Below are 45,772 nucleotides of genomic sequence, written 5' to 3'. Positions count from 1 at the left end.
CTTAACAGGACACCTCTACTTTAACACAAAGAAAAAGTAGTGAGTACTCTCTCCCGTCAGAGATTTCCTCACTACTAATCTTAGTATGTTTTTGTTAAAATATGACAGTTAACTATTAATGAAGGATTTTATTATGAAAAAAAAGTTAGGCACTTTTGCCATTTTAATCACTCTGGCTACTTGCTTTTTAGTAGCTTGCTCATCTCAATCGCAATCAGAATCTAGTCGAACAAAGATTACTATTGCCACGGACTCAGATACGGCACCATTTACCTTTAAAAAGGATGGACAGTTTAAAGGTTATGATATAGACGTTTTAAAGGCCATTTTTAAGGATTCGGATAAATATGAGATTTCCTTTATCACGACTGCATTTGATTCTATATTGACAGGTGTTGATGCAGATCGATATCAAATCGCAGCGAACGACTTCAACTACAACCAAGAGCGTGCTGAAAAATATCTCTTCTCAGATCCTATCTCAAAATCCAATTATGCTGTAACCAGTAAATCTGGGACAAGTTACGACAGTTTAGATCAACTGTCTGGCAAAAAAACAGAAGCCTTAGCTGGATCAAATTATGCCCAGATTTTGGAAAATTGGAACAAGGCTAATCCTGATAAAGAACCTATTCAGATAAATTATGCTGCAGCAGGAACAGCACTGACAACACGTGTTCAGCATATTGAAAACGGAAGTATTGACTTTATTCTGTATGATGCTATTTCTTCACAGTATATTGTCAAAGATCAAGGTTTCGATCTCACTGTCACTCAGCTAAAAACAGATATTGGTAGTGAAAAAGATGGTTTAGAATATTTACTTTTTGCTAAAACCAAGGAAGGAAAAGAGTTGAAGCGTTTTGTTGATAAACGCATTAAGGAACTCAAAGAGGATGGTACTCTTTCAGATTTATCAACAACTTATTTCGGTGGAGATTTCGCTTCAAATCTAAACTAAGTCTATTCATTAAAGGAGAGTGAGATCTTGGGTAATGTTAATCATTTGAGTCACTCTCTTTTTGTAGTTAGATTGAGTGATAGTTTTTTCCTATCAATTTGATAAAAACTATCTATTTTACTGATTAGATTAGTAATGATAGAATAGGAAGATAAAATACAAGAAAAAGGAACTCTTTTATGACTTCTATAACATTTGCTACGGCTTCTTGGTACCAGTCATTTGTGGATATGGTTCCAGATGGACGTTTATTCAGTTGGAAATCAGTCTTTGATGCTATCCCAGCTATTTTGGATCGTTTGCCAGAGACACTCGGTTTAACACTAGGTGGTGCTATCTTCGGACTGTTGTTAGCCTTACTATTTGCTGTCGTTAAAATTAATCGTGTTAAGGTTTTATACCCTATTCAAGCGGTTTTTGTCAGCTTTTTACGCGGAACACCAATCTTGGTTCAACTGATGTTGACCTACTATGGTATCCCACTCTTTTTGAAATACCTCAATTCTAAATATGGTTTAGATTGGAATATCAATGCGATTCCAGCTTCTATCTTTGCTATCACAGCCTTTGCGTTTAATGAAGCGGCTTACACAAGTGAGACCATTCGTGCAGCTATTCAAGCAGTTGATCCAGGTGAGATTGAAGCAGCTCGCAGTCTAGGGATGACATCGTTACAAGTTTACCGTCGTGTTATTATTCCAAATGCAGCAGTGATCGCAGTGCCAACCTTGATTAACTCTTTGATTGGTTTGACTAAGGGAACATCACTTGCCTTCAATGCTGGTATTGTTGAAATGTATGCTCAGGCTCAAATTTTGGGTGGTTCTGATTACCGCTATTTCGAACGTTATATTTCTGTAGCGATTGTTTACTGGATTATCAGTATTATTATTGAAAATCTTGGACGCTTCATGGAACGTCGTATGGAAATTAACTCACCAGAAAACATTACAAATGAAATCCCAGGAGGCGTTCGTTAATGATTAAAATTAGTAATTTAACAAAAGAATTTTCTGGTCAAAAAGTACTTGATGGAATCGATATTGACATCAACAAAGGTGAAGTTATTGCTCTAGTTGGTGCTTCTGGAGCTGGTAAATCAACTATTTTACGTAGCTTGAACTACCTTGAGACTGCAGATGCTGGAACTATTGAAATTGATGATTTTAAGGTTGACTTTACCAATATCTCCAAAGAAGATATTTTGACCTTACGTCGAAAACTAGCAATGGTTTTTCAACAATTCAATCTTTTTGAACGTCGTACAGCTTTAGATAACGTTAAAGAAGGTCTAAAGATTGTTAAGAAACTATCTGATGCTGAAGCCACTAAAATTGCTAAAGAAGAGCTAGCTAAGGTTGGATTGTCAGATCGTCAATTCCATTATCCACGCCATCTTTCAGGTGGTCAGAAACAGCGTGTCGCTCTTGCGCGTGCCTTGGCTATGAAACCTGATGTGCTTCTTCTTGATGAGCCAACATCTGCCCTTGACCCTGAGTTGGTTGGTGAGGTTGAAAAATCAATCGCTGACGCCGCTAAGTCAGGACAAACTATGATTTTGGTTAGTCATGATATGAACTTTGTCTATCAGGTTGCTGATAAGGTTCTCTTCCTTGAAAAAGGACATATCCTTGAGCAAGGAACACCAGAGGAAGTCTTTAAACATCCAAAGGAAGAAAGAACCAAAGAGTTCTTTGCTAGTTACAACAAGACCTATATTTGATATAATGAAGGGGATCGAAATCAAGACACCGTCTTAGATTTCTAAAGTCTACCTCAGTCTTGTCTTTAGAAATGAAACAAGAACAAAAGAGTTGGGCAAGATGCTCAACTTTTCTGTTATGTTCTGTCATCTTGAAAGATAAGAAATTCAAAAAGAAAAGGTTAAGCTAAAGCTTTTACAGAAGTTTTTCAATTTATTGAGTTAATCTTTTCAAAAAATAGTTTGCGATAGGTTTGTAACATGTTATTAGATATTTTTTCATTTTATATTCAAGGATTGATGGTTTCCATCTTGGTTGTGACCCTTTTTCTAGCTGGTTGGCTCTTTTTTAGAGCAAGTCGTAAGTTAGATAAAACAGTCAGAGAACGTCAGGCAGCACTCTATGATGCACTGATGATGGCCATGGTTTCTATTCCAATCTTGTCTTTTGCCTTTATGGCTATTATTTTGATGATTCGTTCAAACTAGTTTGAGCAGATTGATTGCAAATACCTGTACCAATTGGTACAATTACCACATAGAAACGAAACAAAGGAGATAAGCTATGTACGATACAATTATTATTGGAGCTGGCCCTGCAGGTATGACAGCAGCGCTTTATGCCGCACGTTCAAATTTGAAAGTTGCTACGCTTGAGCAGGGTGCCCCTGGTGGACAGATGAACAATACATCAGATATTGAAAACTACCCAGGTTATGAATTGATCTCAGGTCCAGAATTGTCAATGAAGATGTATGAACCGCTTGAAAAACTTGGCGTTGAAAATCTTTACGGTATCGTAACTGGTATCGAAGACAAGGGAGACTACAAAGTCGTTAAGACTGACGATGAGTCTTATGAAACTAAGACTGTTATTATTGCGACTGGTGCTAAGCACCGTCCAGTAGGTGTTGCAGGTGAGGAAGAGTACACAAGCCGTGGAGTTTCTTACTGTGCCGTTTGTGATGGTGCCTTTTTCCGTGGTCAAGATCTTCTTGTTGTTGGCGGTGGTGACTCTGCGGTTGAAGAAGGCCTCTTCTTGACACGTTTTGCTAACTCAGTAACGATTGTCCACCGTCGTGACCAATTGCGTGCGCAGAAAGTCTTACAGGACCGTGCTTTTGCAAATGAAAAAGTTAACTTTATCTGGGATTCTGTCGTTAAAGAAATCAAAGGTAATGACATTAAGGTAACAAGTGTTGACATTGAAAATGTTAAGACTGGTCAAGTAACTAATCATGAATTTGGTGGCGTATTTGTCTATGTCGGACTTGATCCAGTATCAGATTTTATCAAAGACCTTGGTATTACAGACGAAGCTGGTTGGGTTATTACAGATGACCAGATGAAGACTAGCATTCCTGGTATTTTTGCTATTGGAGATGTTCGTCAGAAGAAACTACGCCAAGTGACAACTGCTGTCGGTGACGGAGCAGTAGCTGGAATACAAGCCTATCAATACGTAACTGAACTAGGTTAATAAGAAGTAAAGACTAGCTGATTTTAGCTGGTCTTTTTGTATGAATCTGACTTTGAAATCGTTTCAAGTTGACCTAATTTATGTTATAATTAAGAAAAATATAATTTCAGAGGTATAAAAAACATGTCTAAAGTTTTTGTTTTTGGTCACCAAAATCCTGATTCAGATGCTATCGGATCATCATACGCTTATGCTTACCTTGCTCGTCAAGCACATGGTCTTGATGCAGAGGTGGTTGCACTAGGTGAGCCAAACGAAGAAACTGCTTTTGCGCTTAACTATTTTGGTGTTGAAGCACCGCGTGTTGTTACATCAGCTAAGGCTGAAGGTGTTGATACAGTTATCTTGACAGACCACAACGAATTCCAACAATCAATTTCAGATATCAAAGAAGTTGAAGTGATGGGTGTTGTTGACCACCACCGTGTTGCTAACTTTGAAACAGCAAACCCACTTTTCATGCGTCTTGAGCCAGTTGGTTCTGCAAGCTCAATCGTTTACCGTATGTATAAAGAAAATGGTGTCGAAGTTCCTAAAGAAATCGCAGGTCTTATGCTTTCAGGTTTGATCTCAGATACTTTGCTTCTTAAATCACCAACAACTCACGCAACTGATTCACAAGTAGCTAAAGAATTGGCAGAGCTTGCTGGTGTTGATTTAGAAGAGTATGGTTTGGAGCTGTTGAAAGCTGGTACAAACCTTGCAAGCAAGTCAGCAGAAGAATTGATTGATATTGATGCTAAAACATTCGAACTCAATGGAAACAATGTTCGTGTTGCACAAGTTAATACAGTTGATATCAACGATGTTCTTGCACGTCAAGAGGAAATCGAAGCAGCAATTGAAGCAAGCAGCCAAGCTAACGGATACTCAGACTTTGTTCTTATGATTACTGATATTCTTAACTCAAACTCAGAAATCTTGGCAATCGGAAGCAACATGGATAAAGTAGAAGCAGCCTTCAACTTTAAACTTGATAACAACCATGCCTTCCTTGAAGGTGCTGTGTCACGTAAAAAACAAGTTGTGCCACAATTGACAGAAAGCTTCAATGCTTAATTTTTATAAAAGAAGAGGTTCAAAACGTTTGTTTTGACCTCTTTTTTCTAATTGTTATTAATTGAATGTAATTGTTTTTATTTAATCATTATTTTCTTATAAATAAAAAATAAATTAAATTTTAAAAATTGTTGCACAACTTATTGTGGACAGGTGAGCTAATGTTGTATAATAAAGGTGGTGAAAATTAGAAAGGATGGTAAAAAAGAAAAAGAGAGAAAAAGATGACGTTTAGGAAGAAGATTTTTTCAATCCTTACCTTAGGTGTAATCTTGTTAGGCGTTTTTGGAGTCCTGTTTAAGGGGATCAAATTAGTTCAGGCAACTGAGATTACAACTTTTACGGTAACTGGAGCAACACTGACTTCAAATGGTCAAGTATCTAGTGGAGAGACTATGTCACTTGATGTGACCCTGTCACTCCCAAATGAACAGACTATTTCAAGTGGTGATACGATAGATTTACAATTGCCTGCAGAGCTAGCCTTTCCAACATCGTTAACGAATCAATTGGTGACGGTGGCTGGAAAAGCTGTTGGTTCTTACACAACTTCTGCAAGTGATTCAACAATTAGGATTACATTCTCTGACGAGGGCGAAACTTATTTCAAAGAAAATTCTCTTGATAAGGGGCTCAATATCGGTTTGAATGTTATTGCTAGTAAGCAAGTTCAGGATGAAAATCCTAAAGAAGCGACAATTACATTTGAATATCCTGTTTCAAATGAATTGAGCTATGATTATGCTGGTTCAGGAGACGGTGCTATTGACAACTATACCTTTAAATATGGTTATGTAAGTAGCTCAGATCCAACCTTGATTAACTGGTTTGTTGTGGTGGATTCGAGCCAAGATATCATCAGAAACCTAGTTATTCAGGATACTCTTGGAAGCGGCCAAACCCTTACAGGTAATGTACGTCTAGTACAGCTTGCTTATAAATCAGGTGGCTATGCTAGCGAGGCAGAGGCGCGCGCTGGATCTGTCACAAATAATCTCAGTTCATATGTGACTTACACAGATGCATCTGGACAGACATTATCATCTGGAGAGGGTGCACAGTCATTTAGTTTTGTTTTTGACCAAATGCGTGGCGATAGCAGTCCGTACAATAATGTATATGGAGGAGGAAGCTCACCAGAGTACTCACCAGCTTACATTATTCAATATAGTACTCGTATCACTGATACGAGTGCAGTCACTGGAAATTTATCAAATCAATTGACAATTTCTGGTTCAAATATCCCTGATCGTTCAATTACGAAGACAGTTTCTTATGATTTCTCATCTTGGGGAATTGCCTGGGGAAATAAATCAACTTCTGCTGTAATTGAAGCGCAAAAGCAAGTTCAGGATACAAGTGGGCAGACAGTCGACCTTGAAGATGGTCAGTTTGAATTTGGTTTGTACCAAGTTGATTCATCAGGAAATGAAACACTTGTTTCGACAACAAGAAATACTGCAAATGGAAGCATTCAATTTGATCCGATTACTTACCAAAAAGCAGGGCTATATTCTTACATTGTTCGTGAGATTGCAGGAACTGATGAGGACTACACTTACTCTGATCAAAGTTTGAAATATTTTGTCAATGTAACGCTCGAGGATGATCAGTATGTTGCATCTGTGGGGGCACCAACATCAGGAACAACAATTACAAATACTTATAATCCTCAAACAACGACTACAACGACTTCAACAACGGAAGAGTCAACAACGACTTCTACGACAGAGGAGCCAACGACTACCTCAACAACAGAAGAGTCAACGACAACTTTGACAACAGAAGAGTCAACGACGACTTCGACAACAGAGGAGTCAACGACGACTTCGACAACAGAAGAGCCAACGACAACTTCGACAACAGAGGAGTCAACGACGACTTCGACAACGGAGGAGTCAACGACGACTTCGACAACAGAAGAGCCAACGACAACTTCGACAACGGAGGAGTCAACGACGACCTCAACAACAGAAGAGTCAACGACAACTTCTACGACAGAGGAGTCAACAACAACTTCGACAACAGAGGAGTCAACAACAACTTCTACGACAGAAGAGCCAACGACGACTCTGACAACAGAAGAGTCAACGACAACTTCTACGACAGAAGAGCCAACGACGACTCCGACAACAGAGGAGCCAACGACAACTCCGACAACGGAAGATCCAACCACGACTTCAACGACAGAGGAGTCAACAACGACTGTGACAACGGAAGAGTCAACGATGACTTCTACAACAGAAGAGTCAACGACTACAACGACAGAGGAGTCAACAACGACTTCGACAACAGAGGAATCAACAACGACTTCAACAACCGAAGAAACAACGACTGTGACAACGGAAGAGTCAACGACGACTTCGACAACAGAAGAGTCAACGACGACTTCTACAACAGAGGAGTCAACAACGACTTCTACAACAGAGGAGTCAACGACAACTCCGACAACAGAGGAGCCAACGACGACTTCGACAACGGAGGAGTCAACGACGACTTCGACAACGGAAGAGTCAACGACTACCTCAACAACAGAGGAGTCAACGACGACTCCGACAACGGAAGAGTCAACGACAACTTCAACGACAGAGGAGCCAACGACGACTTCGACAACGGAAGAGTCAACGACAACTTCAACAGAGGAGCCAACGACTTCGACAACGGAAGAGTCAACGACGACTTCTACAACAGAGGAGTCAACAACGACTTCTACAACAGAGGAGTCAACGACAACTCCGACAACAGAGGAGCCAACGACGACTTCGACAACGGAGGAGTCAACGACTACCTCAACAACAGAGGAGTCAACGACAACTTCAACGACAGAGGAGCCAACGACAACTTCGACAACGGAAGAGTCAACGACAACTTCAACAGAGGAGCCAACGACTTCGACAACGGAAGAGTCAACGACGACTTCAACGACAGAAGAATCTACTAAAACGACAACAAGTACGACTACAGTTCTTCCTTCTGGAAATGGATCTGATAAAGGTAAACCGAATGGTTCAGCTGTCGGTCAAGCAACAAGTGGACAGTCTGCTGGAACAAAAGCACAAACAAAATCAGCACTTCCAAGCACAGGTGATAAGTCTGATGTCCTTTGGTCAGTAGCAGGTCTTGGTTTACTTCTTCTTGCAATCCCTGTTGTGAAGCGTAAAAGAGACTAGTAATTTTTTCTAATTTTTACCGAAAAAATTGTTTATTTCTCCTTAGAGAGCTAATATAAAAAGAGGTCACTCTGTCACATCCTTGTTGAGGATAACTGACAGTAGTGGTCTCTTTTGTGTTATAATATGGTTTATGATAAAGATTTTTAATCCCGATAAATTAACGCGTCAGCCATTTTTCCAAGAGCTGATAGCCTACATGACTGAGCATGATGATATTATTCTGCGCCAGATTAAGAAGGATTTCCCCGAGGTGAAGAACTTGGATCGTCAGTTGGAAACTTACATACAGGCTGGCTATATCGAGCGTAAGGACAAACGCTATTATCTGAGCCTGCCTCTTCTAACTGATCTTAGTCAAGTTTCTTTGGAGGAGATGATTTTCGTCGATACGGAGTCGCCTATCTATGAAGAATTGCTGGCGCTGAGATTTGAGACAGAGACTCTTAACCAGACCAATGTGGCAAGAATTTTAGAGACGACTAGTATCAGTCGAGATGAATTGACTCTATCGAATTATTTTTATAAGTTAAAAACGGCCCAACCTATGTCTCGAGAACAAGACAAACTCTATCAGGTTTTAGGTGATGTCAATCCAGAATATGCCCTCAAATACATGACAACCTTCCTTCTTAAGTACAGCCGAAAGGAAGAGCTCATGCAGAAACGGCGTGATATTTTTGTAGAGAGTCTTGAGATATTAGGCTATATTGAAAAAAATAGCAATGACAAGTATGAACTTCGTATGGCGTTTGACCAAGAGAACTTACTATTCAGAGCATAGAAAAAAACTTCCAATCGGAAGTTTTTTTGTTTAATCCAAAGATTTTTCCCTTAAGCTTCTACCTTAGTCATGAGATAGAGGAAGTAGGGAGCTCCGATGATTGAGACAATCAGTCCAGTGGGAATCCCTGTTCCAACCAGTAGAACTCGGCCAATGGTATCTGCGAGAAGGAGAAGGAGCATGCCAATCAGCATACTAGCAGGTAGGCTGATACGATGGTCACTCCCCATTAATCGTCGGCTGACGTGTCCAGCTACCAAGCCAACAAAGGTGATATTTCCAACTAGAACCACTGATAAGGAAGCCAAGGCTGTTGATAGTATTAGCGAGATTAAGCGTTCTTTTGGGAGATTAAGTCCAAGGGCTAGAGCTGTTTGCTCGTTGAGATTCATGATGTTGAGCGATTGGCTACGTGTGTAAGTTATTCCCCAGAGGATAAATAGTAGCGGTGTGAAAATAGCAAGAACTGTCCAATTGTCACCAGTAATTTTTCCACTTAACCATGAGATGATGTAATCAGTTTTGTTATCGTTGAGTTTACTGATTACAGAGACCATAACACCTGATAACATGGCGGAAACACCGACACCGGTAATAATGAGTCTAGTTGGACTGATGCCGTGATTTTTCTTTCGTGACATCAGATAGACAATCATAATGGTTCCAATCCCTCCTAGCATAGCCATAAAAGGCATAAGGGAGATAATATTGATACTCGAGCTATCTAGAAAGGCAATCATGATAGCAATGACTAAGCCTGCACCAGTATTGATTCCCAGAATACCAGAATCTGCTAGAGGGTTTTTGGTTAGGGTTTGAAGGAGCATCCCAGACAAAGCAAGAGAAGCACCGCCTAAGGTAGCTGCTAAGATACGAGGCAGTCTGATTTTGAAGATGATGAGATTCATGGCTTGGCTACCATTTCCTAAAAAAACAGCAACAGTATCGCTAAAGGAAGCATTAGCGTAGCCAATAGATAGAGAGGTTAGAAAAGTCAAGACTAGGATAGCTATTAAGACACCGAAGCAGATGAGTAGTTTCTTTTTGGTCATCATAGATTTTTCCCCCTTCTAACTAACCAGAGAAAACAAGGAAGTCCAACAATAGCGATAACTGCGCTGATAGGTGTTTCTTTTGGAGGATTGATAGTGCGACAGATAATATCTACCCAAAGCATGAAGGTAGCCCCGGTAAAGGCAGTCATAGGTAGAAGAGTACGGTAGTTTTTGGAGACAAACATGCGAATAAAGTGGGGAATGATTAGACCAATGAAGGAAATTGATCCAACCAAAGCAACAGATGAGGCAGACAGAACTAAAACAATAGCAAGGAGAGCGATTGTCATTAGGGCTGTTTTTTGCCCTAGAGCTGTTGCGACGGTTTCATTAAGACTGAGGATTGTCAGTTGATGAGCAAATAGCTGGGCTAGAAGGAGCCCTAGGATGATGAAGGGAGCGATTATGCCAATCATATTCCAGTTGATTTCCACAAATCCTCCAGCTTGCCAACCGATAATCGTTTTAGATAGATCAAAATAGAGTGTAATAGCTTGACCGATGGCAGAGAAGAGGGTTGAAATAATAGCTCCAGCAAGAATGAGGCGCAGCTGATTGTATCCTTTTTTAGCTTGGTAGGATAAACCAAAGACTAGCAGTGCTGCTAGTAGTGACCCTAAAAGGCAGACAAGTAAGATGAAACTGTAGTGCATGCTACCAAAAATAGCATAGCCGATAATTAAAGCCAAGCCAGCGCCAGCATTGATCCCTAAAAGACCAGGATCGGCGATAGGATTTCGTGTTACCCCTTGCATAATAGATCCTGCCTGTGCCATGGCAGCACCGACCAAAAGTGTCGCGAGGATACGGGGAAATCGTAAATCGAAAATAACGTCTTGAATGCTGGAGTTGGTCAGTGGATGTTTGATAACCTGCCAAACTTGAGCGTTACTGTAAGCGATAGCACCGAATCGAAGTCCGACATACCAACCGCTGATAAATAAAGCCAGAATAATGAAAAAAACAAGCCAAAGTTGATTTGGCTTATTCTTCTGACCAAGAGAATTCTTGTTCATGTGTTTACTTTCTGTGATTAGCTATTTGCTTTTTGAACAGCTGAGACGAAAGCATCTAGCTGCTTGTCAAGTGACATTGGATCTGAGAAATAGAAAAGATTATAGTCAACTTCAAGGACGTGTCCTGCTTTGACAGCAGCCATATTTTTCCAAACATCACTCTCAGTGAGTGAAGCAGCAGCTTCTTTAGTAGACTTGTTAACGTTAAGGACAGCGTAGTCACCGACGTAGTCAGCGATAGCTTCTTGTGAAACGCCGAAGTAACCTGTTGGGAAAACATCACTTTGAACCTTAGAAGGTGCAGTGTAACCAAGTGCATCGTAGATTAATTCTCCGCCACGTCCCCAGTTGTTGCCGTAGAGGTAGATGTTTTTGTCATAGAGGTCCATGACAGTAAAGGTTGTTGAGGTAGAAATTGAGCTGAGTGTTTCTTTAGCGGTAGCAACTTTTTCTTTCCAGTTTGAAAGCCATTTATTGGCTTCATCTTCTTTACCGAAGACTTTACCGAGGTTGGTCATCATATCGAGATAGTTACTTGAGCCGTAAGTGATTTCAAGAACTGGAGCTATTTCTTTTAATTTATCAATATTCTCGTCAGTTGAGAAAGCGATGATAAGATCAGGTTCTTCTGCGGCGATAGCTTCGGTATCGCTTGACGCTAATTTTTTAGCCCCTTTCAATTTATCACCAAAGGCAGGGCTATCTTTTTCAAGATCTAGTGAATAGCTTGACACATTGACGCCAAGTTGAAGGAGGTAGCCTGTGTAAGAATAGGCAAAGTTAACAACTTTTTTTGGATTCTTAGGAATATCACCTGAATAGCTAAAGCCTTCGATTTTTGGCTTGCTTGAAAGGATCGTCTTTTCTGATGAGGAACTAGTTGATGATGAGTTGCTACATGCAGCAAGAGTAACAACTGCTAAAATAGCAAGAAGTGCTGTTAAAAACTTTTTCATGTTTTGTCTCCTAAATTTATGATATCAGCTGATAAGTCAGCAAAATGGGTCTGTTATGGATCGGATCTGTGGTAATTTGGGCATCAATCTTGAAGATGTCTCTGATAACATCAGGGGTCATAACGTCTTCCACAGGACCTTGATACCGGATACTGCCTGATTTCATAGCAATCAGATAATCCGAAAAACGTGCCGATAGATTGAGATCGTGTAGGACCATAATAATGGTCTTTTGAGATTCTCGATTGAGCTTTTGGAGCAATTCTAGAACCTCAAGCTGATGGTTCATATCCAGATAAGTTGTTGGCTCATCAAGGAATATGGTGTCTGTATCTTGGGCTAGCGCCATTGCAATCCAAACACGCTGACGTTGACCACCTGATAAGGCATCAACATCGCTATTGGCAAACTCGGTAACCTTAGTGACCTCCATTGCCCAATGAATTTTATCACGGTCTTCTTGGTTGAGCGTACCCAAGTAGCGCTGATGAGGAAAACGGCCATAAGAGACGAGCTCGTAGACGGTAATCCCTTCAGTAGCCTCAAGGACCTGTGGCAGAAGAGCGATACGTTTAGCAATCTCTTTGGTTGGCAATTTAGCAATGGCTTCCCCATCAATGTAAATATGACCTTTTTGTAAGGCTTGGATACGCGTTAGTGCCTTTAAAAGGGTTGATTTCCCACAACCATTGGCACCAATAATAGTTGTTATCTTCTGACTCGGAATCTCCACCGTCAAATCATCAATAATCACGTGCTTGTCGTAGGCTACCGCAATTTCTTGGGCACGAATATCTGACATAGAACTCTCCTTTCTTATGTAAATATTGTATTATTTTAACATAGAAAAAATCCTGTATAAAGGCTTTTAAAAAAGTTTTTTTACTTAGAATGATTTGAAATAAAATCAATAATTATTCTTAAATAGAATGGTTGCTATCATCAAATTGCCTAAAATGGCTCTGAGATAGGCTATTTATAACCCATCACTACCAAGAACCATAACTGTTAGTTATAGCGGATGATAACAAAAACTAATTATGCAGGGGAGTGATTTCCTGTTAGACTAATAGATATGACTACTATGTTGTCAAGTAATGAACAATAAAGGAGATGACCATGTTTACACCGAAAGAACTTGTGGATCAGGCGATTCAATCAGGAGAAGCGAAAGCTAACAATAGTTACCTAACTACCTTTATTTTAGGCATATTTGCTAGTAGCTTTATAGCACTTGCAGGTGTCTCTGTTATTCGTGTTATGGCATTACTTCCAAAAGAATTTGGCAGTCTATCGAGTTTTATCGGAGGGCTGGCCTTTCCGTTTGGTTTGGTAGCCTTGATTATTTTAGGTGGCGACTTGGTAACGGGAAATATGTTTTGTTTATCTATGGCACTTTTTGATCGTAAAATCAGTTTGAAGCAGTGGGGAACTAATCTTTTTCTGGTTAGTCTGGCTAACTTGGTAGGAGCTATTGTGATTGCTTACTTCTTTGGTTTTCTTTCAGGAACACTGACTGGGGACTACACACCAAAGACGATAGCTATCGCACAAGGAAGGCTAGGTCAACCACTGCCAACCTTCTTTTCAGCTATTGCTTGTAACCTTTTGGTGAGCTCAGGTATTTACATGGCGATGGCAGCTAAAGATATTACGGGTAAAGTGGTTACAGCTTCTTTGATTGCCGTTAGTTTTATCATTGTTGGTTATCAACATGTGGTTGCCAATATGTTTTTCCTGTTTGCAGGTTATCTAGCTGGTGGTGTTAGTCTTGGGCAATTGTTTAGCAACCTATCCCTTGTCTGGTTGGGCAATCTTGTAGGAGGTTCAGGCTTATTGGCTGGAGGTTACTACACTGCCTACAAGATAGGTTTTAAAAAGAAAGTATCGTATTAAAACTAGCTTCACTTTTCTAGGACCAGATAAAACAATAACCATCCCCTGATGATCTTATCCTGATTGGTATCAAGATAGTCATCAAGGGATGGTTTTTAGTTTAGATATATCTATACCAATCCTGTTTTAGATAGCATTGTTTGCTTAGAGGTATCGTTTAGCGACTTCGAGGTCACCAATATAGGTTTCGCGTTTACCTTTGACAATCTGGAAGGCATCTGCCCCCTTACCTGCGATGATGATAGCATCTGTTTCAGTTTGAGTGAGCTGGCTTGCTGATTTGATAGCCTCCTCGCGATCAATAACAATAGTGACTGGGCGCGTAATGTGGCTAGCAATCTCTTGGCAGATGTCAGCAGGTTCTTCAAAGTTAGGGTCATCAGCTGTTAAGATAATATCTAAGTTAGGGTAGTTGTTGATAACGTTACCAAAGTCAGCACGGCGGCTTTCTCCTTTGTTACCTGGAGCGCCAAGAACCAGAACAAGCTTGCCTTTTTGATGTTCTTCAACGACTGAAATCAATTTTTCCAGACTATCGCCGTTATGAGCATAATCTACAAAAATCTTAGCTCCGTTTTTCTGAGTGAGGACCTCCATGCGGCCTGGCACAGATGTTTCTGAAATCCCTGTTTGAATATCTGTTAGACTCGCTCCTAAACGCAGACAGGCAAGTCCAGCAGCGACAGCATTTTCTTGGTTAAAGCTGCCAATTAACTGGATATCGTAATGGCCAGCTAATTTTCCGCTAAGATCAAAGGCGAAGGCTTTTGAGTTGCTGATAGCATTAAGAGATGTAGAACCGTAGAAATCATGTTCTTGCTGACGATCTAGCACCTGCTCTTTTAGGAGGTCGAAGTGATCCATATCACTATTGATGACTACTACCTTACTATTATCAATCAATAGACGCTTGTGATAGAAGTAGTCCTCAAAAGTAGGATGCTCGATAGGACCGATGTGGTCAGGACTAATATTGAGAAAAACACCAATGTCAAAAGTTAAACCGTAGACACGCTTGGTGAGATAGGCTTGACTAGAGACTTCCATGATGAGATGGCTCATACCGTTATCAACAGCCTCAGCCATCATTTGGAAGAGATCCAAACTTTCAGGAGTTGTTAGTTGAGATTTAAAAAAGGTCTTACCATCAAGTGTAGTATTCATGGTTGAAAGCATAGCTGGTTTGTGACTTTGGCGCAGAATGTTGTAAGCAAAGTAGGCTGCGGTCGTTTTTCCTTTTGTTCCTGTGAAAGCAAGCAGTTTCAACTTTTCTTGCGGGTTACCATGGAAAGCCATAGCAATCAAGCTCATTGCTTTTTTGATATCACTAACCATGATGACGGGGATAGCAACGTCATAGTCCACCTCTGATACATAGAAAAGTAATCCCTTATCAATAGCTGACAATAGGTAGTCACGTTTAAAAGCGGCTCCCTTAGCAAAAAAGAGCGTCTTACCATCAACATGACGGCTATCGTAAGATAGGTTTTCAAAAGTCACGCCACTTTGATGAAAATGATATTGCCCATTATCAATGATTTCTCGGAAATTATTGTCTTGTTTTAAAATATGTAATGTTTGTTCAATACTAATCATGCTTTCTATTGTAGTCTTTATGCTGGTGTTTTACAAGTGACAAGCAAAAGTTTATAATATCTAAAGGTAATTTATTATAGAAAGAATTGAATATGTCAGAAAAACAAAGTAAGCTCTCTCAGCAAGAGCAGATGGTACGTGGAACAGCTTGGTTGACGGCATCGAATTTAATTAGTCGCCTACTGGGAGCCTTTTATATTATTCCTTGGTATGCTTGGATGGGAAATCACGGTGAAGAGGCCAATGCTCTCTTTGGAATGGGATATAATATCTATGCGATTTTTCTTCTCATATCTACTGCTGGTATTCCTGTTGCCATTGCCAAACAAGTTTCAAAATACAATACCCTAGGACAAGAAGAGACTAACTATTACCTCTTACGTAAAATTCTCAGTTTCATGATGATTTTGGGGTTTGTCTTTGCGATTATCATGTATTTAGGAGCTCCGGTTTTATCAGACCTTAGTGGAGGTGGTTCTGAGCTGATTCCAGTTATGAAAAGTTTAGCCTGGGCAGTCTTAATTTTTCCAGCTATGTCTGTCATGAGGGGATTTTTCCAAGGGTTTAATAACTTAAAACCTTATGCAATGAGCCAAATTGCCGAGCAGGTTATCCGTGTTATTTGGATGTTGTTAACTGCTTTCATGATTATGAAGTTAGGTTCAGGTAACTACACAGAGGCAGTGGTACAATCAACCTTTGCTGCCTTTATTGGGATGATTGCTAGTCTTGCAGTGCTTGTTTTCTTTCTCTGGAAAGAAAAGATGCTTTTCAAAATACTTGGAAAGAAACCAGACACTGTAACGGTAGATACCAAATCAATTATTACTGAAACTGTTAAGGAGGCTATTCCCTTTATCATTACTGGTTCAGCCATTCAGTTATTTCAGATTGTCGATCAATTCTCTTTTATTAACGTGATGGAGATGTTTACGACCCAGTCTAATCAAGAATTGAAAATTATCTATGCTTACTTTTCAAGTAATCCTAATAAGGTAACCATGATTTTGATTTCTTTGGCGACAGCTATCGGTGGAGCAGGGATTCCTTTGTTAACAGAGAATTTTATCAACCGTGACCAAAGAGCAGCGGCACGTTTAGTGATTAATAATCTTAATATGTTGACCATGGTGCTCTTGCCGGCTTTGATGGGGTCTTTGGTCTTAGCAGCCCCTCTTTACACTCTATTTTACGGAGCTCCGAGTAAGGTAGCCTTATGGCTATTTGTAGGGGCACTCTTACAGGTTCTTTTCTTGGCTTTCTACAGTATGTTGGCTCCTATGCTTCAGGCTCTTTTTGAAAATCGCAAAGCAATCACCTACTTTATCTATGGCTTGGTGATTAAGGTTGTTTTGCAAATGCCATTTATTTACTTTTTCCATGCCTACGGTCCTTTATTAACAACAGCGATTGGTTTAGCAGTTCCTATCGTTTTGATGTTCCGTCGCATTCAGGAGGTTACACACTTTAATCGAAAACGTCTTTTTAAATCATCCTTACTTTATACCTTGATGACATTGGTTATGGGAGTTGTTGTTGCTATGGCAACTTGGGTATTGTCCCTCGTGATGTCTCCTTCGACAAGGATTGGAAGTATCATCTTCTTAGTTATTGTTGGTAGTTTAGGTGTTTTTGTCTATGGTTATCTAGCTTTGATGACAAGAACCGCAGATGATTTGATTGGAGCGCGTGCTGATAGCTTGCGTAGAAAATTCCGACTCACTCCTTTTAAATAATAAAGATTCTGTATTGAAGAGTATTTAGAATGGCTTTTCGATACAGTTTTTTTGATGATGGCAAGGGTATAACTAAAACCTATAACTAATTATTGATTATTTGTATAAAGAAGAATCGTTCAGGTCTTTAAAATAGTGATAAAATAGATAACTATAAGTAGTAAACGTTAGTTAAAGGGAAATGCTAGTTTTAATCGTATGTGAGTCAAGTAGATTGGCACTTTGATTGAAACCCCCAACTAATATTACAATGCTCTATGATAACACCCGCTGTTTTAGTGACTTGGGATTAGTGGTATGTGACGCTAGTCTGTGCAGTTACAAAACGACAAAAACTAATAGTGTGAGGTCTTTCATAGTTACAGAATAAAAGGAGAAGTCATATGTCAAAAGAACTTGGAATAGAAACGCTTCTTGCACATGCAGGTATTAACTCAGATGAAGCTACTGGAGCTCTTGCAGCTCCGATTCATTTTTCAACAACTTACCAACATCCAGAGTTTGGAAAATCAACAGGATTTGACTACACTCGTACGAAAAATCCTACACGCGCGACTTTGGAAAAAACCTTGGCAGCGATTGAAAAAGCGGATTACGCGATTGCTACCAGCTCAGGCATGTCAGCTATTGTTTTAGCTTTTGAGATTTTTCCAGTAGGTAGTAAAATTGTAGCAGTCCGAGACCTTTATGGAGGCTCTTTCCGTTGGTTCAATGATCAAGAAAAACAAGGACGCTTCCAATTTACCTACAAAAATACCGAAGCAGAATTACTTGAAGCTATTTCTGACGATACAGATGTTGTTTATGTTGAGACACCGACAAATCCATTGATGATTGAGTTTGATATCGCTAAAATTGCAGAGCTAGTTCACGCTAAGGGAGCTAAGTTAATTGTGGATAATACCTTCTATAGCCCTATCTATCAAAACCCAATCGCAGAAGGTGCTGATATTGTCGTCCATTCAGCAACGAAATACCTAGCTGGGCATAACGATGTATTGGCAGGTGTTGTTGTGACTAATGATCAGGAAACTTATGAAAAACTCTTCTACAATCTCAACACAACAGGTCCAACATTATCACCATTTGATTCTTATATGTTAATGCGTGGTTTGAAGACCCTCAAACTTCGCATGGATAAATCAACTGAAAATGCTAGAGCAGTTGCAGCTTTCCTTGAGAGTTCATCAGCGGTCAAAGAAGTCCTCTATACTGGTAAAGGAGGGATGATTTCCTTTAAAGTAGCTGATCAAAGTAAAATTCCAGCAATTATTAATACCCTAGAAATCTTTACCTTTGCAGAGAGTTTGGGAGGTGTTGAAAGTCTCATTACCTATCCAACAACACAAACGCATGCCGATATTCCATCAGATGTTCGTGCTTCATACGGTCTCACAGACGACCTTCTTCGTCTCTCAATCGGAATTGAGGATGTTCAAGATTTGATTCAAGACCTTGAGAATGCCTTGAAAGCTTAAGGAGAGACTATGGGGAACTACGATTTTACAACTAGACCCAATCGTCTAGACCAGTTTACTTATAAGTGGCAGTCATCAGAACAAAATCCTGAGTTGTTACAGATGTGGGTGGCTGATATGGATTTCTTACCTCATCCAGATATTAAAGCAGCCATTGAAGCCTACGCGTCAGAGCATGTCTTTGGGTATAATTATTTCTCAGATGCTTTGTATCAATCCGTTATTGATTGGGAAAAAGACCAACATGGTTATGCTATCAATAAAGAGGATATTCTATTTATTGACGGTGTTGTTCCATCTATTTCGGTTGCTATTCAAAGTTTTACTGAAAAAGGTGATGCTGTTTTAATCAATTCACCCGTGTATTATCCCTTTGCACGTACCATTAAGTTGAATGACCGCCAGTTAGTTGAAAATTCACTTCAAATTGTTGATGGGCGTTTTAGAATTGATTTTGAACAACTAGAAAAAGACATTGTTGATAATGAGGTTAAATTATATGTCTTTTGTAGTCCTCATAACCCAGGAGGGCGCGTCTGGTCACGTGATGAGTTGACGCAGGTCGCTCAGTTGTGTCAAAAGCACGGTGTTATTTTAGTATCTGATGAAATTCATCAGGATTTGGCACTTTTTGGCAATCGCCATATTTCTTTAAATACGATTGATCCGTCATTTAAAGACTTCACAATTATCCTTGGTTCAGCAACCAAGACTTTCAATATTGCTGGAACCAAAAACAGCTTTGCTATCATTCAGAATGAATCCTTGCGAAAATCCTTCCAAAGAACACAGTTAGCTAACAACCAACACGAAGTTCCAACAATTGGTATGGTTGCAACAGAAGCTGCTTTCAATCATGGCAAAGCATGGTTGGAAGAGTTCCGTCATGTGATTGAAGAAAACATTAACTTGGTTTGTGAGGAGCTTGAGTCTAAGACAAAAATTAAGGTTATGAAACCAGAAGGGACATACTTGGTTTGGCTAGACTTCTCTGCCTACGGTATTGCTCAACCTGATTTAGACGAAACCTTACGCCAGAAGGCAAAGGTAGTTCTTAATGATGGAGCTCATTTCGGTAAAGAGGGTAAGTACTTTGCTAGACTTAATGTCGCTACGCCGAAAACAACTGTTCAAGAAGCTCTTGATCGTATTGTATCAGTCTTTGGACGTGATTAGAGAGCCTCTTTAGCTTTCTATTTAGGAATAGGAACAGAATTCATCATAGATAAGATGACAAAAGGAGTTCAAAACAAACTAGGTCTTGAACTCCTTTTATAATGTCTTATTTGTCAGCTGTCAGTTTACAGTAGCAATTTTTAAATCTAATTGATTATCATGATTTGATGTTAAGACTTTGAAGTCCTGTTTACCAGATGTATTGAACCTAGCAACAGTATAGCTACTACCGTCAGGGAAGAAAAATTCCAAGCTACGGTTATCGCTGATTACGGTAAGGGTTATAGATTGGCTAGCATCTAGTTTGGTTTGGGCAGCGTAGCCTTGTCCGTTTCCTAAAAGCCCATCGTAATAGTAGTTGGAGGCAGTTTGACTCTCATCGCTACTGTTGTTTAGTTCAGTAGCATAACTAGAGACAGTGTAGTTACCGTTAGAAAGATCCAGTTTCAATTTAACATAGTCTTTTCCCTGCCAAATATCAATCAAGAGATTACCAGATAGTGTCTCTGGATGCTTTAGGTTAACAGTATAAATCGCAGAGCTGTCTTGGTTTGGAAGGTCATATAGGATAGCATTTCCAGAACTATCCTGGCTAGAGATTTGATTGCTTGTTATGGGATGTGTTGTGGAGACATCTGTGTAGTGATGCAAGGTTTGAAGTTGCTTGTTCTGGTAATAGGGTTTTTGTTGAATCCTTAAGTCATTTGAAAGTTCCAGCTGACGAGGGCTCGAATAAAATCCAACACGTGAGAGAAAGTCACTTTTGGCATCTTGATCACTGTGTATACCTTTGGTGAAATAGTTCCAATTCCCAACCCACCCAAGGCTGATAAGTTGCGATTGGCTCTCTTCGATATGATCACTACCATCAAAGTTAGCTCCGTAGTAGTCTGACCCTTGGTCAAGCCTTTGTACTGTTGTTTCTTCGCTAAAAAGTCCATTGTTATCTAAGTGCCCAACGATATAGTAAGTTCCCGTTGTTTCGCCATGACTAGCATCTTTTGCTCCAAAAAAGAGAACCTGTTTTTCTTTGCCATCAGGGGTTGTCATTGTTTTGATAACAGGACACTCCACAGGTGCATTGCCCTCCCATGATCGCCCTTTAAAGAATGTATAAGGGTGTATCTTAGATTCAGCATCAGGATCAGCCTTGCTCCAGTCAATCCCGTTTTTTGACTGGTACACACCGATAACATCCCCTTCAGCCACGTACATGATCAGTTTATCCTTACGGTAAAAAATATAAGGATCTCTAAAGTCCGTCTTATTATAGGATTGGTCTGTGGTAAGAAGGGGTTTCCCTTTGTTCAAAACCTTTGTAAAGTGATTCCCTCCATCTGATGAAGCTATAGCATAAATAGCTTGCTTTCCGGTCTTTTTACTTATCCCAGTAAAGTAAGCAACCTTTTGATTTTTAGCCGTAGTAGAAATGTTTCCATCATTTGTAACGATGCTTCCAGTCCAAGCTGAATTCCAGCCTTCTTTGGAGTCTCCTCCTTTAGCAGCAATAGCTGAATTTTGCTGACTGTAAGATGTGAAATCTGTCGTGGTCACATGTGCCCAATCTTGCCCCCCTTCTCCAAAAGGATTAGTAGCTCCATCAATTGAATGGAGAAAATAGATATCGTAATAACCCTTGTCGGCATTATAGGTTATTGTTTGCAAATCGTTAGACCATCCCTGATTGGTAGAGAGGTGCTTGTTTTGAATAAGATTGTTGGTAGTGTCTAGGGTATCAACCTGTTGATTTTGTAGAAGACAAAGACCAGTTAGGCTTAAGATACCGAGGCCTACTTGCCTTAAATAATGTGGTGTCATTTAAAACCTCCTCTTCTCATCTTATCATTAACTAAAAAAAGAAGAAAGTTTTATGTTAAGGGATTATTGGGTAAAACAGTTTGAAGATTGAAAGTATTAGAATTTTCTGGATGCTCTAAGTAGTGTTTGCTTTAAGGTAGCTGGTTCATTTTGAATCCCAAAATGATGAAAACGTTATTAAGTTATTATTATTCTTCTAAAAATTATAAATAACTGGTAAATGCGTCGTAATCGTTGTATAATAGTAGCAAATTTAAGAAAGGTTTAATGTAAATGATTAAAGGAGAAAAAACAAGTCAGAAACTTCGTTATAGCATTCGCAAGGTATCAACTATTGGGGCTACCTCAGCTATTATTGGAACTGTGGCGTTTTTAGGAGCGACAACTACTCAAGCTGACGAAGTTGGAGTAGCAAGTGAATCAACGACTTCAGCGACATTGGTTACAGAAGCAGAGCCAGCAGTGACGACAGAAGCACCACAAGTGGTTGAAACAACTGCGGTATCAGAAACTCCAGAAGTAGTATCTGAAACAACGACTACTGCATCAGAAGTTCCAGAAACAGTATCTGAAACGACTGCGGTATCAGAAGCGACTACTGCGGTAGATACGCCAGTGACTTCTGAAACGACAAATGACTCAGAAGCGACAAGTCCAGAAGTTACCTCAGCTAGTCAACCATCTACAACAGTAGAAGATAAAGATTATTCATCTTATTCGGCAACTACTATTGTAAAAGAAACTGGCTTAACAGAACTTGCAGATGCTTTAGTTCGAGAAGCAGGTATTGATCCAACAACTCTTTCTGCTGAACGTAAGGAAGAGTTGAACAAACTTTATGTCAAATCTACGGAAACTGGTACTCAGATGACCTATGGTGATTTCCAGTCCATCGCTGACACTCTTTTAGAACAAAATGAGCAGTATGCAATTCCATATTTTAAAGCTTCAGAAATAAAAAATATGGCAGCTGCTACAACTCGTGATGCTCAAACAGGAGAAGTTGCAGACCTTGATGTCTGGGATTCATGGCCAGTTCAAGACATTAAAACTGGTGAGGTTGTGAATTGGAACGGCTATCAATTAGTTGTTGCGATGATGGGTGTACCAAATACAAATGATAATCATCTCTATCTTCTTTACAATACTTATGCAGATAATGACTTGCAACACTGGCAAAATGCTGGTTCGATTTTTGGCTATGGATTAGATGCAGTGACTCAACAATGGTCTGGATCTGCGGTAGTCAACCAAGATGGTACTATTCAGTTGTACTATACAAATGTGGATACTTCGGACAATAATTCCAATAATCAGATGTTAGCAACAGCTACATTGAATCTAGCTGTTGAAAACAATAAGGTAGTTATTAAGTCAGTTGATAATAAAAATATCTTAACACCTACAGGTGGAGATGGGTATTACTATCAAAGTTATGCTCAGTGGCGCTCTACCTTTACAGGAGCGGATAATATTGCGATGCGTGACCCGCACGTTATTGAAGACGAAGATGGTTCACGATATTTAGTATTTGAAGCAAGTACAGGTACTCAAAACTACCAAGATGCTTCGCAAATCTACAATGTTAAAAACTATGGAAGAGATGCCAAGTTTATTCTTTCAAGCTTTTTCGATATTTTAGACAATGAAGATATGTATATTAGAGCTTCTGTGTCAAATGCTGCTATTGGTATTTTACGCTTAGGAGGTACGGAGAAAGCTCCAACAATTCAAGAGTTTTTCACACCGCTTTTGTCGTCACCTATGGTTAGCGATGAAATTGAGCGTCCAAATGTCGTAAAGCTTGGCAATAAATATTATCTTTTTGCAGCATCACGTTTGAACCATGGAAGTAATGACTATGCTTGGCAAGAAGCTAATAAAGTTGTTGGAGATAACGTTGTTATGCTTGGCTATGTCTCTGATAGTTTGACAGGCACTTATGAACCATTGAACGGTTCAGGTGCTGTTTTGACGGCTTCTGTACCTTCTGACTGGCGAACTGCAACTTACTCATACTATGCTGTTCCAGTCAAGGGCTCAGATGATTTACTTTTGATTACAGCATATATGACAAACCGTAATGAGGTTGCAGGTAAAGGAAACAACTCTACTTGGGCTCCAAGTTTCCTTATTCAAATTATGCCAGATGGTACTACAAAAGTGTTAGCTAAGATGACTAATCAAGGTGACTGGATTTGGGATGAGTCTAGTGAAACTCAAGCGACAATTGGTAACAAAGAGACATCACATCTCCCAGGAGAAGATGATGGTATTATTGAAGGTAACCCTGGAGGTTATGACTTAAAACCACATACGCCTAAAGCTCCAGATAAACCAACAGAACCGGATACTCCAGTTGTTCCAGAGCAACCAAGTACTCCAGTTACACCAGATACTCCAAACACACCAAGTGTTCCAGAAACACCGACTTATAGTCATATAGAGAAACTTCATGGAGTACCTACACAAACAGCTTCAATTTTGCCGCAAACAGGTGAAAAAGATAGCAAAATAAACTTCCTAGGTATGGCGATGTTGACATCACTAGTTGTCTTCTTTACACCATACAAACGCAAGAGAAAACACTAATAGTAATTAGTTAAACGAGACTATCCATTAAACCAATCAAAAGACAAGCTTAATTTTGCGAGCTTGTCTTTTTAATATCGACTAGAATTTTATTTCAAAAAGCATTATGAAGTAATAAGTTAGAGCTAATCTTGCTTGGGTGATATAAAAGAATAAAAGTGTAAGCACTAATGCGGTAGGTCGGTTATAGTTGAATGAAATAAAAATAGTACATTTGACTGCAAGCCCATCGAGAGAACATGAGCTCACATCAAAAAAACAAATCAGAAGAGTATCACCAAATTGTGATACTTTTCTTGAGGTGCTTTAGTCCTATCCTTATTTCAGTTGACTATATGTTACAAAAGGCTAATCGTTTTTTGCAAGTAGCCAACAGTCAATGGTGCAATAGGCTATTTTGAAACATTTCATTTTACACGGGCTAATTGTTTTGTGGTATAATAACAAATGGAAAAAATACAAATAGAAAGCGGTTAAACATATGGGTAAATTTCAAGTTATTTCACATCCTCTTATTCAACACAAATTATCAATCTTACGTCGTACTGACACTTCTACAAAGGACTTTCGTGAACTTGTAGATGAGATTGCTATGTTGATGGGGTATGAAGTTTCTCGTGATCTTCCGCTAGAAGATGTCGAAATTCAAACACCAGTTGCTAAAACAGTTCAAAAACAACTAGCTGGTAAGAAATTAGCTATCGTTCCAATCTTACGTGCAGGTATTGGTATGGTTGATGGTTTGTTGAGTCTAGTTCCAGCAGCTAAAGTAGGACATATCGGTATGTACCGTGATGAGGAAACTCTTGAACCGGTTGAATATTTGGTAAAATTACCAGAAGATATTGATCAACGTCAGATTTTCTTAGTTGACCCAATGCTTGCGACAGGTGGTTCAGCTATTTTAGCCGTAGATTCTTTGAAAAAACGTGGAGCGGCTAATATCAAATTTGTCTGCCTTGTGGCTGCCCCAGAAGGAGTTAAAAAACTTCAAGAGGCTCATCCAGACATTGATATCTATACAGCGGCACTTGATGAAAAACTCAACGAACATGGCTACATCGTTCCTGGACTCGGAGATGCAGGGGATCGTCTTTTTGGTACAAAATAAGGTTTTATTTAGCAAACTAGATACTATTAACGAATATTTAAATAGGATCTAGTTTATCTAAAAAGCTAATGAAAACCTGTTTCCTTTCTAGTTTGAAATAGGTGCAGTGAGTTTGGAGTGCAGGTTATTCCAAACTCTTTTTAAAACAAAGGTAAATATTTGACCTTTATTGACCAAAAGTCTATAATAAACATATCGTTAATGAATACATCTCAGTGTGTAGGTTTATCACTGAAAGAAAAGGAGAAAGAAATGATTCCTGTAGTTATTGAACAAACGAGTCGTGGCGAGCGCTCTTATGATATTTACTCACGTCTTTTGAAGGATCGCATTATTATGCTAACAGGTCCTGTTGAAGATAATATGGCAAACTCAATTATTGCCCAACTTTTATTCTTGGATGCTCAAGACAATACTAAAGACATCTACCTTTATGTCAATACACCTGGTGGTTCAGTGTCAGCGGGTCTTGCCATTGTGGATACAATGAACTTCATCAAATCAGATGTTCAGACTATCGTTATGGGGATGGCAGCATCAATGGGTACAATCATCGCTTCATCTGGTGCCAAAGGCAAACGTTTCATGTTGCCAAATGCAGAGTATATGATTCACCAACCGATGGGTGGTACTGGTGGTGGTACTCAACAAACGGATATGGCAATCGCAGCAGAGCATCTTTTGAAAACACGTCATACGTTGGAAGAAATCTTAGCAAAAAACTCAGGTCAGTCAATTGAGAAAGTTCATGCGGATGCAGAACGTGATAATTGGATGAGTGCACAAGAAACCCTTGAGTATGGCTTTATTGATGAAATCATGGCCAATAACGATTTGAAATAAGATAAGTAAAACGAAGGTTCCTCATTAGGGCTTTCGTTTTTATCTTGTTGTAACCTTGCTAAGTTTCTTATCTAGTTTGGTGCTTGCTCACGATTTGATCAGACTCATAGATTATTGAAATGAGATGAAGAGTGGGGGCTAGTATGAGAAAAGGACTTTAGATAACTGTTTTTAGTCATCTTAGCTTATTTAGATTTTTAAGGAAAATATGGTATAATACCCCTATGTTAATCATTGATGAAAGTCTTATTGAACTAGAAGATGCTGCTGATAATCTTGTTAGTTCATTTTTAAAGTTGCCTATTGTTCAAACCTATTTGATAGCTTTGGCTGAATTTGAGGAAAATGATATCTTACAAGACCAAATTAGTCAGTTTGTGACTTTGAAGGAATCCTTTGAAGAGAATGAAGCTTATTTAGCCTATCGTCCTGAAATTCGAGAATTAAAACGGAAGATGTTAAAGCAGAAGCGGTTGATAGATACAAATCCACTAGTACTATCCTTGAGAGAAAGTCAATTGGCTGTTCAGAAGGAATTATCTAATCTAGCAGAATCCTTAGCTCAATCTGTTTCTGAAGATATTTTTGTAGATAGAGCCTTACCTTTTTACCCTCACAAACGACCTCATAAAGCAGGTGAAAATATCATAGAAAGAACCTAGTATGGAAAAAACAGCACGCGTAGGTCTGACGATCTACCTTTACTATAATAGAGATGCTCGCAAACTCAATAAGATAGGGGATTTTTATTACCATTCAAAGCGTTTGCATTATGTGATTTACTATGTCAATTTAGATGAAGTTGATGAAGTTATTTCCTATTTAAATAGTCAGCGTTTCGTGAAAAAAGTCTTGGTGTCAGAGTTGGAAACTATTGATACTAATTTTGTTGGAAATTTAGAACGTTAACGAGATAGGCTTAAGTTACTTAATTGTTTAAAACAAGGGTAACTTAAGCTTTTTTTGTTGGTTTAGAAAACGATTACTTAAATGTGAAAGGATAATATAACTTGACAATATTCAGATAATTCAGTACGCTATAAGTTGGACTTTTTAAGTAAAAATTAAGGAGAATAATTATGTCTAAAAAGATTACACTCATTGTGTTAGCTTTTTTTGCATCAATCTTTTTGGTTGCTTGTGGTAAATCACCAGATGTTACTGCAAATGCATCAGGAACAGAGATTGGTGATACCATTAAAATTGGTGTTAACTTAGAGCTAACTGGTGGTGTTGCAGCCTATGGGCAAGCAGAGAATAACGGTATTAAGCTTGCCGTTGATGAAATCAATGCCGCTGGCGGTGTTGATGGTAAAAAACTTGAATTAGTTACCAAAGATAACAAGTCTGAAAATGCGGAAGCATCAACATCAGCTACTAACTTGGCCATCCAAAGCCAAGTTAATGCTATTGTAGGACCAGCAACATCAGGTGCTGTTGCGGCGTCAAGTTTGATTTCACAAAAAACAGGTGTGCCATTGATGACGCCATCTGGGACACAAGATAGTTTGACTGTTAATACAGATGGTAGCACAAAAGAGTATGTTTTCCGTACAACCTTCCAAGATAGCTTCCAAGGTAAAGTCTTAGCACAATATGCCTATAACAGTTTAAGTGCTAAAAAAGTAGTTCTTTACTATGATAACTCGTCAGATTACGCTAAAGGGATTGCAGAGGAATTCAAACGCCAATATAAGGGTGAGATTGTGACAACAGCAACATTTGCGTCTGGTGATAAAGATTACCAATCAGCTCTTACTAAGTTTAAAGATTTAAACTATGATGCTATTGTTATGCCTGGTTACTACACTGAAACAGGGATTATTACTAAGCAGGCGCGTGATATGGGAATCAAGGTTCCAATTCTTGGACCTGATGGATTCAGTGATTCAACCTTTGCAGACCTTGCAGGCGCAGCGAATACAACAAATGTTTACTACGTATCAGGTTACTCAACAAATGTTTCCTTGTCTGATAATGCCTCAGCTTTCATCAAGTCTTATAAAAAAGCTTACGGTTCAGAACCAAATCAGTTTGTAGCGCTTGCTTACGATTCTATTTACATGATTGCAGAAGCTGCTAAGGGAGCAGAAACATCAAAAGATATCGCCACAAACCTTGCTAATTTGAAGAATTTTAGTGGGGTAACAGGTAAAATGACCATTGATTCACAACACAACCCAATCAAGACAGCCTTGATGGTTCGTATGGAAAATGGTAAAGAAGCCTCAGCCGAAGCTGTTGAGGTTGAAAAATAATCTGTTAGACGCTCTGTCGGTCTAGAAGAAAAGAAATATACTAGAAAGTTTGGTTTATATGTTTTTAGAACAACTTCCCCAACAGCTAGTGAATGGTATTATTTTGGGTAGTATCTATGCCTTGCTTGCCCTTGGTTATACCATGGTTTATGGGATTATTAAATTGATTAACTTTGCTCATGGAGACATCTATATGATGGGTGCCTTCATCGGCTATTATGCCATTAATTCGCTACATATGAATTTTTGGTTCGCTTTAATTTTTGCAATGCTTGCATGTGCTCTTTTGGGAATGCTGATTGAATTTTTAGCCTATCGTCCTCTACGTCATTCAACACGTATCTCGGCTTTGATCACAGCAATTGGTGTGTCATTTTTCCTTGAGTACGGAATGGTTTACCTAGTTGGAGCAGATACACGCTCTTTCCCTCAAGCGATTAAAGTGGTTACTTATAAATTAGGATCAATCAGTGTAACAAACGTTCAATTGTTGATTTTAGTAGTTGCACTTATTTTGATGGTTGCTTTGCAAGTAATTGTCCAAAAAACAAAAATGGGTAAAGCGATGCGTGCTGTTTCTGTTGATAGCGATGCTGCTCAGTTGATGGGTATCAATGTGAATTCAACTATTAGTTTTACATTTGCTCTTGGTTCATCTCTTGCTGGTGCAGCGGGTGTTCTTATCGGTCTTTACTACAACTCACTTGAGCCTCTTATGGGGATGACTCCTGGTATCAAAGCTTTCGTTGCTGCCGTTCTTGGAGGAATTGGTATTATTCCAGGTGCAGCGCTTGGTGGTTTTGTCATTGGTATCCTTGAAACAATGTCAACAGCTGTTAACCTTTCAAGTTACCGTGATGCCATTGTTTACGGTGTTTTGATTATCATCCTCTTGGTTCGTCCAGCGGGTATCCTTGGTAAAAATGTGAAAGAGAAGGTGTAAGACATGAAAAAGAATCTTAAAGTAAATCTTGCTTGGCTTGCTATCATTATCGGTCTCTTTGCTATTTTGAAAGTTCTTGAACTAACGGGTATCATGAACTTGTACTACGTCCAAATCTTAATGGGGATTGGTATCTCAATTTTGATGGGACTTGGAACTAACTTGGTTCTTGGTTTCTCTGGACAGTTTACCTTAGGTCAAGCTGGTTTCATGGCTATCGGAGCTTATTCATCAGCTATTATTACGACTTACCTCCCTACTTATGATGGGTTCTATCTGTCAATGTTGGTTGGTGTGATTATTGCTGCTTTGGTTGCCTTGATTTTCGGTTTGCCAACACTTCGTCTAAAAGGTGACTATCTTGCCATTGCTACACTTGGTATGGCGGAAATCATCCGTATTGCCATTGTCAACGGTGGTGAAGTAACTAATGGTGCAGCAGGTTTGACAGGAATTCTTCCTTATACAACTTGGCCAGTTATTTATTTCTTCGTTGTGGTTATTATCATCCTAGTGCTTAACTTCCTTCGTTCTGCAACAGGTCGTCAAGCAATTACTCTTCGTGAAGATGAGATTGCGGCTGAGTCAATGGGTGTAAATGTCACTAAAATGAAAGTTATGATTTTTGTTTTCGGTGCTATGATCTCAGCAATCGCTGGTTCACTTTACGTCAGTTATATCGGAACAGTTGTTCCAAAAGACTTCACCATTATGAAGTCAATTGATTACCTTATCATTGCTGTTCTTGGTGGTCTTGGTTCAATTACAGGTACTATCATCGCAGCCATCGTTCTTGGTATTCTTAATATGTTCCTTCAAAATGTTTCAAACCTGCGTATGATTATTTACTCATTAGCACTTATTCTCGTGATGCTCTTCCGTCCAGGTGGGCTTTTGGGAACAAAAGAATTCTATCTTTCAAAATACTTTACTAAAAATAAGGAGGGCAAAAACTAATGGCACTTCTTGAAGTTAAAAATTTAACAAAAAACTTTGGTGGTTTGACTGCTGTAGGTGACGTGACCATGGAACTCAATGAAGGTGAGTTAGTGGGACTTATCGGACCTAATGGTGCGGGTAAAACTACACTGTTCAACCTTTTAACAGGCGTCTATGAGCCAAGTGAAGGGACAGTTACCTTAGATGGGACTGTTTTGAATGGTAAAGCACCTTATAAGATTGCTTCACTTGGTTTATCACGTACTTTCCAAAATATTCGATTGTTTAAAGATATGACTGTTTTGGAAAATGTTTTAATCGGTCTTGCTAATAAAAAATCTTCGCATTTATTTGCTTCTCTCCTTCGTTTGCCTAAATTCTATTCAAGTGAAGAGGCTTTGAAAGCTAAAGCTTTGGAGTTACTGGCTATCTTTGATTTAGATGGCGAAGCAGATACCTTAGCTAAGAATCTGGCTTACGGACAACAACGTCGCTTGGAAATCGTACGTGCCTTGGCAACAGAGCCTAAAATTCTTTTCCTTGATGAGCCTGCTGCAGGGATGAACCCACAGGAAACAGCAGAATTGACAGCTCTTATTCGTCAAATCAAGGAGCAGTTTGGTATCACGATTATCCTTATTGAACACGATATGAGTTTGGTTATGGAAGTTACTGAGCGTATCTATGTGCTTGAGTACGGTCGTTTGATTGCTCACGGAACACCAGATGAAATCAAGAATGACAAACGTGTTATCGAAGCTTATCTTGGAGGTGAAGCATAATGGCTATGTTAGAAGTCAAAAATCTCTCAATCAGCTATGGTGCCATTGAGGCGGTAAAAGATGTTAGCTTTGAAGTCAACGAGGGAGAAGTTGTGACCCTTATCGGTGCCAACGGTGCTGGTAAGACATCTATTCTTCGTACCATTTCAGGGCTTGTCAAACCAAGTGATGGTGAGATCATGTATATCGGAAATGATATCACTAAAGTCCCAGCTCGTAAAATCGTTGCTGACGGTCTGGCACAAGTTCCAGAAGGGCGTCATGTTTTTTCTGGTTTGACTGTTATGGAAAACCTTGAAATGGGTGCTTTCTTGAAGAAAAACAGGGAAGAAAATGCTGCTAACTTGAAGAAAATTTTCCAGCGTTTCCCACGTCTTGAAGAACGTAAAAATCAAGATGCTGCAACCCTTTCAGGTGGTGAGCAACAAATGCTTGCTATGGGGCGTGCACTGATGAGTCAGCCAAAACTCTTACTTTTGGATGAGCCATCAATGGGACTTGCTCCAATCTTTATTCAAGAAATTTTTGATATCATTCAAGATATCCAAAAACAAGGCACAACAGTACTTTTGATCGAGCAAAATGCCAATAAGGCACTCTCAATCGCAGACCGTGGCTATGTTCTTGAAACAGGAAAAATTGTTCTTTCAGGAACAGGTAAAGAACTCCTTGAGTCAGATGAAGTTCGCAAGGCTTACCTTGGTGGATAAAAAATCAACAGTATCTGTTGACCTTATAAGAACATTTAGTTCTTGTTAAGTGAGAGGCAAACTCAATTTGGGTTTGTCTTTTTTATTTGGTGGTTATCAGTTAACTTGCGGTTTAAAGATCTTTCAAAGGATTTGTAACGAATCTTTACTGGCTTTTCAATAATTTTCATTCTAAACACGTAAGCCTTTTCAAAATATGGTATAATAGTATCAAGGGTAAAGAAAAACTAAAACTAGCTGATTTCTGTTTTGGTAACTCTTTTACACAGCTTATCTTAGGGATGAAATTCCCTATCATATTGGAGGAGAAAAGCTTATGGCTGTTAGAGATTTTATGAGTAATAAGGTGGTCTATGTATCACCAGATACAACGGTTGCTCATGCTACAGATGTTATGAGAGAGCAAGGGTTACGCCGTTTACCTGTTATTGAAAACGACCGTTTGGTTGGTCTCGTTACAGAAAGTTCAATAGCAGATGCTAGCCCATCTAAGGCGACAAGTCTTTCCATTTTTGAGATGAATTACCTTCTCAATAAAACGAAGATTCGTGATATTATGATTAAAGATGTTGTCACTGTTTCTAAGTTTGCTTCTCTTGAAGATGCTATTTATCTTATGATGACACACAGTATTGCTGTTTTAGTTGTGGTTGATAATGATCAAGTTTCTGGTATCATTACAGATAAAGACATCTACCGTGCTTTTCTTCAAGTTTCTGGTTATGGAGAGCGTGGCGTACGTCTTAACTTGTTGGCAGAAAATCAAATTGGTGTATTAGACAGTATTGTCCATACGATTTCCCAAGAAGGTTTGAATATTAGAAGTACCTTGATGGTAAATCGTAAATCAGGTAAAGTAGCACTTGAAGTCCAGATTGATAGTGATCAATTTGACTTGGATGCTCTTCGTCAAAAACTTGAAAATAAAGGGTTTGAAATAGAATCCCTAGAAAGAACAGCATCAAAAGTTGGTTTCTAGAGACTAGCAATCAATTTGAACAGATAAGGGAGTAGTGGAGTGACACTGTCAGTTTGCTACTCCCTTTTTTTGCTGATTTTTGGTAAAATAGTAGAGAACGAAAAAAGAAGGAATCAGTATGACAAAAGGTATTTTTATTTCGCTTGAAGGACCAGATGGAGCAGGAAAAACAACTGTTTTGAATAAGTTATTGCCGGCTTTGGAAAAACGGCATTCTGCTGGTGTTGTGACGACACGTGAACCAGGTGGCGTTATGATAGCAGAGGCTATTCGAGAGGTTATTCTAGATGTCAATAATACAGCTATGGACAGTAAGACAGAGTTGCTTCTTTATATAGCTGCGCGTCGTCAGCATCTTGTTGAGCGTGTGCTTCCGAATCTGGAATCAGGTAAATTGGTCTTAGTGGACCGTTTTATCGACTCTTCTGTCGCTTATCAAGGGGCAGGTAGAGGGCTTTCTAGTGAAGATATTAAATGGTTGAATACTTATGCTACAGATGGGTTAGAACCTGATTTAACTCTCCTTTTGGATATTGAGTCTGAGCTAGGTTTAAGTCGTATTGCTCAAAACTCAGACCGTGAGGTCAATCGCCTTGATTTAGAAAAAATAGATATGCATCAGCGTGTTCGTCAAGGTTACCTTGAGTTGGCACAAGAGAATCCAGAACGTATTAAAATTATCGATGCTTCTAATGATATTGAGACAGTTGTCTCAGAAGCTCTAAAGGCAATTGAGGCTGTTTTGAAGCCTTCAAAGGATGCTTAGCATGGAGCAACAGATTCTTTCAGAAAAACGTCAACATCATTTTCGTCAGGCGATACAGTCTCAAAAGTTAAGTCATGCTTACTTGTTTTCAGGGCAATTTGGTTCTTTTGAATTTGCTATCTGGTTGGCTCAGGCTGTTTTTTGTGAGCTTGATCAGACAGGACACCCTTGTCAGAAGTGCCGTTCTTGCCGTTTGATTTCAGAGCAGTCCTTTCCTGATTTAAAAATAGTAGAACCTACTAACGGTGTGATTAAGACAGATCAGATACGTCAGATGACGGCAGAATTTACAAAATCGAGTTTTGAAGGTCGTAGTCAATTTTTTATTATTCGTGATGCGGAAAAGATGCATCTCAATGCGACCAATGCTTTGTTAAAGTTTATTGAAGAGCCACAGAGTCAGCTGACGATTGTTTTATTAACGGCTAATGAAGAGCTTATTTTGCCAACGGTTCGTAGTCGTAGCCAAGTGATTCGATTTCAAAAACAAGAGCAGGTCTTAGAGGACTACCTTAATCAAAAAGGGCTTTTATTGACAGAAGCAAGAGCCTTGGCTTTTTTAGCGAATTCCTTCCAAGAAGCAGACGAGTTAGCAGAGAATAGTAAGTTACTTGAACTGCTAAAAACAACGCAACGCTTTGTTAAGATAGTGACAAAGCAAACTGATATGGCTTACTTAGAGGTCTCTCGACTGGCTTTTCAAGCAAATGATAAGTTACTGCAAGAGTATGTTTTTCAGTTGTTAAGCTACTATTTATCTCAACAACTATCAGAAAGACCAACAGTGACCTATCTGACATGCTTGCATCAAGCAAGACAGATGTGGCTTGCCAATGTCAGTTTTCAAAATGTTTTAGAATATATGGTGATTAAATGACAGAAGTAATTGGTGTACGTTATGCCGATGATAATGAATTAGTATATGTAAGAGCAGATCAGATCTATCGTAAAGATGACTTGCTTGTGATTAATCAGAAAAAAGGAAATCGACTGGCTAAGGTTTTCCTAGAAAATCATGAGGTGGCAGAAAGCAAGCTCCCTACGGAATTAGCAACGGTGTTTTCTATTGCAGATTCTAGAGATATTCAAGCCTTTGAAGCGAATCGTCAGTTGGCTCAAGACAGTCTACCGAAGGTTAAAGACTTGATTCGATTAAATGATTTGGAGATGAAGCTAGTGGCTATTACCTTTCCATTAGATCGTCAGCGTGTTTTAATCACTTTTACTTCAGAGAAACGTGTTGACTTTCGCCAGTTACTGAAAGATTTGGCAAAACTGTTTCGAACACGTATTGAGCTTCGTCAAATCAATCAGCGAGAAGAGGCTAAAGTTTATGGTGGTTTGGGACCGTGTGGTCGTCCTTTATGTTGTTCGACCTTTTTGGGAGATTTTCCACCTGTTTCAATTAAAATGCTTAAAAATCAACGTTTATCATTAAATAGCGGAAAATACAACGGTCTTTGTGGGCGTTTGATGTGTTGTCTCAGTTTTGAGGATGATTTTTATAAGGAAGCTAAGACGAAATTTCCTGACTATGGTAGCTCTGTTACGACGAAAGACGGAGTAGGTCATGTGACGGGATTTGATGTTTTTGCAGATACTGTTCGTGTTAGTCTGGATGACAGCCACCGTCAACTAACTTATGCACTAGAGGAGATTGAAAGTTATGGATAAAAAAGAATTATTTGACGCCTTTGATGGCTTTTCACAAAATCTCGTTAAGCATCTGGCGGCTATTGAAACGATGAAAAAGCACGTTCAGTCTCTCATTGAAGAAAATACAGCTCTGCGTTTGGAAAATGATAAATTAAGAAAACGATTGACACAATTGGAAGAAAAAGAAGCGAGTCAAACAGCAAAGCATAGCACAAAGTACATTGAGGGGATTTACCAAGATGGTTTTCACATCTGTAATGACTATTACGGACAGCGTCGTGAAAATGATGAAGAGTGTATGTTTTGTATGGAAGTGCTAGATAGAGAGTAGGGTTATGCAAGTTCAAAGTAGTTTTAAAGGAGCATCATCGTTTGGGAGTCTTTACTTGGTCCCAACTCCCATTGGTAACCTTGAAGATATGACCTTTCGTGCTATTAAGGTTCTTGAGTCGGTAGATTTTATCTGTGCAGAAGATACGCGTAATACAGGGCTTTTACTCAAACATTTTGATATTTCTACGAAGCAAATTAGTTTTCATGAGCATAACGCTTATGACAAGATTCCAGATTTACTTGACTTGTTGAAAGAAGGAAAAAACTTAGCTCAAGTTTCAGATGCTGGAATGCCATCGATTTCAGATCCTGGTCATGACTTGGTCAAAGCAGCCATTGCAGAAAATATCTCTGTGATTTCCATACCAGGGGCTTCTGCAGGAATCACCGCTTTGATTGCAAGTGGTTTAGCTCCTCAACCCCATATTTTCTACGGTTTTTTACCTCGTAAGGCAGGGCAACAAAAAGAGTTTTTCCAAGACAAGCTGGCTTATCCAGAAACCCAAATCTTTTATGAATCTCCCTATCGTGTCGCTGATACTCTTAAAAATATGCTGTCTGTTTATGGAGATCGCCAAGTTACAGTAGTCCGTGAATTGACAAAGTTATACGAAGAGTACTTGAGAGGAAGCATTTCAGAATTAGTAGCTGCTCTTTCTGAAAAACCACTCAAGGGAGAATGCTTGATTATTGTTTCAGGAAATGATGGTCAGCTATCGTCTTCTGAGGAAGACAGTGATGATTTAGATATTCTGAGCTTAGTGACACAGCTCATTGAAGCTGGTAAGAAGCCTAACCAAGCTATTAAGCAGGTGGCTAAAGACTACAAGTTAAATCGTCAAGAAGTCTACAATAGCTATCACGGGATTGATTAGCCAAGAAAGTAGGATAAGCAAGTCCTTGATTAGTTCAGTTTGGAATGCTTATCTATTTTAACAGCCTAGGTTGGGCTGTTTTTTTGTTTCATTTTTAAGACATTTGATCATCTGTCAAGATAGCTTTCTATTTGAAAAACCTCTAAAAATTGAAAATTTTCTTTATAGTTGTCTTGTAACATAAAATGTCACATTTTTCGGAATTTTTTGAAATTTTAAAAAATAATTATTTCTTTTAATTTATTTATATGTTATATTATATAACATATAAATAAAGGAGGAATTTTATGGATACAGGTTCTATCGCATTTATTGTTATCTGCTCAGCTCTTGTCTTTTTGATGACACCAGGATTGGCATTCTTTTATGGGGGGCTAGGACGTCGTAAAAATGTTATCAATACGATGATGATGACAGTAGCTCCTTTGGCGCTAGCTTCAATACTTTGGTTTGTGGCTGGCTACTCCTTGTCATTTGGAGGTGAGGGAAGTATCTTTGGTAATTTCTCGCACCTTTTCTTGGGAGGAATCTCTGAGACAGCATCGACACGTGGCTTGGCTATTCCAGACTTACTCTTTGCTGCTTTCCAGATGATGTTTTCGATTATTACGATCGGTATCTTGACGGGCTCAGTTGCTGGTCGGATGCGTTTTTTACCCTTGATGATTTTTATTATCGCTTGGCTCTTTTTAGTCTATTACCCATTTGCTCATATGGTTTGGGATGAAGGGTTGCTTGCAAAGTGGGGAACGATTGACTTTGCTGGTGGTGATGTGGTACATATTACATCTGGTGTGTCAGGATTTGTCTTGGCATTGGTCTTAGGAAAACGTCGTGACTTTTCTCACTTAGAGCATCGTCCTCATAATGTTCCTTTTGTCCTCTTGGGAGCAGGTTTACTTTGGTTTGGTTGGTTTGGTTTCAATGGTGGCTCAGCTTTAGCAGCAAATGGATTATCTGTTCATGCTATGGTTACAACCCATTTGTCTGCAGCAGCTGCTATGTTCTCTTGGGTCCTGATTGAATATTTCCTTTCTGGGAAACCTACCCTAGTTGGGGCCTCTACAGGTTTGGTCGCTGGTTTGGTCGCTATTACACCAGGAGCAGGTTTTGTTTCTATTTGGAGTTCACTTATTATTGGTTTTTTGGTGAGTCCAGTCTGCTATGCCGCTATTTATATGATTAAATCAAGATGGGCTGTCGATGATGCTTTGGATGCATTTGGATGTCACGGGGTTGGTGGTATCTTTGGAGGAATTGTTACAGCCATTTTTACGACACCAGATTTAGCACTTGATTCAAATAATGTCGGCTTAATTTATGGTAATAGTCACTTGTTATTTGTTACTTTAGGTGCTATTCTAGTGACAATTATCTGGTCTGCCCTAGCAACCTTTATTATCGTTAAGGGTATCTCATTAGTAATGCCTATTCGTGTTACTGACCACGAAGAAGCCGTTGGTCTTGATGATAGTCAACATGCTGAGACAGCCTACCCAACCTTTATGGGATTGGATCAGTAATCTCTCAATTTATTATCTCAATTTAGAAATGTAGGTAGTTCGATGAAAAAAGTAGAAGCGATTATTCGTTCGGATAAGTTAGAAAATCTAAAAGAAACGATTACAACTTCAGGACTTGTCAAAGGTTTGAGTATTTCTCAAGTTCTGGGATACGGTAATCAAAAGGGCTTTGCTGAGTTTGTTCGTGGCCAGCGTGTCATTCCAGCCTTACTTGCCAAGGTTAAGGTTGAAATTGTGGTACATGACGATTCAGTAGATGAAGTTGTTGATTTGATTTGTCAAGCCGTCAGAACCGGTGAGGTTGGAGATGGCAAAATTTTTGTTAGTCCAATCGAGGAAGTTATTCGTATTCGTACGGGTGAACGTGGCGGAGACGCTATATAGAGATGATAGTGGGATTTTTCTATTACCTAAAAGGTAGTAAGGAAAGTTCCACTTTTTTGATGGGATAATCAGATGAGTAGTGTGTTAAGAGAGGTGATGTTTGGGAGTTAGCGTAAAGATTCTATATGATGACGCATGATGTTCTTGAAAAGGCAGACGTTAAGGCTATCAATAACTAAAATAAGGGAATGAAATGGCTTTAATTCCGAATTTTAAGGGTTTGGTCATCGAAAAAATCTTTACAAAATTCTGACAATTTGGTATACTTGGATTAATTTTATTTGGAGGTAAATCAATGACAATTTACAATTTCTCTGCAGGTCCTGCAGTATTGCCACAAGAAGTGCTAAAAAAAGCACAAGCTGAATTTTTGGACTATGCCAACTCCGGCATGAGTGTAATGGAATTGTCCCACCGCTCCAAAGAATTCGATGATATCATCAAAGATGCAGAAAGCCTACTTCGTGATTTGATGGCTATTCCTGATAACTATAAGGTTATTTTTCTACAAGGGGGAGGCTCACTCCAATTTTCAATGCTTCCATTGAACCTAGCCAAAGGTAAGAAAGCCTACTATCTTGTTGCTGGTTCATGGGGTAAAAAAGCTTATACAGAGGCTGTTAAATTATCAAAAACAATTGATTTTGAACCAGTTCTTTTGGCTTCTTCAGAAGAAACAGTCTATGATCATATCCCTAGTTTTGATGCTTCGACTATCGATCCAGAAGCAGCTTATGTTCATTTGACTACTAACAATACTATTGAAGGAACATCTGTTTACGATCTTCCTGATACAAATGGTGTGCCAATTGTAGCTGATATGTCTTCAAATATCTTGGCAGTTCGCTACAATGTTGAAGATTTTGGTCTTATCTATGCAGGAGCACAAAAAAACATCGGACCTGCTGGTGTTACTATCGTTATTGTGCGTGAAGATCTTCTGAATGATGAACCAGTTCTTTCAAGTATGTTAGATTACCGCATCCAAGCTGAAGCAGGTTCTCTTTACAATACCCCACCAACCTTTGGTATCTATATGGCAAAACTTGTTTTTGAACATGTTAAAGCCTTGGGTGGTGTTGATAAGATGGAAGACATTAATCGTGAAAAATCAGGTCTTTTGTACGACTATATCGAAGAGTCTGATTTCTATACAAGCCCAGTTAAAAAAGCAGGCGATCGCTCTGTAGCTAACATTCCATTTGTGACCCCATCTAAAGAGTTGGATGCTAAGTTTGTTAAAGAAGCTGATGCTCTTGGCTTTAAAAATATCAAAGGTCACCGTTCAGTTGGTGGTATGCGTGCAAGTCTTTACAATGCATTCCCACGTCAAGGTGTCTTAGATTTGATTGATTTCATGGCAAAATTTGAAGCAGAAAATAAATAATACCAATTAAAGAAACGAGTTGACATGATGGAAATCAGACAAGCCTTTCCAAATGAAGTGGACACAATAGTTGCCATCATTGAAGATGCACGACAACAGATTGCAGCTTACGGTGGAGAGCAGTGGCAGACAGTGTATCCAACCAGAGATAAGATTATCGACGATATTCTGAGTGGTGCAGGATATGTTGCAGTCATTGAAGGTATTGTTGCAGCTTATGGAGCAGTCGTTGATGGTCAAGATGAAGCTTATGCTAATATTTATGACGGTAAGTGGCAGCACAATAATCATCGTTATGTGACCTTTCATCGTATCGCAGTGTCATCTGCTTTTAAAGGTCAAGGCGTTGCTCAGACTTTTTTGCAAGGGTTGATTGAAGGTCAGTCAGGTCCAGATTTTCGTATTGACACTCATGAGGACAACAAAGCGATGCAGCATATTATTCAAAAGCTAGGCTTTGTTTATTGTGGAAAAGTACCGATTGATGGTGAGCGATTAGCTTATCAAAAAATTAAAACGAAAGCAGAGTCAGCTTCTTATCAAGAAATTAGCGAAGCTGACTATCACGCAATTTAAATAGAATAGGGAGGCTAGGATGACTTCCTAGCCTTTCTTTGCTTATCAAGGAGAAATAAGATGGTATTTAGTGTAAAAACATTTAATAATATTAACCAAATTGGTTTGAAAGAATTAGGAAATCAGTTCCAAATTGATGGTGATTTAGCAGAAAATCCAGATGCTTACATTATTCGTAGCCAAAACCTTCATGATGTTGACTTTCCAAGTCAATTAAAAGCTATTGCACGTGCAGGAGCAGGAACTAATAATATTCCTGTTGATAAAGCATCTGAGCAAGGAATCGTTGTTTTCAATACACCAGGTGCTAATGCTAATGCTGTTAAAGAAGCTGTTATTGCATCAATTTTGTTATCAGCACGTGACTACATTGCGGCTAATACGTGGACTAACACCTTGACTGGTGATGATGTCCCAAAACAAGTTGAAGCCGGTAAAAAACAGTTTGCAGGTACTGAAATCCGTGGTAAAAAACTAGGTGTTATTGGTTTAGGAGCTATCGGTTCACGTATCGCTAACGATGCACGTCGTTTGGGGATGACTGTTTTCGGTTACGACCCTTATGTGTCTATCGATGCGGCATGGAACATCTCACACCACGTTCGTCGTGTTAAAGAGTTGAAGGAAATCTTTGAAACATGTGATTATATTACTGTTCATGTTCCTTTGACACCTGATACAAAACACACCTTTAACGCTGAAACATTCGCCCTTATGCAAAAAGGGACAACGATTATCAACTTTGCTCGTGCTGAGCTAGTGGATAATGCTGCGCTTTTTGATGCTATCGAAACTGGTGTCGTTAAACGCTACATCACAGATTTTGGTACAGAAGAGTTACTCAACAAAGAAGGGATTACAGTATTCCCACACGTCGGTGGTTCTACAGAAGAAGCAGAGCTTAACTGTGCTATTATGGCTGGTCAAGAAATTCGTCAATTTATGGAAACAGGAGAAATTACTAACTCTGTTAACTTCCCTAATATTCATCAGCCATTATCAGCACCATACCGTATCACTTTGATTAACAAAAATGTACCAAACATTGTGGCCCGTATCTCAACGGCTGTTTCTGATCTTAATATCAATATTGATAATATCATCAACCGTTCAAAAGGTGACTATGCTTACACGCTTCTTGACCTAGATGAGTCTGATAAAGCTAAAGTTGATGAGCTTGTTGCCAAGTTCGAGGAAAATGATAATATTGTGCGCGTGCGCCTTATTAAAGGAAACTAACATGATGGATAAAAACGACATTAAACAGTACAAGCAAGACTTATCAGAGCGATTTTTTGGACTGAACTTTGATAATAAAGCCCACAATCTTAAATTTATTGTGGATAGAGAGACAGGTGTCGAATACCTTGCTATGGGAGGAGGGTTCTCACCTGTTTTGACACCCCTTGTTGACGTTGATGGAAGACCTAAAATCAATCAGTTATGGAAAGAGGGAAAATTATCTTAAAACAAAGAGCAAGGAATTGGTTTTCCTTGCTCTTTTTAGCTATAATAGGCTTATGTTTTATCGCACGACTTATGTATCGCCGATTGGAAAAATCAAGCTTCTAGCTGATCGTACTAGTCTTTTATTTGCTTATTTTGAGGGACAAGCGTATTTTGAAGAGAAGTCGGCTTGGTTTACTAGCAGATTGGAGGAGAATGCTGTGTTAAAGGGAGCTATTTCTTGGTTGGATTCTTATTTTAAAGGTCACAATCCAGCTATGGATGATTTGAACTTATCTGCTCAAGGAACCGATTTCCAAACACGTGTTTGGAAAGAGCTGTTGACAATCCCTTATGGAGAGACAAGGACTTATGGTCAGTTAGCCAGTTTATGCGATTGTCCTTCTGCACAGGCTGTTGGCGCTGCGATTGGAAAAAATCCCTTGCTTATCTTTGTCCCTTGCCACCGTGTCCTATCTTCTACTAGAAAGTTGACAGGTTATTCAGGAGGTTTGGAGAAAAAGGCTTGGTTACTAGATCATGAATTAGAAAGAGAGTAGCATGCTCACATTTTACGAATACCCTAAATGCACCACCTGCCGTAAGGCTAAGAAAGAATTAACGGATTTGGGAATCTCTTTTGAATCGGTAGATATCAAAGTGAACCCTCCAAAAGTTGATTTGTTACGTGATTTGCTTGAAAAATCAGACTTAGACTTAAAGAAATTATTTAACACTTCGGGGCAATCTTATCGTTCCCTGGGGCTAAAAGATAAGTTTCCTGATTTGAGTCTTGATGAGGCCTTGACCTTGTTAGCAAATGACGGGATGTTAATTAAACGACCGATTCTTATCAAGGACAATAAGATTCTCCAAATTGGCTACCGTACGCCTTATGGTGAGTTGGGAGAATTAGCGGCCCAAAAAGATTAGTAGATGAGATAAGTTTATAAAAAGAGTTGATTTCACACCTGAGGATGGAAGAAATCAACTCTTTTACTATTTGAAAAAATAAATGATAAAAACTAAGAAAAAGGCTCCGATTAAAAAGGCGAGAAAGATTTGTTTAGTCTGCTCTTGATGGCTTGCTTGTCTAAACTCTTTTAGCCAAAGCTGATATCTCAGATAGGCATAGATGCTAACCTGATAAAGAATGCATCCGATGAAACTTAAGAAAGAAATAGTTCTCAGAATTTGTGTTAGAGGGTTGTTGATTTTAGCGAAAACAATTCCCAATATTAGTGCAGTAATAGGAAAGAGAAGTTTGTACTTTTTCATTAAAACCACCTCCTGTTTGTCACCTTTATGATAGCATTTAGAGGTTTGACTGTCAATGTTAAAGGTACTTGCTCACGACAAACGCATGAAACAGTTATTTCCGAATTATAGTACAGTTTAAAATAGATACTTTTACTGTTATTCCTATAGTAAGACGTTCAAAGTATTTTAGATTTTTTTGAAATACCTGAACTTTGAATTGCAGAAAGCTTTATTTTCACTCTAAAAATCTTTCATGCGTTTGTCGTGGTACTTGCTGGCTTCGCGGATAGATAGTGGAGCTAGTCGATCATGGTGTTTTTGGACAAAGCTACGCACCCAATCAGGATTGGTCTTTGAGTAATCGCGTAAGGACCAGCCAATGGCTTTGTTGATAAAGAATTCCTTACTACCGAGGTTATTGAGGATAATTTCAGCTAGAAGCTCAGTCTTGGTTTGTTCTTTTCGTCCTAGCTGGTGGTCGATGGCGATACGGCGAATCCAAAAGTCATTTGATGTTGAAAAGTCTCGCATGATATCATCGATACGCTCGTCGTCAATACGACCAAAAATGCGATCGAAGTGGTCAATTGTGTCCCACCATTCCTTACTTGATGCATAGGTCAGGAGTTTTGGAATATGGTCATAGCTAATAAACTTTTGTAGTCCTTTTAGATAGTCACAGACAAAGTATTGAAGTTCACGCTGAGGAGCTTGCCAAGCTAAATCTAATAAGTCCCAGTTAATGACTTGTTGTTTTTTATCTCTAGCGATAATAGCTTTGTAGAGGTTTCGGCGTTGAGGTGTTGGAACACCAAAAAAGTCGAACTGATCTCTCATATAAGCAGCCATTTTCTTACTTCTTTCTGCATCAGCTTGTTTTTCAAATGCTAAAAGAAGGTCTGTAAAGTCTTGTTTAGTGGTCATATTTGTCTCCTTTGAGCCTTTATTATAGAGGATTAGTTGATGGCGGGCAAGTGATTGGCATGCTATAATAGGAGATGAAAGTGAGGTTATTATGGTTCTATCAAAGAAGAAAGCACGCTATGTTATTGAGGAGATTATCGCCCTCTTTCCTGATGCGGAGCCTAGTTTAGATTTTAGAAACCATTTCGAATTGGTTATCGCAGTGCTATTATCAGCCCAGACAACTGACGTCGCGGTCAATAAAGTCACCCCAGCTCTCTTTGAAGCCTTTCCGACGCCAGAGGCCATGGCAGCTGCACCAGAAGAAGTCTTAGCCACTTATATCTCTCGATTAGGACTTTATAAAAATAAAGCCAAGTATATGAAAAAATGCGCCCAACAATTGGTAGATGACTTTGGAGGGCAAGTGCCGAGCACTCGAAAAGAATTGGAAAGTTTGGCAGGAGTTGGTCGAAAGACTGCTAATGTGGTGATGTCTGTAGGTTTTGGAATTCCAGCATTTGCTGTGGACACCCATGTGGAACGTATCTGCAAACACCATGATATTGTTCCTCAGTCAGCGACTCCTCGACAGGTTGAAGATTATGTTTGCTCTATTTTACCTAAAAAGCTGTGGTTATCGGCTCACCAAGCCATGATTTATTTTGGACGTGCTATTTGCCACCCTAAAAACCCAGAGTGTCACGAATACCCACAACTTTACGATTTTTCAAGTATTAAATAAAACGCCCCAAATTTGTACGGCTTTCCGACGGTTAGTTATTTTGTCTAACTGTCGACTAGCGGTTCAAATTAGGGGAGTTTTTAGGTGAATTATCGGTTAAAAGCCACGTTTTTGTAGGGCGTTGATAAGAAGTACTGCGACGATTCCTGGGATAAATTGTCCAACGAGTAAGTTGGCAACAAGTACCCAGTATGGAACATGGAGTAAGCTGCTCAGCCATAGCGGAGCAACAAAGGACGGAATGAGAAAAATAGCTAGTGCTACTACCCAACTGTTTAGGTTAAGTTTTTTGATGAGGTAGATAGCTCCAGTTGTTAGAATACCAGCAAAGAAGCCGCCGATGATATCAAGAATTCCTAGACCACCGAAGCTGTTAGCAATGGCATTGGCTAGGCTGAGAGGAACTGCTAGGAATGGATAGAGGTAGCTAAGGCCGTATAGAGCAGTAGCTAGACGCATTTGGTAGGCACCAAACGAGATGGACTGTGAGAGAAAAAGGACGGCTATGTACAGCGCCATAAAGATGGCAGATAGGACCAATTTCTGAGTGGGTTTAAGTGTTTTTGATGTCATTCTTTCCTCCTTGAGCTTTTACCACCAGAATGACGAGTGATAAAAGCTTAGTTTTGTTTAAAGACAGGAAGTTACGAACTGTCTAGTAGAATGCTATTATAAAGAAAACAGGACATTTTGACAAGTCAAGTTAGATTACTTTTAGTCTTTTTTCGCTTGGTGGAGAAGTTTTATTAGATTTTTGTAATGAAAAAGCAGTTAGGTAGCCTTTGAACTGCACCCCAAAAGTTAGACACAAAATCTAACGAATGGGGTGTTTTTTGATGAAATTAACGTATGAAGATAAATTAACAATATACGAGCTT

At 39.2% G+C, this 45,772-nt stretch carries 46 protein-coding genes; 37 read left to right on the top strand and 9 right to left on the bottom strand.

Annotated features, from left to right (window positions below):
- Nucleotides 1–133: 133 nt before the first annotated feature.
- The 8 genes from JOC31_RS05205 (at nucleotide 134) to JOC31_RS05170 (ending at nucleotide 9,156) form a co-directional block, all read left to right on the top strand.
- A complete protein-coding gene (locus tag JOC31_RS05205) occupies nucleotides 134–961 on the top strand; it encodes a transporter substrate-binding domain-containing protein (RefSeq protein WP_205017105.1) in 828 nt (275 codons plus the stop codon).
- Between the two features lie 179 nt (nucleotides 962–1,140).
- A complete protein-coding gene (locus JOC31_RS05200; protein WP_205017104.1) occupies nucleotides 1,141–1,941 on the top strand; it encodes an amino acid ABC transporter permease in 801 nt (266 codons plus the stop codon).
- Nucleotides 1,941–2,684 (top strand): amino acid ABC transporter ATP-binding protein, encoded by a 744-nt coding sequence (locus JOC31_RS05195; RefSeq protein ID WP_205017103.1) that lies wholly within the window; start codon nucleotides 1,941–1,943, stop codon nucleotides 2,682–2,684. Before JOC31_RS05200 ends, JOC31_RS05195 begins: the two co-directional genes overlap by 1 nt.
- A gap of 240 nt (nucleotides 2,685–2,924) precedes the next feature.
- Nucleotides 2,925–3,152 (top strand): DUF4059 family protein, encoded by a 228-nt coding sequence (locus JOC31_RS05190; RefSeq protein ID WP_205009250.1) that lies wholly within the window; start codon nucleotides 2,925–2,927, stop codon nucleotides 3,150–3,152.
- 76 nt (nucleotides 3,153–3,228) lie between these two features.
- Nucleotides 3,229–4,143 carry a thioredoxin-disulfide reductase gene (gene trxB, locus JOC31_RS05185; protein WP_205017102.1) on the top strand — a complete coding sequence of 305 codons (915 nt, stop codon included), beginning with the start codon at nucleotides 3,229–3,231 and terminating at the stop codon, nucleotides 4,141–4,143.
- Between the two features lie 123 nt (nucleotides 4,144–4,266).
- Nucleotides 4,267–5,202 (top strand): manganese-dependent inorganic pyrophosphatase, encoded by a 936-nt coding sequence (locus tag JOC31_RS05180; protein ID WP_205017101.1) that lies wholly within the window; start codon nucleotides 4,267–4,269, stop codon nucleotides 5,200–5,202.
- A 224-nt stretch (nucleotides 5,203–5,426) separates the two neighbouring features.
- Nucleotides 5,427–8,372, top strand: coding sequence for an LPXTG cell wall anchor domain-containing protein (locus tag JOC31_RS09880; RefSeq protein WP_239551659.1), 2,946 nt, complete (start codon nucleotides 5,427–5,429; stop codon nucleotides 8,370–8,372).
- A gap of 133 nt (nucleotides 8,373–8,505) precedes the next feature.
- The gene (locus JOC31_RS05170; protein WP_205017100.1) at nucleotides 8,506–9,156 is read left to right on the top strand and encodes a DUF1803 domain-containing protein; all 651 of its coding nucleotides are present in this window, start codon (nucleotides 8,506–8,508) and stop codon (nucleotides 9,154–9,156) included.
- A 50-nt stretch (nucleotides 9,157–9,206) separates the two neighbouring features.
- Here the strand turns inward: JOC31_RS05170 and JOC31_RS05165 are convergent, their stop codons facing one another.
- Genes JOC31_RS05165 through JOC31_RS05150 form a run of 4 tightly spaced genes read right to left on the bottom strand, consistent with a single transcriptional unit; the run spans nucleotide 9,207 to nucleotide 12,985 of the window.
- Complete coding sequence (locus JOC31_RS05165; protein ID WP_205017099.1) at nucleotides 9,207–10,211, bottom strand: FecCD family ABC transporter permease; 1,005 nt, start codon at nucleotides 10,209–10,211, stop codon at nucleotides 9,207–9,209.
- Nucleotides 10,208–11,227, bottom strand: a complete 1,020-nt coding sequence (locus JOC31_RS05160) for a FecCD family ABC transporter permease (protein WP_205017098.1) — start codon at nucleotides 11,225–11,227, stop codon at nucleotides 10,208–10,210. Before JOC31_RS05160 ends, JOC31_RS05165 begins: the two co-directional genes overlap by 4 nt.
- Before the next feature lie 17 nt (nucleotides 11,228–11,244).
- Nucleotides 11,245–12,183 carry an ABC transporter substrate-binding protein gene (locus tag JOC31_RS05155; RefSeq protein WP_205017097.1) on the bottom strand — a complete coding sequence of 313 codons (939 nt, stop codon included), beginning with the start codon at nucleotides 12,181–12,183 and terminating at the stop codon, nucleotides 11,245–11,247.
- 16 nt (nucleotides 12,184–12,199) lie between these two features.
- On the bottom strand, nucleotides 12,200–12,985 hold the full coding sequence (locus JOC31_RS05150) for an ABC transporter ATP-binding protein (RefSeq protein WP_205017096.1): 786 nt from the start codon (nucleotides 12,983–12,985) through the stop codon (nucleotides 12,200–12,202).
- A 317-nt stretch (nucleotides 12,986–13,302) separates the two neighbouring features.
- On the opposite strand from JOC31_RS05150, the gene JOC31_RS05145 reads away from it, so the two are divergent.
- Nucleotides 13,303–14,079, top strand: a complete 777-nt coding sequence (locus JOC31_RS05145) for a formate/nitrite transporter family protein (RefSeq protein WP_205017095.1) — start codon at nucleotides 13,303–13,305, stop codon at nucleotides 14,077–14,079.
- Nucleotides 14,080–14,223: 144 nt separating this feature from the next.
- Here JOC31_RS05145 and JOC31_RS05140 read toward each other — a convergent pair whose 3' ends face one another.
- Nucleotides 14,224–15,675, bottom strand: coding sequence for a UDP-N-acetylmuramoyl-L-alanyl-D-glutamate--L-lysine ligase (locus JOC31_RS05140; RefSeq protein WP_205017094.1), 1,452 nt, complete (start codon nucleotides 15,673–15,675; stop codon nucleotides 14,224–14,226).
- Nucleotides 15,676–15,767: 92 nt separating this feature from the next.
- On the opposite strand from JOC31_RS05140, the gene JOC31_RS05135 reads away from it, so the two are divergent.
- The 3 genes from JOC31_RS05135 to JOC31_RS05125 all read left to right on the top strand — a co-directional run bounded on the left by JOC31_RS05135 (nucleotide 15,768) and on the right by JOC31_RS05125 (nucleotide 20,065).
- Entirely contained in the window at nucleotides 15,768–17,411 is a 1,644-nt protein-coding gene (locus JOC31_RS05135; protein WP_205017093.1) for a putative polysaccharide biosynthesis protein, read from the top strand.
- Nucleotides 17,412–17,794: 383 nt separating this feature from the next.
- On the top strand, nucleotides 17,795–18,889 hold the full coding sequence (locus JOC31_RS05130; RefSeq protein ID WP_205017092.1) for a cystathionine gamma-synthase: 1,095 nt from the start codon (nucleotides 17,795–17,797) through the stop codon (nucleotides 18,887–18,889).
- A gap of 9 nt (nucleotides 18,890–18,898) precedes the next feature.
- Nucleotides 18,899–20,065 (top strand): MalY/PatB family protein, encoded by a 1,167-nt coding sequence (locus JOC31_RS05125; protein WP_205017091.1) that lies wholly within the window; start codon nucleotides 18,899–18,901, stop codon nucleotides 20,063–20,065.
- 120 nt (nucleotides 20,066–20,185) lie between these two features.
- Here the strand turns inward: JOC31_RS05125 and JOC31_RS05120 are convergent, their stop codons facing one another.
- Nucleotides 20,186–21,883 (bottom strand): glycoside hydrolase family protein, encoded by a 1,698-nt coding sequence (locus tag JOC31_RS05120; protein ID WP_205017090.1) that lies wholly within the window; start codon nucleotides 21,881–21,883, stop codon nucleotides 20,186–20,188.
- A 273-nt stretch (nucleotides 21,884–22,156) separates the two neighbouring features.
- On the opposite strand from JOC31_RS05120, the gene JOC31_RS05115 reads away from it, so the two are divergent.
- The 24 genes from JOC31_RS05115 to JOC31_RS05000 all read left to right on the top strand — a co-directional run bounded on the left by JOC31_RS05115 (nucleotide 22,157) and on the right by JOC31_RS05000 (nucleotide 42,919).
- Nucleotides 22,157–24,475, top strand: a complete 2,319-nt coding sequence (locus tag JOC31_RS05115) for a glycoside hydrolase family 68 protein (RefSeq protein ID WP_205017089.1) — start codon at nucleotides 22,157–22,159, stop codon at nucleotides 24,473–24,475.
- A gap of 481 nt (nucleotides 24,476–24,956) precedes the next feature.
- A complete protein-coding gene (gene upp / locus JOC31_RS05110) occupies nucleotides 24,957–25,586 on the top strand; it encodes a uracil phosphoribosyltransferase (protein ID WP_205017088.1) in 630 nt (209 codons plus the stop codon).
- A 201-nt stretch (nucleotides 25,587–25,787) separates the two neighbouring features.
- Complete coding sequence (gene clpP, locus JOC31_RS05105) at nucleotides 25,788–26,429, top strand: ATP-dependent Clp protease proteolytic subunit ClpP (RefSeq protein ID WP_205017087.1); 642 nt, start codon at nucleotides 25,788–25,790, stop codon at nucleotides 26,427–26,429.
- A 224-nt stretch (nucleotides 26,430–26,653) separates the two neighbouring features.
- A complete protein-coding gene (locus JOC31_RS05100; protein ID WP_205017086.1) occupies nucleotides 26,654–27,091 on the top strand; it encodes a YlbF family regulator in 438 nt (145 codons plus the stop codon).
- A 1-nt stretch (nucleotide 27,092) separates the two neighbouring features.
- Nucleotides 27,093–27,338, top strand: coding sequence for a DUF2129 domain-containing protein (locus JOC31_RS05095; protein ID WP_205017085.1), 246 nt, complete (start codon nucleotides 27,093–27,095; stop codon nucleotides 27,336–27,338).
- Between the two features lie 170 nt (nucleotides 27,339–27,508).
- A complete protein-coding gene (locus JOC31_RS05090) occupies nucleotides 27,509–28,687 on the top strand; it encodes an ABC transporter substrate-binding protein (RefSeq protein ID WP_205017084.1) in 1,179 nt (392 codons plus the stop codon).
- Between the two features lie 58 nt (nucleotides 28,688–28,745).
- Complete coding sequence (locus JOC31_RS05085; protein ID WP_205017083.1) at nucleotides 28,746–29,630, top strand: branched-chain amino acid ABC transporter permease; 885 nt, start codon at nucleotides 28,746–28,748, stop codon at nucleotides 29,628–29,630.
- A 3-nt stretch (nucleotides 29,631–29,633) separates the two neighbouring features.
- Nucleotides 29,634–30,587: a branched-chain amino acid ABC transporter permease gene (locus tag JOC31_RS05080; protein ID WP_205017082.1), complete on the top strand. Its 954-nt coding sequence runs from the start codon at nucleotides 29,634–29,636 to the stop codon at nucleotides 30,585–30,587.
- Nucleotides 30,587–31,351, top strand: a complete 765-nt coding sequence (locus tag JOC31_RS05075; RefSeq protein WP_205017081.1) for an ABC transporter ATP-binding protein — start codon at nucleotides 30,587–30,589, stop codon at nucleotides 31,349–31,351. The genes JOC31_RS05080 and JOC31_RS05075 overlap by 1 nt, the downstream gene beginning before the upstream one ends.
- Entirely contained in the window at nucleotides 31,351–32,061 is a 711-nt protein-coding gene (locus JOC31_RS05070) for an ABC transporter ATP-binding protein (RefSeq protein WP_205017080.1), read from the top strand. Before JOC31_RS05075 ends, JOC31_RS05070 begins: the two co-directional genes overlap by 1 nt.
- Nucleotides 32,062–32,377: 316 nt before the next feature.
- Entirely contained in the window at nucleotides 32,378–33,040 is a 663-nt protein-coding gene (locus JOC31_RS05065; protein ID WP_205017079.1) for a CBS domain-containing protein, read from the top strand.
- A gap of 118 nt (nucleotides 33,041–33,158) precedes the next feature.
- Nucleotides 33,159–33,806, top strand: a complete 648-nt coding sequence (tmk, locus tag JOC31_RS05060) for a dTMP kinase (RefSeq protein WP_205017078.1) — start codon at nucleotides 33,159–33,161, stop codon at nucleotides 33,804–33,806.
- A 1-nt stretch (nucleotide 33,807) separates the two neighbouring features.
- On the top strand, nucleotides 33,808–34,683 hold the full coding sequence (locus tag JOC31_RS05055) for a DNA polymerase III subunit delta' (protein ID WP_205017077.1): 876 nt from the start codon (nucleotides 33,808–33,810) through the stop codon (nucleotides 34,681–34,683).
- A complete protein-coding gene (gene ricT / locus JOC31_RS05050) occupies nucleotides 34,680–35,480 on the top strand; it encodes a PSP1 domain-containing protein (protein ID WP_205017076.1) in 801 nt (266 codons plus the stop codon). Before JOC31_RS05055 ends, ricT begins: the two co-directional genes overlap by 4 nt.
- Complete coding sequence (yabA, locus tag JOC31_RS05045; RefSeq protein ID WP_205017075.1) at nucleotides 35,473–35,793, top strand: DNA replication initiation control protein YabA; 321 nt, start codon at nucleotides 35,473–35,475, stop codon at nucleotides 35,791–35,793. The genes ricT and yabA overlap by 8 nt, the downstream gene beginning before the upstream one ends.
- Nucleotides 35,794–35,797: 4 nt before the next feature.
- Nucleotides 35,798–36,670: a 16S rRNA (cytidine(1402)-2'-O)-methyltransferase gene (gene rsmI, locus JOC31_RS05040; RefSeq protein ID WP_205017074.1), complete on the top strand. Its 873-nt coding sequence runs from the start codon at nucleotides 35,798–35,800 to the stop codon at nucleotides 36,668–36,670.
- Between the two features lie 287 nt (nucleotides 36,671–36,957).
- Nucleotides 36,958–38,193: an ammonium transporter gene (locus JOC31_RS05035; RefSeq protein WP_205017073.1), complete on the top strand. Its 1,236-nt coding sequence runs from the start codon at nucleotides 36,958–36,960 to the stop codon at nucleotides 38,191–38,193.
- A 42-nt stretch (nucleotides 38,194–38,235) separates the two neighbouring features.
- A complete protein-coding gene (locus JOC31_RS05030) occupies nucleotides 38,236–38,577 on the top strand; it encodes a P-II family nitrogen regulator (RefSeq protein WP_205017072.1) in 342 nt (113 codons plus the stop codon).
- A gap of 295 nt (nucleotides 38,578–38,872) precedes the next feature.
- Complete coding sequence (gene serC / locus JOC31_RS05025) at nucleotides 38,873–39,964, top strand: 3-phosphoserine/phosphohydroxythreonine transaminase (protein WP_205017071.1); 1,092 nt, start codon at nucleotides 38,873–38,875, stop codon at nucleotides 39,962–39,964.
- Nucleotides 39,965–39,991: 27 nt separating this feature from the next.
- Nucleotides 39,992–40,540, top strand: coding sequence for a GNAT family N-acetyltransferase (locus tag JOC31_RS05020; RefSeq protein ID WP_205017107.1), 549 nt, complete (start codon nucleotides 39,992–39,994; stop codon nucleotides 40,538–40,540).
- A gap of 60 nt (nucleotides 40,541–40,600) precedes the next feature.
- Nucleotides 40,601–41,779, top strand: coding sequence for a 3-phosphoglycerate dehydrogenase family protein (locus JOC31_RS05015; RefSeq protein ID WP_205017070.1), 1,179 nt, complete (start codon nucleotides 40,601–40,603; stop codon nucleotides 41,777–41,779).
- A gap of 1 nt (nucleotide 41,780) precedes the next feature.
- Complete coding sequence (locus JOC31_RS05010; protein WP_239551656.1) at nucleotides 41,781–42,008, top strand: DUF6440 family protein; 228 nt, start codon at nucleotides 41,781–41,783, stop codon at nucleotides 42,006–42,008.
- Between the two features lie 52 nt (nucleotides 42,009–42,060).
- The gene (locus JOC31_RS05005; RefSeq protein WP_205017069.1) at nucleotides 42,061–42,546 is read left to right on the top strand and encodes a methylated-DNA--[protein]-cysteine S-methyltransferase; all 486 of its coding nucleotides are present in this window, start codon (nucleotides 42,061–42,063) and stop codon (nucleotides 42,544–42,546) included.
- Between the two features lies 1 nt (nucleotide 42,547).
- On the top strand, nucleotides 42,548–42,919 hold the full coding sequence (locus tag JOC31_RS05000; RefSeq protein ID WP_205017068.1) for an arsenate reductase family protein: 372 nt from the start codon (nucleotides 42,548–42,550) through the stop codon (nucleotides 42,917–42,919).
- Between the two features lie 66 nt (nucleotides 42,920–42,985).
- Here JOC31_RS05000 and JOC31_RS04995 read toward each other — a convergent pair whose 3' ends face one another.
- Nucleotides 42,986–43,264, bottom strand: a complete 279-nt coding sequence (locus JOC31_RS04995) for a hypothetical protein (protein WP_205017067.1) — start codon at nucleotides 43,262–43,264, stop codon at nucleotides 42,986–42,988.
- 222 nt (nucleotides 43,265–43,486) lie between these two features.
- Nucleotides 43,487–44,170: a DNA alkylation repair protein gene (locus JOC31_RS04990; protein ID WP_205017066.1), complete on the bottom strand. Its 684-nt coding sequence runs from the start codon at nucleotides 44,168–44,170 to the stop codon at nucleotides 43,487–43,489.
- Between the two features lie 91 nt (nucleotides 44,171–44,261).
- Between JOC31_RS04990 and nth the strand changes: the two genes are divergently transcribed.
- Nucleotides 44,262–44,894 (top strand): endonuclease III, encoded by a 633-nt coding sequence (gene nth, locus JOC31_RS04985; RefSeq protein WP_205017065.1) that lies wholly within the window; start codon nucleotides 44,262–44,264, stop codon nucleotides 44,892–44,894.
- 96 nt (nucleotides 44,895–44,990) lie between these two features.
- Here nth and JOC31_RS04980 read toward each other — a convergent pair whose 3' ends face one another.
- Complete coding sequence (locus JOC31_RS04980; RefSeq protein WP_205017064.1) at nucleotides 44,991–45,467, bottom strand: QueT transporter family protein; 477 nt, start codon at nucleotides 45,465–45,467, stop codon at nucleotides 44,991–44,993.
- Nucleotides 45,468–45,772: the final 305 nt, after the last annotated feature.

Origin of the sequence: Streptococcus saliviloxodontae (genome assembly GCF_016908655.1) — a bacterium.
In the GTDB taxonomy this organism is placed as follows: Bacteria; Bacillota; Bacilli; order Lactobacillales; family Streptococcaceae; genus Streptococcus; species Streptococcus saliviloxodontae.
The sequence above is the reverse complement of the archived record's forward strand: the minus strand, read 5'-3'. Positions and strand labels throughout refer to the sequence as shown.

Coding starts and splice junctions, on each gene's coding strand:
- JOC31_RS05170 (WP_205017100.1), top strand. CDS start 8,506: ATGATAAAGATTTTTAATCCCGATAAATTAACGCGTCAGCCATTTTTC.
- ricT (WP_205017076.1), top strand. CDS start 34,680: ATGACAGAAGTAATTGGTGTACGTTATGCCGATGATAATGAATTAGTA.
- nth (WP_205017065.1), top strand. CDS start 44,262: ATGGTTCTATCAAAGAAGAAAGCACGCTATGTTATTGAGGAGATTATC.
- JOC31_RS05030 (WP_205017072.1), top strand. CDS start 38,236: ATGAAAAAAGTAGAAGCGATTATTCGTTCGGATAAGTTAGAAAATCTA.
- rsmI (WP_205017074.1), top strand. CDS start 35,798: ATGCAAGTTCAAAGTAGTTTTAAAGGAGCATCATCGTTTGGGAGTCTT.
- JOC31_RS05150 (WP_205017096.1), bottom strand. CDS start 12,985: ATGTCAGATATTCGTGCCCAAGAAATTGCGGTAGCCTACGACAAGCAC.
- JOC31_RS05125 (WP_205017091.1), top strand. CDS start 18,899: ATGGGGAACTACGATTTTACAACTAGACCCAATCGTCTAGACCAGTTT.
- JOC31_RS05035 (WP_205017073.1), top strand. CDS start 36,958: ATGGATACAGGTTCTATCGCATTTATTGTTATCTGCTCAGCTCTTGTC.
- JOC31_RS05180 (WP_205017101.1), top strand. CDS start 4,267: ATGTCTAAAGTTTTTGTTTTTGGTCACCAAAATCCTGATTCAGATGCT.
- trxB (WP_205017102.1), top strand. CDS start 3,229: ATGTACGATACAATTATTATTGGAGCTGGCCCTGCAGGTATGACAGCA.
- JOC31_RS05165 (WP_205017099.1), bottom strand. CDS start 10,211: ATGATGACCAAAAAGAAACTACTCATCTGCTTCGGTGTCTTAATAGCT.
- JOC31_RS05115 (WP_205017089.1), top strand. CDS start 22,157: ATGATTAAAGGAGAAAAAACAAGTCAGAAACTTCGTTATAGCATTCGC.
- JOC31_RS05075 (WP_205017081.1), top strand. CDS start 30,587: ATGGCACTTCTTGAAGTTAAAAATTTAACAAAAAACTTTGGTGGTTTG.
- JOC31_RS05145 (WP_205017095.1), top strand. CDS start 13,303: ATGTTTACACCGAAAGAACTTGTGGATCAGGCGATTCAATCAGGAGAA.
- JOC31_RS09880 (WP_239551659.1), top strand. CDS start 5,427: ATGACGTTTAGGAAGAAGATTTTTTCAATCCTTACCTTAGGTGTAATC.
- JOC31_RS04980 (WP_205017064.1), bottom strand. CDS start 45,467: ATGACATCAAAAACACTTAAACCCACTCAGAAATTGGTCCTATCTGCC.
- JOC31_RS05070 (WP_205017080.1), top strand. CDS start 31,351: ATGGCTATGTTAGAAGTCAAAAATCTCTCAATCAGCTATGGTGCCATT.
- upp (WP_205017088.1), top strand. CDS start 24,957: ATGGGTAAATTTCAAGTTATTTCACATCCTCTTATTCAACACAAATTA.
- serC (WP_205017071.1), top strand. CDS start 38,873: ATGACAATTTACAATTTCTCTGCAGGTCCTGCAGTATTGCCACAAGAA.
- JOC31_RS05055 (WP_205017077.1), top strand. CDS start 33,808: ATGGAGCAACAGATTCTTTCAGAAAAACGTCAACATCATTTTCGTCAG.
- JOC31_RS05065 (WP_205017079.1), top strand. CDS start 32,378: ATGGCTGTTAGAGATTTTATGAGTAATAAGGTGGTCTATGTATCACCA.
- JOC31_RS05155 (WP_205017097.1), bottom strand. CDS start 12,183: ATGAAAAAGTTTTTAACAGCACTTCTTGCTATTTTAGCAGTTGTTACT.
- JOC31_RS05010 (WP_239551656.1), top strand. CDS start 41,781: ATGATGGATAAAAACGACATTAAACAGTACAAGCAAGACTTATCAGAG.
- JOC31_RS05140 (WP_205017094.1), bottom strand. CDS start 15,675: ATGATTAGTATTGAACAAACATTACATATTTTAAAACAAGACAATAAT.
- yabA (WP_205017075.1), top strand. CDS start 35,473: ATGGATAAAAAAGAATTATTTGACGCCTTTGATGGCTTTTCACAAAAT.
- JOC31_RS05015 (WP_205017070.1), top strand. CDS start 40,601: ATGGTATTTAGTGTAAAAACATTTAATAATATTAACCAAATTGGTTTG.
- JOC31_RS05160 (WP_205017098.1), bottom strand. CDS start 11,227: ATGAACAAGAATTCTCTTGGTCAGAAGAATAAGCCAAATCAACTTTGG.
- JOC31_RS05120 (WP_205017090.1), bottom strand. CDS start 21,883: ATGACACCACATTATTTAAGGCAAGTAGGCCTCGGTATCTTAAGCCTA.
- tmk (WP_205017078.1), top strand. CDS start 33,159: ATGACAAAAGGTATTTTTATTTCGCTTGAAGGACCAGATGGAGCAGGA.
- JOC31_RS05020 (WP_205017107.1), top strand. CDS start 39,992: ATGGAAATCAGACAAGCCTTTCCAAATGAAGTGGACACAATAGTTGCC.
- JOC31_RS05190 (WP_205009250.1), top strand. CDS start 2,925: ATGTTATTAGATATTTTTTCATTTTATATTCAAGGATTGATGGTTTCC.
- JOC31_RS05090 (WP_205017084.1), top strand. CDS start 27,509: ATGTCTAAAAAGATTACACTCATTGTGTTAGCTTTTTTTGCATCAATC.
- clpP (WP_205017087.1), top strand. CDS start 25,788: ATGAATACATCTCAGTGTGTAGGTTTATCACTGAAAGAAAAGGAGAAA.
- JOC31_RS05205 (WP_205017105.1), top strand. CDS start 134: ATGAAAAAAAAGTTAGGCACTTTTGCCATTTTAATCACTCTGGCTACT.
- JOC31_RS05000 (WP_205017068.1), top strand. CDS start 42,548: ATGCTCACATTTTACGAATACCCTAAATGCACCACCTGCCGTAAGGCT.
- JOC31_RS05085 (WP_205017083.1), top strand. CDS start 28,746: ATGTTTTTAGAACAACTTCCCCAACAGCTAGTGAATGGTATTATTTTG.
- JOC31_RS04995 (WP_205017067.1), bottom strand. CDS start 43,264: ATGAAAAAGTACAAACTTCTCTTTCCTATTACTGCACTAATATTGGGA.
- JOC31_RS04990 (WP_205017066.1), bottom strand. CDS start 44,170: ATGACCACTAAACAAGACTTTACAGACCTTCTTTTAGCATTTGAAAAA.
- JOC31_RS05195 (WP_205017103.1), top strand. CDS start 1,941: ATGATTAAAATTAGTAATTTAACAAAAGAATTTTCTGGTCAAAAAGTA.
- JOC31_RS05130 (WP_205017092.1), top strand. CDS start 17,795: ATGTCAAAAGAACTTGGAATAGAAACGCTTCTTGCACATGCAGGTATT.
- JOC31_RS05200 (WP_205017104.1), top strand. CDS start 1,141: ATGACTTCTATAACATTTGCTACGGCTTCTTGGTACCAGTCATTTGTG.
- JOC31_RS05095 (WP_205017085.1), top strand. CDS start 27,093: ATGGAAAAAACAGCACGCGTAGGTCTGACGATCTACCTTTACTATAAT.
- JOC31_RS05080 (WP_205017082.1), top strand. CDS start 29,634: ATGAAAAAGAATCTTAAAGTAAATCTTGCTTGGCTTGCTATCATTATC.
- JOC31_RS05100 (WP_205017086.1), top strand. CDS start 26,654: ATGTTAATCATTGATGAAAGTCTTATTGAACTAGAAGATGCTGCTGAT.
- JOC31_RS05005 (WP_205017069.1), top strand. CDS start 42,061: ATGTTTTATCGCACGACTTATGTATCGCCGATTGGAAAAATCAAGCTT.
- JOC31_RS05135 (WP_205017093.1), top strand. CDS start 15,768: ATGTCAGAAAAACAAAGTAAGCTCTCTCAGCAAGAGCAGATGGTACGT.